Source organism: Lysinibacillus sp. G1-3, from assembly GCF_056322905.1.
In genome coordinates this window covers 1-41,374 of sequence record NZ_JBWHYQ010000031.1, presented here as the reverse complement: position 1 = coordinate 41,374, position 41,374 = coordinate 1, and the positions used below count along the sequence as shown (strand labels likewise).

Annotated in this window: 42 protein-coding genes and 1 riboswitch; of the genes, 29 read left to right on the top strand and 13 right to left on the bottom strand. The window is 37.7% G+C overall.

Annotation, left to right across the window (positions count from 1 at the left end):
* Positions 1 to 313 precede the first annotated feature (313 nt).
* Positions 314 to 646 carry a magnetosome magnetite crystal formation protein family gene (locus ACVYAD_RS23970; RefSeq protein WP_349661075.1) on the bottom strand — a complete coding sequence of 111 codons (333 nt, stop codon included), beginning with the start codon at positions 644 to 646 and terminating at the stop codon, positions 314 to 316.
* Positions 647 to 772: 126 nt separating this feature from the next.
* A riboswitch (TPP riboswitch) is annotated at positions 773 to 880 on the top strand.
* 130 nt (positions 881 to 1,010) lie between these two features.
* On the opposite strand from ACVYAD_RS23970, the gene thiT reads away from it, so the two are divergent.
* The 3 genes from thiT to map all read left to right on the top strand — a co-directional run bounded on the left by thiT (position 1,011) and on the right by map (position 3,528).
* The gene (thiT, locus tag ACVYAD_RS23965; RefSeq protein WP_349661076.1) at positions 1,011 to 1,571 is read left to right on the top strand and encodes an energy-coupled thiamine transporter ThiT; all 561 of its coding nucleotides are present in this window, start codon (positions 1,011 to 1,013) and stop codon (positions 1,569 to 1,571) included.
* Between the two features lie 243 nt (positions 1,572 to 1,814).
* The gene (locus tag ACVYAD_RS23960; protein WP_476428168.1) at positions 1,815 to 2,360 is read left to right on the top strand and encodes a DUF7010 family protein; all 546 of its coding nucleotides are present in this window, start codon (positions 1,815 to 1,817) and stop codon (positions 2,358 to 2,360) included.
* A gap of 412 nt (positions 2,361 to 2,772) precedes the next feature.
* Positions 2,773 to 3,528, top strand: coding sequence for a type I methionyl aminopeptidase (gene map, locus ACVYAD_RS23955; protein ID WP_079562706.1), 756 nt, complete (start codon positions 2,773 to 2,775; stop codon positions 3,526 to 3,528).
* 24 nt (positions 3,529 to 3,552) lie between these two features.
* Here the strand turns inward: map and ACVYAD_RS23950 are convergent, their stop codons facing one another.
* A complete protein-coding gene (locus ACVYAD_RS23950; protein ID WP_349661078.1) occupies positions 3,553 to 4,266 on the bottom strand; it encodes a hypothetical protein in 714 nt (237 codons plus the stop codon).
* Positions 4,267 to 4,469: 203 nt separating this feature from the next.
* On the opposite strand from ACVYAD_RS23950, the gene ACVYAD_RS23945 reads away from it, so the two are divergent.
* Together ACVYAD_RS23945 and ACVYAD_RS23940 are read left to right on the top strand one after the other, a co-directional pair.
* Positions 4,470 to 5,294, top strand: a complete 825-nt coding sequence (locus ACVYAD_RS23945) for a polyphosphate kinase 2 family protein (protein WP_349661079.1) — start codon at positions 4,470 to 4,472, stop codon at positions 5,292 to 5,294.
* A 394-nt stretch (positions 5,295 to 5,688) separates the two neighbouring features.
* Complete coding sequence (locus ACVYAD_RS23940) at positions 5,689 to 6,276, top strand: GNAT family N-acetyltransferase (RefSeq protein WP_349661080.1); 588 nt, start codon at positions 5,689 to 5,691, stop codon at positions 6,274 to 6,276.
* Positions 6,277 to 6,328: 52 nt separating this feature from the next.
* On the opposite strand, the gene ACVYAD_RS23935 is transcribed toward ACVYAD_RS23940, so the two are convergent.
* The gene (locus ACVYAD_RS23935; protein WP_349661081.1) at positions 6,329 to 6,892 is read right to left on the bottom strand and encodes a beta-class carbonic anhydrase; all 564 of its coding nucleotides are present in this window, start codon (positions 6,890 to 6,892) and stop codon (positions 6,329 to 6,331) included.
* 182 nt (positions 6,893 to 7,074) lie between these two features.
* The gene (locus tag ACVYAD_RS23930; protein WP_276569504.1) at positions 7,075 to 7,209 is read right to left on the bottom strand and encodes a hypothetical protein; all 135 of its coding nucleotides are present in this window, start codon (positions 7,207 to 7,209) and stop codon (positions 7,075 to 7,077) included.
* A gap of 910 nt (positions 7,210 to 8,119) precedes the next feature.
* Between ACVYAD_RS23930 and motA the strand changes: the two genes are divergently transcribed.
* Positions 8,120 to 8,923, top strand: a complete 804-nt coding sequence (gene motA / locus ACVYAD_RS23925) for a flagellar motor stator protein MotA (RefSeq protein WP_079562711.1) — start codon at positions 8,120 to 8,122, stop codon at positions 8,921 to 8,923.
* Entirely contained in the window at positions 8,907 to 9,677 is a 771-nt protein-coding gene (motB, locus tag ACVYAD_RS23920) for a flagellar motor protein MotB (protein ID WP_349661082.1), read from the top strand. The genes motA and motB overlap by 17 nt, the downstream gene beginning before the upstream one ends.
* Positions 9,678 to 9,743: 66 nt before the next feature.
* On the opposite strand, the gene ACVYAD_RS23915 is transcribed toward motB, so the two are convergent.
* On the bottom strand, positions 9,744 to 9,965 hold the full coding sequence (locus ACVYAD_RS23915) for a DUF1128 domain-containing protein (RefSeq protein WP_079562713.1): 222 nt from the start codon (positions 9,963 to 9,965) through the stop codon (positions 9,744 to 9,746).
* Positions 9,966 to 10,287: 322 nt separating this feature from the next.
* On the opposite strand from ACVYAD_RS23915, the gene ACVYAD_RS23910 reads away from it, so the two are divergent.
* Both ACVYAD_RS23910 and ACVYAD_RS23905 read left to right on the top strand, forming a co-directional pair.
* Entirely contained in the window at positions 10,288 to 10,614 is a 327-nt protein-coding gene (locus ACVYAD_RS23910; protein WP_197143553.1) for a YtxH domain-containing protein, read from the top strand.
* Positions 10,615 to 10,638: 24 nt separating this feature from the next.
* Positions 10,639 to 11,577: a YihY/virulence factor BrkB family protein gene (locus ACVYAD_RS23905; protein WP_197143552.1), complete on the top strand. Its 939-nt coding sequence runs from the start codon at positions 10,639 to 10,641 to the stop codon at positions 11,575 to 11,577.
* Positions 11,578 to 11,632: 55 nt separating this feature from the next.
* Here ACVYAD_RS23905 and ACVYAD_RS23900 read toward each other — a convergent pair whose 3' ends face one another.
* Entirely contained in the window at positions 11,633 to 13,537 is a 1,905-nt protein-coding gene (locus ACVYAD_RS23900) for a heavy metal translocating P-type ATPase (protein WP_476428167.1), read from the bottom strand.
* Positions 13,538 to 13,964: 427 nt separating this feature from the next.
* Entirely contained in the window at positions 13,965 to 15,500 is a 1,536-nt protein-coding gene (locus tag ACVYAD_RS23895; RefSeq protein ID WP_349661085.1) for a fumarate hydratase, read from the bottom strand.
* Between the two features lie 393 nt (positions 15,501 to 15,893).
* Here ACVYAD_RS23895 and ACVYAD_RS23890 point away from each other — a divergent pair, with 393 nt between their 5' ends.
* The gene (locus ACVYAD_RS23890; protein ID WP_349661086.1) at positions 15,894 to 16,685 is read left to right on the top strand and encodes a YwqG family protein; all 792 of its coding nucleotides are present in this window, start codon (positions 15,894 to 15,896) and stop codon (positions 16,683 to 16,685) included.
* A gap of 247 nt (positions 16,686 to 16,932) precedes the next feature.
* Here ACVYAD_RS23890 and ACVYAD_RS23885 read toward each other — a convergent pair whose 3' ends face one another.
* A complete protein-coding gene (locus ACVYAD_RS23885; protein WP_049668848.1) occupies positions 16,933 to 17,118 on the bottom strand; it encodes an SE1561 family protein in 186 nt (61 codons plus the stop codon).
* Positions 17,119 to 17,487: 369 nt separating this feature from the next.
* Here ACVYAD_RS23885 and ACVYAD_RS23880 point away from each other — a divergent pair, with 369 nt between their 5' ends.
* A complete protein-coding gene (locus ACVYAD_RS23880; RefSeq protein WP_476428166.1) occupies positions 17,488 to 18,666 on the top strand; it encodes an MFS transporter in 1,179 nt (392 codons plus the stop codon).
* Between the two features lie 383 nt (positions 18,667 to 19,049).
* Positions 19,050 to 19,685 carry a hypothetical protein gene (locus ACVYAD_RS23875; protein WP_476428165.1) on the top strand — a complete coding sequence of 212 codons (636 nt, stop codon included), beginning with the start codon at positions 19,050 to 19,052 and terminating at the stop codon, positions 19,683 to 19,685.
* A gap of 440 nt (positions 19,686 to 20,125) precedes the next feature.
* Here ACVYAD_RS23875 and rlmD read toward each other — a convergent pair whose 3' ends face one another.
* Together rlmD and ACVYAD_RS23865 are read right to left on the bottom strand one after the other, a co-directional pair.
* Positions 20,126 to 21,505 (bottom strand): 23S rRNA (uracil(1939)-C(5))-methyltransferase RlmD, encoded by a 1,380-nt coding sequence (gene rlmD / locus ACVYAD_RS23870; protein ID WP_476428164.1) that lies wholly within the window; start codon positions 21,503 to 21,505, stop codon positions 20,126 to 20,128.
* 44 nt (positions 21,506 to 21,549) lie between these two features.
* Positions 21,550 to 22,368 carry a polysaccharide deacetylase family protein gene (locus tag ACVYAD_RS23865; RefSeq protein WP_349661090.1) on the bottom strand — a complete coding sequence of 273 codons (819 nt, stop codon included), beginning with the start codon at positions 22,366 to 22,368 and terminating at the stop codon, positions 21,550 to 21,552.
* A 231-nt stretch (positions 22,369 to 22,599) separates the two neighbouring features.
* On the opposite strand from ACVYAD_RS23865, the gene ACVYAD_RS23860 reads away from it, so the two are divergent.
* The 5 genes from ACVYAD_RS23860 to ACVYAD_RS23840 are packed head-to-tail and all read left to right on the top strand — an operon-like array spanning position 22,600 to position 24,447.
* Positions 22,600 to 22,728 carry a hypothetical protein gene (locus ACVYAD_RS23860; RefSeq protein WP_476428163.1) on the top strand — a complete coding sequence of 43 codons (129 nt, stop codon included), beginning with the start codon at positions 22,600 to 22,602 and terminating at the stop codon, positions 22,726 to 22,728.
* Positions 22,725 to 23,111, top strand: a complete 387-nt coding sequence (locus tag ACVYAD_RS23855; RefSeq protein ID WP_476428162.1) for a hypothetical protein — start codon at positions 22,725 to 22,727, stop codon at positions 23,109 to 23,111. The genes ACVYAD_RS23860 and ACVYAD_RS23855 overlap by 4 nt, the downstream gene beginning before the upstream one ends.
* On the top strand, positions 23,048 to 23,851 hold the full coding sequence (recX, locus tag ACVYAD_RS23850; protein ID WP_349661092.1) for a recombination regulator RecX: 804 nt from the start codon (positions 23,048 to 23,050) through the stop codon (positions 23,849 to 23,851). The genes ACVYAD_RS23855 and recX overlap by 64 nt, the downstream gene beginning before the upstream one ends.
* On the top strand, positions 23,848 to 24,177 hold the full coding sequence (locus ACVYAD_RS23845) for a YfhH family protein (RefSeq protein ID WP_079562722.1): 330 nt from the start codon (positions 23,848 to 23,850) through the stop codon (positions 24,175 to 24,177). The genes recX and ACVYAD_RS23845 overlap by 4 nt, the downstream gene beginning before the upstream one ends.
* Complete coding sequence (locus tag ACVYAD_RS23840; RefSeq protein ID WP_079562723.1) at positions 24,178 to 24,447, top strand: YfhJ family protein; 270 nt, start codon at positions 24,178 to 24,180, stop codon at positions 24,445 to 24,447. It abuts the gene before it with no gap.
* Positions 24,448 to 24,485: 38 nt separating this feature from the next.
* Here ACVYAD_RS23840 and ACVYAD_RS23835 read toward each other — a convergent pair whose 3' ends face one another.
* A complete protein-coding gene (locus ACVYAD_RS23835) occupies positions 24,486 to 25,472 on the bottom strand; it encodes a metal-dependent hydrolase (RefSeq protein ID WP_349661094.1) in 987 nt (328 codons plus the stop codon).
* Between the two features lie 217 nt (positions 25,473 to 25,689).
* Here ACVYAD_RS23835 and mutY point away from each other — a divergent pair, with 217 nt between their 5' ends.
* The 9 genes from mutY to nikC all read left to right on the top strand — a co-directional run bounded on the left by mutY (position 25,690) and on the right by nikC (position 36,000).
* Positions 25,690 to 26,724 carry an A/G-specific adenine glycosylase gene (gene mutY / locus ACVYAD_RS23830; protein ID WP_349661095.1) on the top strand — a complete coding sequence of 345 codons (1,035 nt, stop codon included), beginning with the start codon at positions 25,690 to 25,692 and terminating at the stop codon, positions 26,722 to 26,724.
* 82 nt (positions 26,725 to 26,806) lie between these two features.
* A complete protein-coding gene (locus ACVYAD_RS23825) occupies positions 26,807 to 26,983 on the top strand; it encodes a gamma-type small acid-soluble spore protein (protein ID WP_349661096.1) in 177 nt (58 codons plus the stop codon).
* Positions 26,984 to 27,337: 354 nt separating this feature from the next.
* Positions 27,338 to 27,886, top strand: a complete 549-nt coding sequence (ntdP, locus tag ACVYAD_RS23820) for a nucleoside tri-diphosphate phosphatase (RefSeq protein ID WP_349661097.1) — start codon at positions 27,338 to 27,340, stop codon at positions 27,884 to 27,886.
* A 261-nt stretch (positions 27,887 to 28,147) separates the two neighbouring features.
* Positions 28,148 to 29,893 carry an ABC transporter ATP-binding protein gene (locus ACVYAD_RS23815; RefSeq protein ID WP_476428161.1) on the top strand — a complete coding sequence of 582 codons (1,746 nt, stop codon included), beginning with the start codon at positions 28,148 to 28,150 and terminating at the stop codon, positions 29,891 to 29,893.
* Between the two features lie 378 nt (positions 29,894 to 30,271).
* Positions 30,272 to 31,285: an ABC transporter ATP-binding protein gene (locus ACVYAD_RS23810; RefSeq protein WP_476428160.1), complete on the top strand. Its 1,014-nt coding sequence runs from the start codon at positions 30,272 to 30,274 to the stop codon at positions 31,283 to 31,285.
* The gene (locus tag ACVYAD_RS23805) at positions 31,260 to 32,249 is read left to right on the top strand and encodes an ABC transporter ATP-binding protein (protein WP_349661100.1); all 990 of its coding nucleotides are present in this window, start codon (positions 31,260 to 31,262) and stop codon (positions 32,247 to 32,249) included. Before ACVYAD_RS23810 ends, ACVYAD_RS23805 begins: the two co-directional genes overlap by 26 nt.
* A 21-nt stretch (positions 32,250 to 32,270) precedes the next feature.
* Complete coding sequence (locus tag ACVYAD_RS23800; RefSeq protein ID WP_476428159.1) at positions 32,271 to 33,890, top strand: ABC transporter substrate-binding protein; 1,620 nt, start codon at positions 32,271 to 32,273, stop codon at positions 33,888 to 33,890.
* Positions 33,891 to 34,088: 198 nt separating this feature from the next.
* Positions 34,089 to 35,093, top strand: coding sequence for an ABC transporter permease (locus ACVYAD_RS23795; RefSeq protein ID WP_349661102.1), 1,005 nt, complete (start codon positions 34,089 to 34,091; stop codon positions 35,091 to 35,093).
* Between the two features lie 13 nt (positions 35,094 to 35,106).
* Complete coding sequence (gene nikC, locus ACVYAD_RS23790; protein WP_349661103.1) at positions 35,107 to 36,000, top strand: nickel transporter permease; 894 nt, start codon at positions 35,107 to 35,109, stop codon at positions 35,998 to 36,000.
* Positions 36,001 to 36,356: 356 nt separating this feature from the next.
* Here the strand turns inward: nikC and ACVYAD_RS23785 are convergent, their stop codons facing one another.
* On the bottom strand, positions 36,357 to 37,445 hold the full coding sequence (locus ACVYAD_RS23785; protein ID WP_197143532.1) for an FUSC family protein: 1,089 nt from the start codon (positions 37,443 to 37,445) through the stop codon (positions 36,357 to 36,359).
* 341 nt (positions 37,446 to 37,786) lie between these two features.
* The gene (locus tag ACVYAD_RS23780; protein WP_476428158.1) at positions 37,787 to 39,073 is read right to left on the bottom strand and encodes a glutamate-1-semialdehyde 2,1-aminomutase; all 1,287 of its coding nucleotides are present in this window, start codon (positions 39,071 to 39,073) and stop codon (positions 37,787 to 37,789) included.
* A 131-nt stretch (positions 39,074 to 39,204) separates the two neighbouring features.
* Here ACVYAD_RS23780 and bcp point away from each other — a divergent pair, with 131 nt between their 5' ends.
* From bcp to perR, 3 genes are all read left to right on the top strand, one after another.
* On the top strand, positions 39,205 to 39,681 hold the full coding sequence (gene bcp / locus ACVYAD_RS23775; protein ID WP_197143530.1) for a thioredoxin-dependent thiol peroxidase: 477 nt from the start codon (positions 39,205 to 39,207) through the stop codon (positions 39,679 to 39,681).
* Positions 39,678 to 40,622, top strand: a complete 945-nt coding sequence (locus ACVYAD_RS23770) for a D-2-hydroxyacid dehydrogenase (protein WP_476428157.1) — start codon at positions 39,678 to 39,680, stop codon at positions 40,620 to 40,622. The genes bcp and ACVYAD_RS23770 overlap by 4 nt, the downstream gene beginning before the upstream one ends.
* 161 nt (positions 40,623 to 40,783) lie before the next feature.
* Positions 40,784 to 41,227, top strand: coding sequence for a peroxide-responsive transcriptional repressor PerR (gene perR / locus ACVYAD_RS23765; RefSeq protein ID WP_139377005.1), 444 nt, complete (start codon positions 40,784 to 40,786; stop codon positions 41,225 to 41,227).
* The last annotated feature ends 147 nt before the right edge of the window (positions 41,228 to 41,374 follow it).

Below are 41,374 nucleotides of genomic sequence, written 5' to 3'. Positions count from 1 at the left end.
ACTCATGATGTTCTCCCGTTCATAAATGGTATGGTTAGTATAACGGGGTTTCCAAACATTGAAAATAGAAAAACCCCGAATAGGTCCACTTTTTTTAAAGTGTCCACTATTCGGGGTTCAGTTCAATGTGTGGAAATACGCCTTTTTATTACTTTTTAGTTACGGTAGGATTTGTTCCTTTTTTTGCAGCGATTACTTTTTTTACAATTGGAATAACGATTGGTGCTAATTTTACGGCGGTTTTGACAACTTTAGATACTTTCAAAAAATAACAGCTCCTTTTAGTACTCTCTGTTCAAGGTTGAAATGAAACTTATCGGATAACGCGAACTGCTTGAATAATATTCCAAATGACAATTCCGATTGAAACAAGAATGTAAATCACAAATGAAACTAACCAAATGATAAGAAAAGAACTACTACCTGAATCTGGTTCAAAAGTGTTGAATGATAAAGTTGAGAAAATAAAGACTGCAAAAAATATTATTCCAAATGCAACTGGGATTAAATGTGATATTAGTGCTCGAAGAGAATGACTCTTTACATCGTTATCTTTTGAAACAAAGTAAACGACTAATGGCACAATAAAGGGTGCAAAAAAGATACTTAGATAACTAAAGGCAGATAAAATTTTTTTGTTCTCCATAGTTGTACCTCCTTTTTAAATATTTACGCATGAAAAACAGTAAAGTTTCAAAAAAATTAATGTGGAAGAGGTTGTAATCGTTACAGTGTTTGCGTACAATGAGGTTGTTAAACTAAATTAAGATGTAACGACCACAAGGGGAGCTGATGATGTCAGCTGAGACTGGGCACGTAATGCCTTAACTCTTTGAACCTGTAAGTTAACGCTTGCGTAGGGATGTGGATAGAAACCGACACTTTTACGATGTGAGGCTCTGTCCTGGCATCGTATTTTTATCTTTATTGATGCTAGATAGGGACATATTTGCCAACTGATTTCTATTCCTGCTCTTGTATCCTACATCGGAACAAAGGAGAGAATAATTATGGACAATAAAAAACTATTAATGCTTGTGGAAATTGCGATATTCGCAGCGATTGGCCTTGTGCTCGATCAGGTTTCCTTTAAAGTATGGGCACAAGGAGGCTCTGTTAGTCTCGTAATGGTGCCAATAATGTTAATAGCATTTCGCTGGGGTCTTATTCCAGGAATGGTAACGGGTTTACTTATTGGTATTATGCAAACAATGTTTGGGGCTTATATTATACATTGGCTTCAAGGAACACTTGATTATGGTGTTGCCTTTACGGTAGTTGGCTTAGCGGCCGTTGTACGTGGACCAGTGCTTGAGGCTGCAAAAGATTTAAACAAAAAGAAAATGGCCCTTTATATTATTTTAGGAACGGTATTAGCGGGCTTTTTACGTTATGCAGCACATACCATTGGGGGCGCTGTATTTTTCGCAGAGTATGCTGGCGATCAAAATGCATGGGTTTATTCAATCATCTATAATGGAACATATATGCTACCAGCAACGATTTTAACAGCGATTGTCGGTGTTCTGTTATTTACAGCAGCACCTCAATTAATGCAACGAAAATCATAATTATTATGCCCTTCACATGAGTGAAGGGTTTTATTTTTAGACTGTTAAAGATTGTTGCTATTAAAACATAAAGACAGATTAAATCAAGAAACTGTGCAGTAATTAAATTGCCCTTCCTAAGCAATTTCTACATAGCTTTCAATTATTCCAAAAATTACTACGTTTAATAATCAACGGTAAAAATAGTTGAAGGATAGTATATTATATAAATCTTTTGCCGATTTTACGAAAGGGAGTGCGTTAATGAATAAAACACTTGAAAATTTACAAAAAGAAATTATGCTTGAAGCAAAAAAAGGTTACCCCATTTTGCTTTCTGGCGCCGTTGTCTTTTTAATTTTCACCCTAATGCCCTTAGTTTTCCCAATAGAAGCTGTACGTTTGATTTGGATCTTTGGCTTAGGTGTCATTTTTCCTATTGGGATGGTCATTAGTAAAATTCTGGGGGTTAATTTACTCTCTACTGACAACCCTTTAGGTACTTTAAGTGGGATAGTAGCAGCTCCTCAAGCTTTTTATATACCTGTATTTATAATTGTGTATATGAAAATACCTGAATACCTGCCCTTCACAATTGGCTTACTAGCAGGCTCTCATTTTCTGCCTTACATATGGATTTATAAAAGCAAAGCTTATTTATTTGTTACTTTAGGAATCTGTCTTTCTGCTCTAATTTTAGGTGGCTTCTTTGTTGGTCAAGCTTTCACCCTAGTACCTTTAGCGATGTCTATTGTTTATGGAATGGGGGTTCTTTTAATTCTAAGAGAACTCAAAGTCAGTCATGTTTAAGCACCTATTGTCAGTTGAATAACAGTAAACCACTGAATCTTTTTAAAAAGCATCTGAATAAAGGTGCTTTTTGTCTTTTCTAATGCTTGAACTGTGAAATAGTTAGATTCAGCCTTTAGGAAAAAAGGGTGAGCGTAGTTAGAAGTGGCTTTAGTTAAAGATTCGGTTAGCGGAAAATAAAAAAGAAGAGTTAAGCGAAGCGTCAGCAAATGTTTTATCTGTGCGAAAGCGTAGCGACAGCAACAATAAAGGGCCCAGCCGGAACGGAAATCAATCTCACATTATGGAGATAAGCCTATTTTCGGCACTTTATAATTTATGATGGCATATAATATTTAAAGCGTTTAGCGTTTTAAGCATAGAAAGTTATGTTATATTAAATAGTAGATATTAGATGAAAGGGACGTTAAAAATGATTGTAAAAACGCAAGAAGAGATTGAAGCCTTTAAAAAAATCGGCCGTATTTGTGCTGAAATTCGTGAAGCAATGAAGGCTGCTACAAAGCCAGGTGTAACAACACTAGAACTAGATGAAATTGCAGGTCGTATGTTTGCTGAGGCCGGAGCAGTTTCTGGACCTAAAGGGGAATATGATTTCCCGGGATACACATGTATTAGTGTTAATGAGGAAGTCGCACATGGTATTCCAGGTGAACGTGTGATTAAAGAGGGAGATATCGTCAATATAGATGTATCTGGTTCATTAAACGGCTATTTTGCTGATACAGGCATTTCATTTGTAGTTGGTGAAGGCTATGAGGATAAAGAAAAGTTGTGTCGCGTAGCCAAAAGTGCTTTTGATCGTGCGATGACAAAAGTAAAAGCTGGATCAAAATTAAACCAAATCGGAAAAGCTGTTGAGCGTGAAGCATATGCTAATGATTTAACAGTGATTATGAACCTAACGGGACATGGTTTAGGTCGTTCTTTACATGATGAGCCAAACCATATTTTGAACTATTATGATGCATGGGATTCTACAATTATGAAAGAAGGCATGGTTCTTGCAGTTGAGCCGTTTATCTCAGCGAAAGCAGAGCATATTGTGGAGTCTGGTGATGGCTGGACATTCGTTACGCCAGACAAATCATTAGTTGCTCAAATCGAGCATTCAATTATCGTTACAAAAGACAAACCAATTATTTTAACTTCACTTGATGAACAATAAAAAAGCTAAAATCCTGCTACCAATTTATTTTTGGTAGGCAGGATTTTTTTTAATAAATAATATACCGACAAGTAGCACTCCACATAAAAACAAGGCTGCCGTTGACACAAGTAGCTCATCAAAACCATTATGTAATACAACCCCTATATAGGACCAGATAAATACACTTGGATAGATAATATCAAAATAATGGAATCGAATATGTAGTGCTATTGCTACCCCAAGTGTCAGTAAAATAACTGCCCACAGTGGATCACTAAGTCCAAAACCATTCCATTGATAAGATGTTAGCGTGAAGCTTACATTTGTCATCAGGCTGAATGTAACCCATGCGAAGTAAATCGAGAAGGGTAAACGACCTGTAAGTGAGTTATTGCTGAGAGGGTACGTTTTGTACAACTTAGATAAATACAGTACTAAAATAAACGTACTGACGATTGACACGATAAATAATTCGTGGTGCCAAACAACAATTGCTAGCGCCTGCATGATACATATGCTACTAAAGAGAACAGTCTGTTTAATAGATGTCTTTTTTAGATTCATGACTAACCAATAACCAAGTAACATGTAAACCACAATCCAAATCACATAACTAACGTTAAAAGGTGCAAATATTACTGGAAAACGATTTGAGATCTCTAAGGAAGATTGACCGTTTATTTTCATGAAATAGGATGAAAAGGTTAGGATAAGTGAGACAACGTAAGTGATTGTCATCAAAAAAAATCGAGGCATGTTTTCCTCTCCCTTCGTGTTAAATTGTATAGGGAAAAGACAAATAAGTATAGGACTGTAACATTATATTTTCATTATAACGGAAATTTCCAACAATGTATCGTGTTGTTTCGCTAAAATTATCTACAATTTACCATTTGAATGGGCATCCATATATTTCTTTAGTACAATGGAAGTATACAAATGTAAGGAGTGAAGTTTTAATGACTCAAAATTTAAATGATCTAGATCTATCAGTTAATCTAGATAAGAAAATGTATAAAAAGAAATTAAAAGTACTCCAGTATGAAATGTTAAATGCTCAACAGTTTTTATTAAACAATAAAATAGGGTTAATTTTAGTATTTGAAGGTATGGATGCTGCTGGTAAGGGGGGCGCTATTAAGCGTCTAATTGAACGTGTTGATCCACGTGGTTATGTCGTACACCCGATTTCAGCGCCTCAGCCTCATGAACTTCGCTACAATTATTTACAACGCTTTTGGAGAAAGTTGCCACAGCATGGACAAATCGCAATTTTTGATCGCTCTTGGTATGGTCGTGTATTAGTTGAGCGTATTGAAGGATTTGCAACAAATGAAGAGTGGTCTCGTGCATATGAAGAAATGAATAATTTTGAAAAGATTTTAACGGCAGGAGATTATATTGTCATTAAGTTTTGGCTTCAAGTATCAGATGAGGAGCAACTTAAACGTTTTAAAGAACGTGAGCAGGATCCGTATAAGTCTTGGAAGCTAACAGATGAAGACTGGCGAAATCGTGAAAAAACGCCACTGTATGTAGAAGCTGCAAATGAAATGTTTGAGAAGACTGATAAGAAAAATGCTCCATGGGTTCTAATACCAGGAGATGATAAAAAGTATGCTCGTGTACAGGTACTGCAAGAAACACTAGCACATATTGAACGTGAAGCAAAAAAACGTGGCCTTCATTTAACGAATGTCTTAGACAAAGCGCATTTAGAAGATGCTGAATCGTCTAGCCTTGAATTGCTAGAAGAGAAGCCTAAAAAACAAAAAGTGAAATAATGTTATTGATGCTGTAACAACAAGACGAGATGTTTTAGTTGTAGCAGCATCTTTTTTTACATACAATAAAGTAAAACTTCAATTCCGTGGGTGTTTACCCACAAATTGGGCTTATTACTAAAAGTTGAGGACGATATTTGTTGCAATTTATACCATATATAAGTTGATCTTCGTTACGACTGGGCGACTTCGTGGGGATCAGCGATAGAGGAACGAAGGTTAAAACCATCACATCCTGTGATAACGCCTTCGTGACCAACGTCAAAGCACCCAGTCGGAACGGAAATCAACCACACGTTATGGTGAAGATTTACAAATTGTTTTTTTACCATTGATAAAATGAATTCAGGCATTAAAAACGTATTGACAATTATCGGAAGGTTAGTGTGGAGAAATGGTGCTTAAAATTTGGAGACTATTGAGGAAAAAGGGTGAAAATGTGGTATCAATTCAGGGGGATAAATGCTACATTCGCACATTTTACGAAAAAGATGCACAAAGTTTAACTGATCTCGTAAGCCGCAATAAATATTTTTGGTCCACATACGAACCGTTACAACGACCTGAATATTATACAATTAATGCTCAATATAAAAAAATACAAGAAAGCTTATACTTAATGGACTCAAAGAGGGAGTTTACTTTCGGTATTTTTGAGCCGGGTACAAATAATCTAATAGGACATATTGCTCTTTATGCAGTAAAACGTTTACCGTATTCCAGTGCATTTGTTGGCTATGCGATGGATGAAATTTATGTGGGGAAAGGGATCGTAACAGAAGCGGTTAATATGGTCGTGCAATTTGCGTTCGAGCAAGTAGGCTTACATCGTGTAGAGGCTTATGTTTCAACACAAAATAATCCTTCTATTCGTGTTTTAGAAAAGTCCGGGTTTCAGCAAGAAGGCCTCTTGAGAAAGCTGCTGTACATTAATGGCCAATGGGTGGATCATTACATGTATGCACGTTTAGAGAACGAATAAAAAGAAGCGTCTAACTTTCAAGTAATGAAGGATAGACGCTTCTTTTTTTTTACTATTGTTTACTACCGTCTATGATTAAGTCAAGGCGACCTGTATTTGGATCAATTACTAATCCGTGAACAGGCACATCTTTCACCATTAACGGGTGATTGCGAATTGTATCTACGCTTTTCTTAACACTTGTTGATACGTCGCCAAAGCCACGTAAAAACTTTTTTAAATCAAGACCTGAATTTTCTACCGTTTTGATAGTTTCAGGGTTAATTCCTCTAGCAACCATTTTACTTAGCATAGCTTCTGGGTCAACTGCGCTCATGCCGCAGTCGTAATGCCCAATAACATACACTTCATCTGCTTGTAGTTCATAAACAGCTACAAGTAAACTACGCATAATTGCACCAAAAGGGTGACTAACTAATGCCCCAGCACTTTTAACGATTTTTACATCACCATTACGTAAATTCATAGCTTTAGGTAACAGCTCTACAAGGCGAGTATCCATACAAGATAACACAACGATGCGTTTATCGGGATACTTTGTTGTAATAAAAGGCTCATATTTTTTTTCTTGAACGAAATCTTCATTAAACTTAAGAATATCTTGTAACATTGTCATGAAAGATTGCTCCCTTCCCTACAGAAATATTTTAGAGCAAAATGATCAATATGCAAATAATAATGACAATATTCACGCAATTTTTTTACGAAAAAAAAGAAGTTTAGTAATCTTTTAGCGAAAAGAAATAATTAAAAAAAATAAAAAACAGCTACGTTATGTAGCTGTTTTTTATAGATAGATTAGAATTTTTCACTTGGTTTTGGATCTACAGTTACTGAAGACTTAGTATCTAAACCAACTTGTAAGTAGTGGATGAAGAATGCCGTAGCAATTAGTAAAACAACCGAAAAACCTAGTACAGTCGTAATGAACATAATGAAAGCTCCTCTCTACTGAAATAATCTACAATAATATCTAAAGTAATTATACAATAGGTTACTAGGAAAATCTAAGGAGAATTTATGACATCCATAAGATACCTAGTCTGGACTAAGATTAGTAGGTATAAAATACTTGAAATACCTAGTTTTTATTACAAAGAAGAACAGATTCTTTTTTACCTTCCCGCAGTATGTTATTTATACTCATTTATCTCAAAACTAATCGTAAAGTCATGTGACAAGCTTTAATTAAACTAATTCTTCAATAGCTCTCACGTTCTCTTCCTCCCTTCCATACGAAAATAATAGGCAGCATTCACAATAACGAATTGATTAGAGGCATTTTCATCAAAAATAATAAACAAGAATGCGAAATAGGTATTTCCGTGTCTATAGATGGTGAAAGAAGTTTTTTGCCCAAGTACAAAGCCGAATCTGTACGCAATTATACCGAGGTATATTTGATTAAATAGAGGAAAAAAATAAATGATTCTTTAGGAGTACTTTAATTGTGAGAGTGAAAAAAAGTATCGTATGATACATCGATAAACAGCTGTTTTACACTATTTTTCTATAAAATTTTAGTAATTATCTGAAGAAGGTTTTGATTATCGGTCGAATAGCTTATATAGTGATATTGATATTTTTAGGTATTTACTCCTCCTTTTGCGACTCATTCAGTATGTTTTAATAATTTTATGTTGAAGGATAATAACAAATTCTTAAGTAATTTAAATAAAGACAATTTAATGTATTATTCTTAATTCTATATAATCAAATATCGTCGAAAAGTGAATAAAAAGTATTTATTACATCGAAAAAAATGTGAAATACATTTATACTATATTAAAATTATGGAAAAAAAGACGAAATAAAGATTAATAGGAGATTTGGAGGTTCTAGAATGGATATATCGTCGATTGTAGGGTTAATACTTGCGCTAGTAGCGCTATTAACAGGAATGGTACTAAAGGGTGTAAGTTTAAGTGCGTTTTATAACCCAGCTGCCATTCTAATTATCATCTTCGGTACAATTTCCGCAGTAACAATTGCCTTCCCAATGAAGGAGTTAAAGCGTGTACCAAAGCTATTTAAAATTCTTTTTAAAGAAACAAAATTAGCAGATGATATTGAGATTATTAAGATGTTTTCACAATGGGCTGATTTAGCTCGCCGTGAAGGTCTATTAGCGCTTGAGAGTAAAGCTTCAGAAATAGAAGACCCATTTTTGAAAAATGGACTTACATTAGCAATTGATGGTCAAAATGCCGACTATATTCGTGACGTCCTAACAGAAGAAGTCGAAGCAATGGAAGAACGTCATGCTAGTGGTTCTGCAATCTTTACACAAGCTGGTACATATGCCCCGACTTTAGGGGTACTTGGTGCGGTAGTAGGTTTAATCGCCGCGTTAGCAGATATGAATGACATAGAAAAGCTAGGACATGCTATTTCAGCTGCTTTTATGGCTACATTACTAGGTATTTTTACAGGTTATGTTTTATGGCATCCATTTGCGAATAAATTAAAACGTAAATCTGCTATCGAAGTTAAACAAAAAAGAATGATGATTGAAGGAATCCTTTCTGTCTTAGAAGGGGAGGCGCCACGTGTTATCGAACAAAAATTATCTTCTTACTTAACAATGGAAGAACGTCGTCAAATTTCTGATGAAAGCGGGGCGGGCGGCCTTGGCAAAGAAAGCTAAGAAAAAAAAGCATGATGAGCATATCGATGAGTCTTGGTTAGTTCCGTATGCAGATATTTTAACGCTGCTATTAGCCGTATTTATCATATTATTTGCATCAAGTTCAGTAGACCAAGAAAAGCTAGAGAGAATGTCAGCTGTGTTTAATCAAGTATTTGATGGTGGTACAGGCTTTTTAGAGCAGCCTGCACCGATAGAAAGTCCAAATGCAGAAAGTGACAAAACACCACAACAAGCGCAAAACTCCGCGTATTTAAAGGATCAGAAGGAGTTAGCTGAAATTAAAGATAGTGTTGATAATTTTATCGCAGTTAATGAGATGGAAGGTCAATTTGCAACAGCAATGACGGATGAGGGGTTACTTGTTACAATTCGTGATACTATTATGTTTGATCCTGGGAAAGCAGCGATTAAACCAGAATATATTCCTATAGCTAAAGAGCTTGCTGGTGTATTAGTATCCGATCCAGCCCGAAACATTGTCATTACAGGACATACAGATAATGTCCCAGTAGGACCGAATTTTTCGTCCAACTTAGAGTTATCATTAATGCGTGCTTCGAATTTCTATATGGTTCTATTGAATAGTAATTCTAAATTGAAATCTGAGAACTTCAGTGCTAAAGGTTATGGTGAAAACCGAGCTATTGCTCCGAATGACACGCCTGAGGGTCGTGCGAAAAACCGTCGTGTAGAAGTGTTAATACAACCTCTTGTAACTGAGGATGGTACTGCTGCAAAACAAGCAAAATAGAAAAAAGCTATTAGTAACAGGCTTTGATGCCGTATTGCTAATAGCTTTTTATTTACAAAATCCTATTTATTTGCGTAAAGCGCCTAATTCAGCAACGATAGCCTGCATTTCGCTCGGACTAAATGTATCACGTTTCATGACCATTTCGTATAAATAAACAAGATCTTCGTAATCAGCTTCATTGAAATTTTCCGATTTCATTGCATCGACATTCACCATACGAAGCTTTTCTTTCATTTGATCAACCATATAAATAACGTTCTCTTTTGACGGTACTGATAAATCCATTATTTAAACCTACCTTTCATAATCCTCGGAAATATCATTTCATTGAATAAAAAAAATGTCAACACTGATTTGGGCATTGCTTTAAAAATAGACTGTTATTGGGTAGAATAAGGGCAGTGATAGTTTAATTATGGTTCATTACCATAACATAGGGTTGCTTTCTGTTCCGACTGGGGACGCTTCGCTTTCGCGCAGAGCAAAGTTTCATGGGGACGTCCAGTCACCACTCCAATCAACTTGTATACAAAATCATCCCTAACTTTTGATGATGAGTCTTAATTGTTCTAAGGAATATACATTTACAAAGCAGGGGGTATTTAATATGGGACGAAGTAAATTATTAGCATCTATCGTAGTTGGTGCTGCAGTTGGTGCTGCATTAAGCATGTTGGACCGTACAACGCGTGAAAAGACAATAGCTACAACAAAACAGATGAAAGAAGCAATCACGTATTATGCAGCCAATCGAGAGGAATTACAAGTGCTAGTTGAGGAAAAAGTATTGGCCGCTAAAGTGCTATGTGAAGGTGTGTCAGAAAATGTAAATGCGATTGCTGAAAAAGTGGATGAATTTAAAGAATTACCTTCCACAATCGAAAGCATGATTAATGATACAAAAGCAGCCTTTGCTTTACCTGATAAAGAATAGTTGTTCGTACAGGAGGAAATTTGTATGAAAAAGAAAAAAGCATCGATACGTACAGCTGTTGGAGTGGTGAAGTCATTTGTTTCACCAGACGAAGACACTGTAAATGTGATGACATCAAGAGGCTTTATGCAAGATTTAATTCTCCGCTTTCAGCGAGTGGAAATATCAGCTCTTGCCGCAGAATTGGCTTATTTCTTTTTACTATCTTTTTTCCCACTATTAATTTTTTTAGTTACATTACTACCGTATTTGAATTTAGAGACGACGCAAGTGTATTCCTTTCTAGTGAATGTTATGCCGGACGAGGTATATAGGCTTATTGAAAATACATTAAATGAAATTTTAACAAGCCGTAATAGTAGTCTATTATCCATCGGGGTACTAGGAACAATTTGGTCTGCTTCTAAAGGGATTAATGCGTTGATTAGAGCCTTGAATAAGGCCTACGATACAGAAAACAGGGGAAGTATATTGGAACGAGGGTTATCCCTTGTTTTCACCATAGCGTTTGTCGTTGTTTTTGCTGTTGCACTACTTTTACCGGTTTTTGGGCAACAAGTGGGGCATTTCTTATTTTCGATTGTTGGCATTGAGGAGCAATTTGAAATTATCTGGCATAGAATGCGCTGGTGGATACCCCCTCTACTTATTTTCATCGTATTAATAGGGGTCTATAGATTTATTCCGAATACAAATCCACGTTTGAAATTAATGAGTGTTTGGCCGGGTGCATTGTTTTCGACGTTGGGCTGGCTGGCAGTTACGTTCGCTTTCTCTTTTTATATAAATAATTTTGCGAATTATTCCGCTACATATGGTAGTATTGGTGGCGTTATTATTTTAATGCTTTGGCTATATTTCACGGGGATTATTGTAATTTCTGGTGGCGTTTTAAATGCGACGATGCAGAAAAAAGCATTGCAAAAAGAACTTGTGATGCAGGAGACTTTAACAAATAGTTAGGAATATTAAAAAGGACAGCCTCGAGATCACGTTTTGTGATACGAGGCTGTTTGTTTTATACGTTTTTATTCAGCATACGTAAGCCGTTTAAAATAACTAAAATGGTGCTTCCTTCATGACCGATTACACCTAGTGGTAAATCGACGACTTGTAAAAAGTTTGAGGCAATTAATAAAACGATAACGCCGATTGAGAAGAAGATGTTTTGTTTAACGATGCGTTGCATTTTACGTGATAAACGTACGGCATAGGCAATTTTTGATAAGTCATTTTTCATTAAAACGACATCGGCTGTTTCTAAAGCAACATCTGTTCCTTCTCCCATAGCAATTCCAGTAGTGGCAGTTGCTAATGCGGGTGCATCATTAATGCCGTCACCGACCATCCCCACAAATTTATGTTCAGAAAGAAGTCGTTTCATCTCAGTCACTTTTGTTTCGGGGAGGCATTCTGCGACGTATTCTGTCACACCTGCTTCCTTGGCAATTACCTTTGCTGTCTTTTCATTGTCGCCCGTCAGCATGACAACATTAATACCTAGTTCTTTTAGTAATGAAACTGCTTTTTTTGCTTCGTTTCGCACGGTATCCTTTAAGGCTGCCAATGCAACGATGCCATCCTTGTCACGAATGAAAATAACCGTTTTTCCTTCTGAAGCGAGTTTTTCTGCTACGCCATTTGCAAATTCATTTGCCTCATCTGTACCAACAAAATCAGGTTTACCAACAAGGTACTCGACCTCATTAACGTAACCTTTAATACCCCAACCTGGGATATCTTTAATAGTGGTCTGAGGAAATTGTGTGATCCCTTCTTTTCTTGCGAATAAAGTAATTGCTTGAGCAAGTGGGTGGTTCGATTGAGCTTCAATTCCCGCAAGGATGGCCATTGCGTTTTTGCGGTCTAATCCTTCGCGAACAATGAAATCAGTAACGGTTGGTTTACCTTGTGTTAAAGTACCTGTTTTATCTACTGCAAGTGCACGCAATGCACCTAGATGCTCTAAGTGTAAGCCTCCTTTGAATAACACACCATTTTTTGCACCATTTGAAATGGCAGCAAGTGTCGCTGGCATAATAGATGCAACAAGTGCGCACGGAGAAGCAACTACTAGGAGTACCATTGCTCGGTAGAATGTTGTCGTCCAGTCCCAACCTAGTACAAAGTGAGGTAGAAACATCATGAGGGCAACGGCAAGTAACACGAATTTCACATACGTACCTTCGAATTTTTCTATAAACTGTTGTGATGGAGATTTTTCACTCTGAGCATTTTGTACAAGTTGGATAATTTTTTGGAATAGTGTTTCAGAATTTGGTTTTGTCATTTCCATCGTAATGGCACCATTTAAGTTCACTGTTCCTGCAAATAACTCGTCGCCTTCCTGTTTTGCTACTGGAAGTGGTTCGCCGCTAATAGCAGATTCATCGATAGAAGACTGCCCTTTAAAGATTACACCGTCTGCTGGTACACGTTCACCTGGCTTAATAAGTAGATGATCACCAATTTGTAGAGTTGATACAGCAACTTTCATTGGTTCAAAACCACCACGAACAAGCCAAGCCTCTTCAGGTTGTAAATTCATGAGTGCAGAAATTTCACGGTGACTTTTGTTCATTGCGTATGTTTCGAGAGCGCCACTCACAGCGAAGATGAAAATAAGAATAGCACCCTCCGTCCAATAACCGATAGCTGCTGAACCAATCGCGGCTAATACCATCAATAGTTCAACGTTAAGCGCCTTATTCTCAATGGTTTCTTCAATACCTTCTTTTGCTTTAGCAAATCCACCGACGCAAAATGCAATAATATATAAAAGAATAGAAGCTGTTGTTTGCCCGCTAGTATCTAATCGCCATGCAAGCAAAATAAACAAACCTGCTATAAGGGCGGCGATTAATTCAGCGTGTTCTTTTGTTTTCTCAATTAAACTAATATTTTCTCGATTAGTGTGTTTCACTTTTATCCCTCCTGATAATGAAAATCAATATCAAAGTCTATGTAAATCAATGATTATAAACTTTTTCTAATTGAAAATAGATTTCAGTTAACATCTTTCTAATTTAGAATTATTATAACAAAAGAATTTGAAAAAAGAAAGTGAGAAATTAGAAGGGATTTTAACTCTTTCAGCAGTCCTAAGCACGAAGCTGATTTTGAACGCATTGTTTATCGGTAGCGAAAGCAAAGCGGCAGTTACAATTATGCTGATGCATAATTAATAGAAAGTGGAATAAAAGTGGCATTAGATTGAGTTTGGGGTGATTGTGAGGCTTTTTGAAATGTTTTTGAACAAGTGAAAAGCACAGATATTCATAGGAATATTCTGTGCTTTTCAAATTTGTGTAGTAAAAATGACTTAATTTCAGAAAGAAATTGCTTCTTTATTAGAATACTCGTTCTGCGTGAAGAGCAAGTTTTTCTAGAGATGATTTATCTACATCTGCGTGTAGTGAGTTACCGTGAGAGTCCATTGTTACAACAGCTGTGAACTTCTCAACGTTTAAGTGCCACATCGCTTCAGGAATACCGAATTCCATTAGGTCAACACCATCAACACCTTTAATGCAGTCTGCGTAGTATTGTGCAGCACCACCGATTGCATTTAAGTAAACGCCACCGTGTTCTTCTAATGCAGCAAGTGTTTTTGGTCCCATACCGCCTTTACCGATTACAGCGCGGATACCGAATTTTTTCATGATGTCACCTTGGTATGGCTCCTCACGAATAGAAGTAGTTGGACCAGCTGCTTTTACTGTCCAGTTACCTTCTCCGTCTTTTGCCATTACAGGGCCACAGTGATAAATAACTTGTCCATTAAGATCAACTGGAGCATCGTGGCTCATTAAATGATGGTGAATTGCGTCACGGCCAGTATACATACGACCAGTAATTGATACAACATCACCAACTTTTAGAGAGCGAATTTGTTCTTCAGAAATAGGAGCAGTAAGTTCCACTACGTTTGTAGTATCTTCTGTTGTTGCTGCAACTTCATCTTCTTTAAATGTAATTTTTTCGCCTTCTTGATAATGCCAGTTAATAATTTCGCCAGTTTGAGGATTGATGTCCACAGCCATACGACGGTATGCCCAGCAGTTATAAGCTACTGATACGTAGAATGAAGCAGGGATACGGTGCATAACACCAATTTTACAACCAAGTAATGTTGCTTCACCACCGAAGCCCATTGTACCGATTCCAAATGTATTTGCAGTTTTCACTACATAGTCTTCTAATTTTGCAAGATCAGCATTTGGATTTGTATCTTCCACATGACGGAATAATTGTTCTTTCGCTAAGTCGTAACCAGAAGAGCGATCGCCACCGATACCTACACCGATGAAACCAGCTGAACAGCCTTGACCTTGAGCTTGGTATACTGAGTGAAGGATACATTTACGGATACCATCTAAATCACGACCAGCGCGGCCAAGACCTTCAATCTCACAAGGTAGACTATACTGAATGTTTTTATTTTCACAGCCGCCACCTTTAAGGATTAATTTAATTGTAATATAGTCTTTTTCCCATTGTTCGAATTTCATAACAGGTAGACCGTCACCTAGGTTATTACCGCTGTTAGCACCTGTTAATGAATCAACCGCATTTGGACGTAATTTTGCATCTGCAGAAGTATCGACAATAGCTTTTTTAATAGCTGCTTTAATTTCTAATTGGTTTACACCAACAGGAGTATAAATTTTGAATGTTGGTAGACCAGTATCTTGACAGATTGGTGATACATTATCTTCTGCCATAATAATATTATTTGAGATTGTGTCTAAGCTCATTGCCGCGCGAGTACCTGAATTCTCAGCTTCTTTAGCTTTCTTAATAGCACGACGTACGTCTTTTGGTAGATTTGTAGACGTTTCAGTAATTAAATCATAAAGACTTTTCTCCAAAGTTTGGATATTCATTTAGTATTGCCCCCCATAAAAATTTGATTATTTCCACGTAATATTATACTCTTTTCAACTAATGAAAAAAAGAGTTCAACTCATTGTGGTAGGAATTAAAGGCCTATTCTCAAAAAGAGGAAATTTATTTGTTAAATTATGTTAATCAATTTATTGTTAAGGTTGTAATAAGATAATTGCAGCCGGGTAATAAATAATACCTTTAAACGACTATAGTAGGAATCGAAGACGTTTTCTCGAGAAGCACTTGATTTATGCACTTATTTGATTATACCTACCGGTGAACAGAAGTTTTTTGCCTAATTCATAAGCTGTAGTTTCATCATAATTAAGATTGTTAAAACGGAACATTTGTTCTATAATTAATTTAAATTTACTTTAGGAGGTAATAGAATGAAGTTACATAATTTACCTGAAGCGTTTGAACAAAATAGGACTGTAATAGAGGATACGATACAGCCGACTGTATTGATTGAAACGGAAGTACGAAAAACTTCTTTATTTGAAAGTAAGTTTGCTGGTGATCCGTATTTTCCACTGTCAATGGAGTATCCGAAAAGTCCAGAAGGGCAACCATTAAAATTACTAGCTCAAATTAATTTTGCAGATGTTCCGAAGCATTTACCAAACTTCCCTAAAGAGGGAATCTTGCAGTTTTATATTGATGGCTACGATGATGTACTAGGGATGGATTTTGACAATGGTCAAAATCATGAGGGCTTCCGCGTTGTTTTCCACGAACATATTGTTAATGATGAGTCACAGTTAGTACAAGACTTCTCGTTTGTTGAAGCGAACGAAGAAGAATTATACTTTCCTGTGGAAAAGGAAATGGCATTGTCCTTTGGAACAGGCTATGAACCATTATCAGCAAATGACTTTAGAAGTGAAAAAACATATGCGAAAATCCTTGCTACTATAGAAGACGATGATCAATTAGTAGACTCATTTTATGAAACATTAAATAGTACAGGTCATAAAATCGGAGGATACCCATTCTTTACCCAAGAAGATCCAAGAGCTTATGGTGACTATACAGATTCAACAATTTTGTTGCTTCAAATTGACAGTGTAGGTGATCATATTCTGTGGGGGGATGTCGGAGTCGGCAACTTTTTCATCACAGAGGATGAGCTAAAACGTAAAGATTTTAGTAAAGTTCTATATAATTGGGATTGTTATTAATTTAAATAAAAAGCAAGTGGATGCGTTTCCACTTGCTTTTTATCTTCATTTTATTCTAGGTAGTGAGATGGATGTTGATAGGATCCTTTTTATAACCTACTGAAATAGAAGAACTCAGAATAAGAACGCCACGTCCTGTGGCAACGATTGAGTGACCAATATGGCCTAAAGTCTCCGGACGTAATGTTTATCTGTAGCGAAAGCAAAGCGGCAGCTACAATTCAGCCAAGGAGAAATTAATTAGTATTTATTGTTCACGAGCATTAAATTGCTCCATTTTGTCCTCTAAATCATCCATCATTTGAATTAAACGATCAATATCCTCTAATTCAGTTGTTTCAGGATCTATAGCATCTAAAACTTCTAAAAACATTTCAAGACGCTCTTTTAAGTAATTCATTTGTTGTTTTTTATCAGTGATTGGATTTGACATACATACACCTCATTTCGTCCCCTCCATCTTAGCTGATTTGGGACTAAAATTCAATGTTTAGGTAAACACCTAGGACTTAGCGATTATTTTAAAAAAATAATAGACAGAATATTTACAATATTGAAGGCGTGTGTTAAATTAATATTAAGAAAAAGCAAAGGAGCTGATTTAAAAAATCTAAAAAGACTCTAACTCGAAAAGGAGGGAGTTTAAACAAGTACTCGGCCAATATAAAAGCCGAAATTCGTGTTTATACAATTAAATGGAGATAAGTGTTAGTTAGGCCTTAGCGTAAAATCACATGTGGTGAGCGCTAAGGCTTTTTGGTATGCTGTTCTTTGGAAGAATGATTGGATGTTGGAGGAAAAGATGACGTACTTCTCAGATTACAGCAAAAAAAGATTTGCCATTCTAGTGTTGATTGTATCTATTTCAGGCTTTTCACAAGGGATGCTTTTACCGCTAATTTCAATTATTTTCGAACGTGATGGGGTATCCTCCGCGTTGAACGGATTGAATGCAACAGGTCTATACATAGGAACTTTATTAATCTCACCATTTATCGAGCAGCCATTACGAAAATGGGGCTATAAACCGATTATATTAATTGGCGGTGCATTTGTGTTTGTTTCACTGCTAATATTTCCTTTATGGAAAAGCGTGACTTTTTGGTTTGTACTGCGCTTACTCATTGGAGTAGGAGACCATGCATTACACTTTGCGACACAAACGTGGATTACAAGCACCACAGATCATAAAAGCTTAGGAAAGGGTATGGCCATTTACGGCCTGTCCTTTAGTACAGGCTTCGCAGTTGGACCTTTAATGGTGAAACTTATACAAGTTGCAGAAGCATTACCGTTTATTGTGTCCTCTGCTTTGTGTTTATTTGCATGGGCTTTTGTATTCCTTTTACAAAATGAAAAACCAGAGCGTTTAACGGGAGACTTACATGCAAGAGGCTGGCATCGTTATAAAATAGCCATTGCATTTGGATGGATTGCATTTTTAGGGCCATTCGCTTATGGATTTTTAGAATCTGCTTTAAATGCTTTGTTCCCGGTTTATGCTTTACGTAAAGATTTTGACGTGAATATGATTCCTATTATGTTATCAGTCTTTACATTTGGCGGAATATTAACGCAGGTGCCGCTTGGTGCAGTAGCGGATAAAATAGGACGACGTTATGTCCTGATGATTGGCTCATTTGGAGGGGCTATTATTTTTGGGGTTGCCAGTTTTTTAGAGCATTCTCAAATGGCAGTAGCCGTAGCATTCTTCTTTACAGGTACATTAGTCGGTTCGATGTTTTCATTAGGTATTACCTATATGGCAGATTTAACACCAAAAGAGCTACTGCCAACAGGAAATCTGCTTTGTGGCATTGCCCTTAGTATCGGTAGCTTAACAGGGCCATTTTTAGGGGGCATTTATTTAGAATATGTAAATTACAGCTTCCTTTTATTAGTAGCGATGCTTTTGCTAATGATAGCTATTGTTTTGTTAGTATTTGGACGAAATAAAAATAAGCGAATGGTCTCGATGTAATATCTTTTGGAAATCATCCTTGAAGCGGAAAGAAGAGAGTCGGTTAAAAAGTTCGGGTAGAGGAAGTAAAAGCTCGAGTAAATTGCTAGCTTGTAAGCTTTTACGCTATGTATAATTTTGGGCAAAATAAAAGAGCGGGGCTCATCTTCCCGCTCATAAAACAAAAAACGCCCAGCAAATCCGTGCTGTTATGGCGTTCTTTGCGTGACAAGGATGTTCCGTCCAAGTCACATAGGTTTGGCACCTAGAATGATATTATACAGACAAGCAAACATAAAATCAAATAAAATTTGCAGACAAGTAATATTTGGACTTTGTATTTTTATCTCTATATAATAGAAGAACACTAGCTAAGATGACTAATTATATGAGGAGATTAAATTATGACTGGATATAAAAAAATATCAATTCACCGTGCATTAACAGAATTAAAGATGCTAAATCATCGCATCGAAGCAGCAACGAATGAGGTTAGTTCAGTGTTAGCTAATCGTAAAAGCAATAGCAAAATTAATGGTGTAGAGATTCAAGAATATGAAAAGCAAATGCAAGCCTCATACGATAAAGTAGTTAGCTTAATTTACTATCGCAACCGAATTAAGGCATTAGTTGTAGAGTCCAATGCTATAACAAAAGTAATAGTAGGAAAAGAAGGAATGACTGTAGCGGAAGCAATTGAACGGAAACAGTCCATTCAATATGAAAAGGAACTGTTAGAAGTCATGGAACAGCAATATCGTTCAGCGATAAATATGGTTGCTAAAGAAAATGATGCGTTGCCAGCGAAGCTAGAAACGTATTTAGTTAATATATTAGGGAATAAAGATAAACAATCTCCTGAGGAAGTTAAATTACATACGGACACATTTATGAAAAGAAACGAGTTCGAATTAATAGATCCGATGAATATTAAAAAGAAAATGGAAGCATTAAATAGTCGAATTGAAGAATTCGAATCAGAGGTCGACGCTGTATTATCGGAATCAAACGCAACGACATTTATTGAAGTGCAAGCCTAACTAAATTTGCATGGCCTAGCGAAAATGGAAAACGAAAAGTCGCTCGCGCTTCAAGACATGTGTGCGAGTTAAAACCTGAAACATGTCTTACTCAAAGGATACTTTAATTAATCTGAGTTGAAAGCTCAAAGGTTAAAGGTAAAAGTCCAAAGTTTACGTGTCAAAGTTCTTTCGTATTAAAGCTAAAAACTTAAAGTATAAAAATCTTTTAAATCCTGGGCAACTGGTTAAGGTGTCGATTTTTCTGGACCATCCATCATCCACCAGGCAGCTGGAGCTGTGCAATACATAGAAAAATAAACAATGTGGGCGTCTCTTATTTTAGGGGACGCCTGTTTTGTTTCTAGAGGGACTCAGGGGTTTACATATGAAATGAATGGGGAAATTAAAACGATTAAAAAAAGACGCCTAGAGTATTCTCAAGACGTCCTTCTTCATTATTATTTATTCTTCAACACGAGCTTTGCAACACATTCTACCTGTGCCGTCTGTGCAAACATATCCACTGGCTGAATGTACTCTACATCATAAAACTTCGATAATTCATTTAAATCCTTCGCTAATGTTGAAGGATTACAAGACGTATAGACAAAGCGCTTCGGTTTTAGCTTCAACACCGTGCGGATAAAATCTGGTGCTAGACCTGTACGTGGTGGATCAACTGTAATAACATCTGGTGTAAATCCTTCTTTGCGCCATTTTGCTAAAACACTTTCTGCTGTGCCGACTGCGTATTTTGTATGCTTGAAGCCATGGTTTCGGGCATTTTTACGTGCATCCTGAATGCTTTCTGGAATAACATCCATCCCACGAACTTCTTTCGCTTTGTCAGCTAGCCATAAACCGATTGTTCCAACACCGCAGTAAGCATCTACAACTGTTTCTTTGCCTGTTAATGCTGCTGCTTTTTTGATTTCATCATAGAGATGAACAGTTTGTGTTGGATTCAATTGGAAAAAGGCACGAGCTGATAAATCAAAGGCTAATTCACCAAGCTCCTCGTGAATCGTTTCCTTACCATCGAGGACAATCGTTTCGTCGCCAAAAATTAATGATGTTTTCTCACGATTAATATTTTGAGCGATCGATACGATGCTTGGGTCGATTTTTTTTATACGTGCAATGAGCTCGGCTTGATGTGGAATTTCCTTACGTGTTGTGACAAGCACGACTTGCGTTTCACCCGTACGAATCCCTGTACGTACAACAATTGTACGCACTAAGCCATCAAGCGTACGACCATCGTAAATAGTAATATTCAGTTTTTGTAAAATTTTCCGTGTTGCCACCGTGATTTTTGATGTAATCGGATGTTGCACTAGGCAATCATTGATGTTCAGTAACTTGTTGCTACCTTCTGCAAATAGCCCTGCATAGACACGTTTACCCTCTTTACGTACTTGATATTGACTTTTGTTTCGATAATTCCATGGATTATCCATCCCTAGAGTTTTACGAACTTCAACTGAAGTTGCTAATGGTTTAGCATAACGTTCTAATGCTTGAACGACGATATCACGTTTTTCAATTAGCTGTTTTTCATATGTCATATGTTGAAGCTGACAGCCGCCACATTCGTTGTAAACTGGGCATGGTGCTTCTTGGCGATGTTTTGAAGCTTTGCGAATCGTTACTACTTCTGCTTCTGCAAAATTTCGCTGTGTTTTAGTCACTTGTGCTGTAATTTCTTCACCAGGAATGGCACCCTTTACAAATACGACATTACGCTTATAAAAGCCTACGCCTTCACCATTAATACCTAGTCTTTTTATTATTAGAGGAAATTTTTGTCCTACTTCCATTGTTGTTTGTTGCGTCAAGCGTTCCACGTCCCTGTTCTTTTAATATCATCTCCCCATTATAACTAAGGAGTAGACGATTGCAAAGCGACAGGGAAATCTTCATGTTCTAAAACTAAATCGTTAAGGGATAAAAATGTATAGCCTTGTTTTTTCGCATCGGCAATAAACCTAGGAAGAGCTTCAGCGTTATCCTGCGCAACAGTATGCATTAATATTACTGCACCAGGATGAAGCTGTTCCATTAATGCATTATACGCATAATCTGCGCCACGTCGTACATCCCGTTCCCAATCTTTAAAGGCAACAGACCAGAAAATATGACGATAACCTTCAGCATTTCCTACTTCTAATAATTTCGCATTAAATGTACCTTCAGGCGGGCGAGCATATGTTGTACGTTCAATACCTGTCAATTCACGTAGTTTATCGTCAAGCTTTTTCCATTCTTTGCGCATACCATCGGGCGTTAGTCTCGCCATATTTGGGTGCCCATATGAATGGTTGCCGATCATATGACCATCTTTAACCATGCGTTTTACTAAATCAGGGGCACTTTCTAAATAATGACCAGTTAAAAAGAAGGTAGCTGGTGCGTTTTCTTTCTTTAACGTATCCAAAATGCTTTCCGTAAACCCATTTTCATATCCGTTATCAAAAGTTAAATAAGCAACTTTATTATCAGGCTTTCCTTTATAAATGGCGTCATATTTCTCAACTATCTGATCAAGCTGTGCTCCAGCCTCTGCTTGTTCACCGTTCTTCGCTCGCTTAAAGCCCCAATTGTATTCATCAGATCCAGAGGCCGAAAATGGATTAAAGCTAATTGCCGCGGCAATAATAAAAGTAGCAATTACCGATCCCACTATATGCTGTTTCCACATAAAAACGCATCCTTTCTTTTTTTTAGAATGTGTTATTTGTAAAAAAATTATCCTACTTGATTTCATTAAAAAAAGTCCCTTTTAAATGGAGAAATTTAACTTTTTTCAGCAAATGTTTTTTGTACCGAAAGCGTAGCGACAGGTACAGAAGTCTCCCACTTTTATAGACAGTGAGATGAATGCAGATTTAAGCTGCTTTTCCGCGGGTGTCCAAACATTCGTGGAAGAGAAATGAATACCCGCGAGAAGCGAGGCGAATACCCGCGGAAGCGGAGAGAATACCCGCGGAAGAGAAGAGAATACCCGCGAAAGGAGAGAATACCCGCGGAAGAGGAGAGAATACCCGCGGAAGAGAAGTGAATACCCGCGGAAGAGAAGCGAATACCCGCGAAAGGAGAGAATACCCGCGGAAGAGAAGCGAATACCCGCGGAAGAGGAGAGAATACCCGCGGAAGAGAAGCGAATACCCGCGGAAGAGGAGAGAATACCCGCGAAAGGAGAGAATACCCGCGAAAGGAGAGAATACCCGCGGAAGAGGAGAGAATACCCGCGGAAGAGAAGAGGATACCCGAAGAAAAGAAGTAAATCCCGCGAATCGAACGCAAACCGCAAACCGAGAAAATACCTCAAAAGCAATACTTACGAAAAATGTTATAATGGTTATAGTGAGGTGTTACGAATGCGTGTTATTACGAAGATTGCACGTCAAAAAAACAATCCAGAACGTTATAATATATATTTGAACGAAGAATATGCTTTTCCTGTAGATGAGGCAATTCTCATTCAATTTGGGTTAACAAAGGGCAAAGTGCTTGAGGAATTTGATATTCAGGAAATTGCCTACGAGGATGAGATTCGAAAAGCTTTTAATAAAGGGTTAAATTTTTTATCTTATCAAATGCGCAGTGAGCATGAGGTTAAGAAAAAGCTGCTCTCGTTAGAATTTGGGGAAGCGGTTATTTTAGAGGCTATACAAAAGCTTAAATCGTATGGCTTTTTAAATGATGAAACTTACTCCAAGGCGTTGCTTGATACGAAAAAGGCTACGATGAAAAAGGGACCCAAAGCAATTAGGCAGGACCTTATGAAAAAAGGGATTGATAAAAGCTTACAGGATGAGGTATTGGCTACATATAGTCATGGGGAGCAGGTAAAGCTTGCGACGCAATTGGCTGAAAAGGTCATTCGATCGGAAAAAAAGAAAACGCCAACTCAAATAAAAGCTAAAATTCAAGATTTTTTAATGAGAAAAGGTTATTCTTTTAGTGTTGTTGATGAGGTGCTTAGTCAAATAGAGATTGAGCAAGAGGAAGATGAATGGCAACAGCTACTTGATGTACAAGGCGAAAAAGTTTGGAAAAAGTATTCATCAAAGTATACTGGTTTTGAATTGAAAATGAAAATAAAGCAGGCGCTCTATCAAAAGGGGTTTCCTATAGAAGTTATAGATCGTTTTATAGAAGAGAAGGAGAATGAGGAATGAACGAAAAAAATTATGCTGCGATGTCAGAGCATGAACTACGTGAAGAAATAGCTAGAATAAAGGAAAAAGCACGTAAGGCGGAACAGCTAGGCATCATTAATGAATTCGCTGTATACGAGCGCAAGGCTTTAATGGCTGCAGCTTATTTAGTGGATTTAGATACAATAATTCCTGGAGAAATGTATCGTATTGACGGTTCTGAAAATGAATTTTTCCAAGTGGATTATTTAAAAGGACGTTTCGCATGGGGCCATCGCTTAGGGGGCGAAAAATACCAAGAGGCTTTACCTGTTTCAATGCTATCTCCTGTAAAGGTGGGCAAATAAATGGATGAAAAAATTGAAAAGCTAACAGCTGAGTTACTTGCAAAAAATCCGGAAATGTCAGTAGGTCGTGCACGAGTATGGATTGAGCTTTTATGGAGTGATTTCGAATCGACTTCTGCGAAAGCTGGTTACGCTTATCGTGGTACGGAATACACTGAAAATTTGGTGCGTCAATTAATTGCCAGCTATGGTGATAAACTGCATGCATTTGCGGGACGTAACCCCAAATACGCACATTTACTTGATGCTAGTGATGATATGGTACAATAACAAAACCCTGGCCAAATTTGGCCAGGGTTTACTGATGTTTAATTACTTGCGCCAACTTGTAATTTTTTCTGGAGTTTATCTTCTGTAAAAATCCAGCCTGTGTATGAAGTGATAATCTCATTGTCCTCGTTTAAATGAGCGACAGCCACGAAAGGATAGCGATTATCACTACGGTAACGCAGATCAATTAATCTTACTTCTGTTAAGCCATTTTCGAGTTCAGAAATTTCCCAACGATACAATGGTGAGAATGACACGAATGCAGCGAGATTGGGATCTTTCAATGCTATTTCAATAAGAGGCGTTTTCGGCAAAGGTTTTATTTCGAATTTATCGTAAATATTAACAGCTCGCCCATAAGCACGGCCAACATAATAATGCGTTTTGGATTTTGCTGCAATACGCCAGTGGAAGAACCGCATTGTAGGGGCTACAATAACATACTCTTCATCCTGAATCGTATTATGTACAGCTTTCTTTACAGCCTTTTGGACCGCAAATCGTAAAATGTAGTAAACGATAATTATGAGATACATGATACTAAATGTCCAAACAGGATTAACACCAAATGCCCAAAGCAAAATGCCGATGCAATGTAGTGTGAAAATAATAGGATCAAATGTATTAATGACACCAAGTGCAACCCATCTTCTAGAAAACGGTCGAAGTGCTTGTGTACCATAAGCGTTGAAAATATCAACAAAGACGTGAAGTGCTACAGCTAAAAATGTCCAAAGCCATAAATGAAACACATTTGCGTCTTGAATAATAAGTGCTAAAACCGCTGTAATTAAGATCGGCCAAATAGCTACTGCTGGAAGTGAATGTGTAATTCCACGATGATGTCGAATATAAATTGCGTTGTTGCGCAGCTTTAAAACTGTATCGACATCAGGTGCCTGTGAGCCAATAATTGTACCTGCCATTACTGCGGTAAAGGTCATTGAATGACTTGCTACAACGGGATCAGCTAATGCAAGACCACCGAGGGCTATACCCATAACGAAATGTGTACCTGAATCCAAAAATATCCACTCCTTGTATGCATCTAAATAGAGTACAATTTGCATACATGTATATTTCAATAATCCGTAATACTTGATATTTCTCTATTAAGACTGTTGTGCTAAAATCTTGAAGCTAGAAAATAATGGCGCTTTTTGTCGTTTTAGACAGATGATCTTTTCTTAATTGTATACTCTTTTTATCATAAATAAAATCGTAAAAACACTGGAGGTCACTGTGAATTATCCATATGTAACAGAATTTCGACAATCTTTAGTCGAATGGTTTAATGTTGAGAAACGTGATTTACCTTGGAGGCATACGACGGACCCTTATAAAATTTGGGTATCAGAAGTGATGCTACAGCAAACACGTGTCGACACAGTTATTCCTTATTACAATCGTTTTATGGAAAGTTTTCCAACATTAGAATTACTCGCGGAAGCTCCACAAGAATACTTATTAAAGCATTGGGAAGGCCTCGGCTATTATTCCCGTGCACGCAACTTACAAGCGGGTGTTCGCGAGGTATTAGAAAACTACGGTGGGGTAGTACCTGATAATCGCCATGAGATTTCAAAATTAAAAGGCGTAGGTCCGTATACTGCTGGAGCTATATTAAGTATTGCCTATAATAAGCCCGAACATGCAGTGGACGGCAATGTTATGCGTGTTTTAAGTCGAGTGCTTACTATTCATGATGATATCGCTATTCCAAAGACTAAAAAGATTTTTGAAGAGGCTGTTGAAGAGCTAATTGATCCTGAAAATGCGTCGTCCTTCAATCAAGGCCTAATGGAGCTAGGTGCACTTATTTGTACGCCAACTTCACCAAAGTGTTTATTATGTCCGGTTCGGGAATACTGTACCGCTTTTAATGAAGGCGAGCCTGAAAAATTACCTATCAAATCTAAAAAAGTGAAGATGAAGCATCTCACATACGATGTGCTTGTATGCCAAGATGACAAAGGGCGAATTTTATTAGAGCAGCGTCCAGCAGAGGGTTTACTAGCTAATCTATGGCAGTTCCCAATGCTTGAGCACGGTAAAGATTCAATAGATTCTTTTATTAATGATTATGCTATGAATGTTCAATCGCAACAGGATTTGCTAACATTTAAACATGTTTTTTCACATTTAACATGGCATATAAATAGCTATTTTATGAAATGTAATTCAGCAGAAAAGGGCGAATGGCTGACTCCTGAACAAATAGAATTGTTACCAATGTCCGTTCCAATGCTGAAAATTTGGCAGGAAATAAAGGATTAATCTAGAAAATTATTTATATAAAATTTTTAGGCATAAAAGCATTCACCTCGGTACACAATAATGAGCGTGGAGGTGAATGAAAATGAAAAAGCAAAACAACCAGAATTTCCAACCGAATAAAAACATGCAACGTCAAAGTCAAGAATTTGGTTATGAAACAGACGTTAATGAAGTGCAAAAGCAAAATGCTAAAGCTGAGCAGAAAAAATCTCAAGCTTCAGGTAACTTCAATAAAACTAACCAAGATCTTGGTGAATAACACTTTGTAATTGCATAATTGCATTTACCTCTGAGGAGCTGTCTACAATCGAAAAGATTAAAAAGGGCAGCTCCTTTTGAATTTTTATATAGCAAGATAAGAAAATGGTTTAAGTGATAGGGAACTGCTCGGGTAGCTGATTAAACCATGCTCCGATACATGAATTTAAACAAAAAATTCCAATTGGGTTAGTGTTATGATAAAATTTGCTTTTAGTTAACGAAATTTTGTACAAATTTAAAAGAGCGCAGGGAAATTTGTGGTTTTCTAACTACACCTTTCGCCTACACATTGCTATAATATACTAGAGACTGCTAGATTAAGGTAGCATAGACGAAAAGGTGGGCTTCAAAGATGGCAATACCGGTAGAAGGAGAAACGATACAAATACATAGTTATAAACACAATGGCCGTATCCACCGTGTTTGGCAAGAAACAACGGTTTTAAAAGGAACAAAAAATATCATTATCGGTGCGAATGAGCGGACACTTGTGACAGAATCCGATGGTCGAACGTGGCTAACGAGAGAGCCTTCTATTTGTTATTTCCATGCGGAGTACTGGTTTAATATCATTTGCATGCTACGTGAAGATGGTGTGTATTATTATTGTAATCTAAGCTCACCATTTGTTTTCGATAATAATGCCATTAAATATATTGACTATGATTTAGATATTAAAGTTTTCCCCGATATGTCTTATTCACTCTTAGATGAGGATGAATATGAGCTGCATCGTAAGGAAATGTCTTATCCAGATGTCATAGATAAAATTTTAAAGCGCAATGTCGATAAATTAATTAGCTGGATTCAACAAAAAAGAGGCCCCTTTGCACCTGATTTTATCGATGCCTGGACAAGTCGATATAAGTTTCAGCTCGATATGCAAGCAGATGATTATTAGTTGCACCTATTAGTTTTACTAATAGGTTTTTTTTATTGGGAAATAAGTATTAAAGGAAAAAATGTAAAAAGGAATGTTACAAAAGTTGATTGCAAAATAGTTCGTGACAAAGCTAAATTAACTGTATTTAAAACAAAATATTGCTATAATACGTTTGGGCATTCATTTTGTGGATGTCTGTTTCTTTTTATGTACGAAGTGATACAAGGAGTTCTCCTTGCATTTGCTAAACATGGTTTTTGATAAGGATGTGATAATAAATTGGGTAGTATAAAACGTTATATGAGATTTGTAAAACCATATACATGGGAAATAATTTTAACGATTTTAATTGGTATAGTGAAGTTTGCGATTCCGTTATTTATTCCATTACTCATAAAAATTGTGTTAGATGATATTATTGCTGGAGATCATTTAACGGATGCAGAAAAGACAAAAGAATTGTTTTATTGGTTAGGTGGCACGATCATTGTATTCTTTATTATTCGACCACCGATTGAGTATTACCGTCAATATTTTGCTCAAAATGTCAGTAACAAAGTGCTTTTCGATATTCGAAAACAAATATATGCACATTTGCAGCGACTAAGTTTAAGATATTATGCCAATACAAGAGCTGGCGATGTGATTTCAAGAGTGATTAATGATGTGGAACAAACAAAAAACTTTATTATGACAGGCCTGATGAACGTTTGGCTGGACCTTGCGACAATTGTTATTGCAATCGGTATTATGTTTGCTATGGATGTTAAGCTAACGCTAGTAGCATTGATTGCTTTCCCATTCTATGCGTTTAGCGTAAAGTTCTTCTTTGGCAAGCTTCGGTCTTTAACACGTAAACGGTCACAAGCACTAGCTGGGGTGCAAAGTTACTTACATGAACGTGTAGCTGGAATGAGTATTATTAAAAGCTTCACGCTAGAAAAACATGAGCAAAAGTTATTCGATGAAGCAAATGGAGAATTTTTAGAGAAAGCGCTGGATCACACGAGATGGAATGCTAAATCGTTTGCAGTGGTGAATACAATCACGGATGTAGCACCACTCCTAGTCATCGCTTATGCAGGCTATCAGGTTATTAATGGACCTCTTTCAATTGGGACGATGGTTGCCTTTATTGCTTATATCGAACGACTTTATGGTCCACTTCGTCGCCTTGTAAGTTCATCAACAATGTTAACACAGTCCATTGCATCAATGGATCGAATGTTTGAATTAATAGATGAACCTTATGAGATAAAAAACAAGGCCAATGCGTTAGAGCTACCTCGGATAAAAGGTGAAGTTCGTTTTGACAATGTGAACTTTCAATATGAAGAAGAGGGCTCACAAATTTTAAACAATATTAATTTTACAATTAATCCTGGAGAGACAGTTGCGTTTGTAGGAATGAGTGGTGGAGGCAAATCAACTATCATTAGTTTAATTCCTCGTTTTTATGACACAACGAGTGGCACCGTATGTATTGATGATTATGATGTGCGTGATGTATCTCTACATTCATTACGCTCACAAATTGGAATAGTCCTACAAGATAATATTTTGTTTAGTGATTCCGTAAAAGAAAATATTTTAATGGGCAAGCCAGATGCTTCTGATGAAGAGGTTATTGCTGCGGCAAAAGCAGCGAATGCACATGATTTTATTATGAGCTTACCAGATGGTTATGACACAAAGGTTGGGGAACGCGGAGTGAAGTTATCAGGTGGACAAAAGCAGCGGGTAGCGATCGCTCGTGTGTTTTTAAAAAATCCTCCTATTTTAATACTAGATGAAGCAACCTCTGCATTGGATTTAGAAAGTGAGGCACTTATTCAAGAATCATTGGATGTACTTGCACATGAACGTACGACAATAATAATTGCTCACCGACTTTCTACGATTACACATGCAGATAAAATCTTTGTTATAGATCATGGACAATTAATTGAAAGTGGTACGCACGAGCAATTAATGCAAAAAGAGGGCACCTACTTTAGTTTATTCCAGGTACAGCATTTAGATTGATACATCATCATAATGTGTGGTTGATTTCCGTTCCGGCTGAGCGCTTTCCTGGAGTTACCCAGCCTCCGCTCAATTTATTCTCGTGACATACGTTTTAACAAAAGTGTCACCTCTATATTTTAGGAATGAGTCAATAATCTAAAAATAGCCTTCCGTTTAAGTATAAAAGGAAGGCTATTTTTTTGTCTTATTTATAAATTAGTATTAATTAATAAGACATTATTAATATAAAACTCGAACGATGTAGAAAATCTATGTTTATTGCAGAACAATTATGATTGAAAGAGCGATGTTTTTTGGTTAGAATTATCTGAAAATAGGGAATTGAGTGATAGTTATAGTGATTAAGTAAAAATATAGGACGATGGGAGATTGATCATGAGAAAAAAGCTGCTAGAAATAAAAGGCCTACAGACAACCTTTTTTACAGATGATGGACAAATTCCTGCCGTAGATAATATTCATTTTTCTGTTCATGAGGGAGAAATATTAGGGATAGTAGGGGAATCGGGGAGTGGAAAAAGTGTTACATCCCTGTCCATTATGGGGTTAATACCGTCACCGCCTGGAAAAATAACCGGGGGAGAAATACGGTTAGATGGCAAAGACCTCATAACATTATCTGATAAACAAATGCAGAAAGTTCGTGGGAAAGATGTGGCGATGATTTTCCAAGAACCTATGACATCCTTGAATCCTTTGTTTACAATTGGGGATCAGCTAAAAGAAGCGATTTTAATCCATAATCCAAAATGGTCGAAAAAAGAAGCCTTTGCAAGGGCAGTTGAAATTATGAAGCTTGTAGGTTTACCTCGTGCTAAGGAATTATTAAAAGATTATCCACATCAGCTATCTGGGGGAATGCGACAACGGGTCATGATTGCGATGGCGCTTGTCTGTGATCCGAAGGTGCTGATTGCTGATGAGCCGACTACTGCACTAGACGTTACGATTCAAGCTCAAATCTTGCAGCTGATGAAAGATTTAAATAAACGTTTAAATACAGCTGTTTTATTAATTACGCATGATTTAGGTGTTGTGGCAGAAACATGCGAGCGAGTGATTGTGATGTATGCAGGTCAGATAGTTGAGGAGGCGCCTATTCAGGAGATATTCGTTAATCCGAAGCATCCTTATACACAAGGACTTATTAAGTCTGTACCAGATATGCGTTATAAGAAGGACAACCTTTACTCTATACCAGGCAGTGTACCAAAACCCGGAAGTATTCAGGTAGGCTGCCGTTTTGCAGCACGTTGTGAATTTGCGATGGAACGCTGTGTACAAGAAACGCCACCTTTATATGAAGCAGGAGAGCAGCATAAATCAAGATGCTTTTTACTAGAGAAACAGGAGGTGGAGCAACATGTCGAAAACTTTATTGAAAGTTGATGGTTTAAAAAAATACTTCCCCATTCGGAAGGGGGTCCTTAATAAACAAGTTGGGGACGTAAAGGCAGTAGATGATGTTTCCTTTGAAGTTTTTGAAGGAGAAACATTAGGTATTGTAGGTGAGTCCGGGTGTGGTAAATCAACGACTGGTCGACTTTTAATGCGATTGCTTGAGCCAACTGAGGGCAAAATTGAATTTGCAGGAAAGGTGATTTCTGAATTATCCAATAATGAAATGCGCAAAGCTCGTAGAGATATTCAAATGATTTTCCAAGATCCTTATGCCTCTCTTAATCCTAGACATAATATTGGGAAGATATTGGAGGAGCCTCTTATTGTTCATGGAATGGGCAATGCAAAAGAACGGAAGAAGAAAGTGTTAGAGCTTCTCGAAATTGTTGGGTTAAATGAATATCATGTGAAACGGTATCCACACCAATTTAGTGGTGGTCAAAGGCAGCGTATCGGCATTGCCCGTGCACTGATGACGAATCCGCGCTTGATTATTGCGGACGAGCCTGTCTCTGCTCTTGATGTATCTATACAGGCTCAAGTGTTGAATTTATTGCAAAACCTACAAAAGGATTTAAAGCTAACTTATATTTTTATCTCCCATGATTTAGGGGTTGTACGCCATATTAGTAATCGTGTAGGTGTGATGTATTTAGGGAAATTAGTGGAGATGACAGCAAGCGAAGATTTATATGCTGAGCCACTTCACCCGTATACACAGGCGTTGCTATCCTCGGTACCTGTTCCAGATCCTACGTTTGAACGTGAACAGGTTGTTATTTCTGGAGATATTCCGAGTGCTTCGAATCCACCAAGTGGTTGCACTTTCCATACGAGATGTCCATTTAAAAAAGAAGAATGTTCTCAAGTAGTTCCGAAAATGCAAGAGGTGAAACCTGGTCATTATGTTGCTTGTCATCTTTACGATGCAAACCAACATTCAATGATATAAAAAAACTTAGGGGGAAATCGAATGAAGAAAAAAAAGCTTTGGACTTTGGGTGTAATGCTTATCCTTGTTCTCTCGACAATCTTAGCTGCTTGTGGCGGTTCAGATTCTAAGGATACGGGTAGTAAAGATACATCAAGTAGTGGTGACTCAACTAGCAGTAGTGAACCAAAAACATTAGTATATGGTCGTGGTGGCGATTCTACTGCACTTGATCCAGCGACAGTAACAGAAGGTGAATCGTTTAAAGTTACCGTTAATATCTATGAGACTCTAATTAACTTTGGAGAGAACGATGTAACGCTGCACCCAGGGTTAGCAAAATCTTGGGAATCTTCAGAAGATGGGTTAACGTATACTATGCAACTTGAAGAAGGGGTTAAGTTCCATGACGGTACTGACTTTAATGCTGAAGCAGTCGTGAAAAATTTTGAGCGCTGGAAAGCTGGTGGTGCTGATAAATTCCCATATTACGCTTCTCAATTTACGGTAAACGAAAAGCCAGTAATTGAGTCAATCACTGCTGATGGGGATTATAAAGTTATATTTAAACTAGCTCAGCCACAAGCACCATTCTTGAAAAACTTAGCGATGTCACCATTTGCTATTGCTTCACCAACAGCATTTGAAAAGGATGATGAGGCACTTAAAGATCATCCAGTAGGTACTGGTCCATTTAAATTTGTAGAGTGGAAACGAAATGATTCTATCACTATTGAGAAAAACCCTGATTACCGTATTGCAGATTTGCCGAAATTAGATAAAGTTATTTTCCGTTCTATTCCAGATAATTCCGCACGATTCAATGCATTAACTAACGCTGAGGTTGATGTAGTTGATGGCTTAAGTCCATCTGATAAAGCTTCAATCGAATCAAATGCAGATTTACAATTAATCGAACGTCCGTCTATGAATGTTGGTTATCTTGGATTAACAGTAACTCGTCCACCGTTCGATAATGTAAAGGTTCGTCAAGCAGTAAATCATGCAATTGATAAGCAAGCATTAGTAGATGCATTTTATGAAGGCTTAGGCGAGACAGCAAAAAATCCGATGCCTTCAATAATTGCAGGCTACAACGATGAGGTTGAAGGCTATGACTATGATCCGGAAAAAGCAAAAGCATTATTAGCTGAAGCTGGCTATGATGGTAAAGAAATCGAGCTATGGGCAATGCCTGTACCACGTCCGTACATGCCTGACGGTCAAAAAATTGCAGAAGCTATTCAGAAGAATTTAGCAGATGTTGGTATGAAATCTAAGATTGTAACGTTTGAATGGGCTACCTATTTAGAAAAGGCGGAAAATGGAGAGGCAGATGCGTTCTTACTTGGTTGGACAGGTGATAACGGGGATGCAGATAACTTCCTTTACACTTTATTAGACGGAGATAATATTCATTCTAACAACTATACATTCTATGACAACAAAGAAGTTCACGAATTATTTGTTGCAGCACAAACTGAAATGGATGAGGATAAGCGTAATGACCTTTACAAGCAAGCGCAAGTGATTATCTCTAAAGATGCACCATGGGTTCCGCTTGCTCACTCTACGCCAATTTTAGCTGCTAATACTAAAGTAACAAACTATGTTGCACATCCGACAGGTTCTGACCGCTTAGATACAGTAGATGTGAAGTAGGTTTAAACGGCTATCCCAACAGGTTTTAATTTAAGAAGAGAAGAAATTTTAAAGAATCTGCTTGCTTTCTGCGGGTAAGCCGTAGAAATCTAGCGGATTCTTTTGTTGGTGAAAGCTGACCCTTTCTACAGTATGTGTAAAGACCTCAATGCTTTTCGTGCAAAAGTATATTATGAAAATAACAGAGGGGTGAAAAAAATGCTTCACTATATGGGGAAACGATTATCACAACTAATCCCAGTTTTGCTTGGAATGACTTTCATCGTCTTCATGTTAATTCGTGCAATTCCTGGTAATCCAGCACAAGTAATTTTAGGGCAGCAGGCAACGAAAGAAGCGGTCGAAGCGTTAAACGCAAGTTTAGGATTAAATAAGCCGTGGTATACACAATATTTTAGTTATTTAGGTGGCATTTTTCAGGGGGATTTAGGAGTATCATTACGTACTAAATTACCCGTATCAGAGGAAATTTTCCCGTATTTAGCGGCAACAGCTGAGCTAGCGCTGTTTGCCATGATTATTGCAGTGATTGTTGGCGTGAATGCAGGCATTATTTCTGCATGGTTCCAAAATTCTTGGTTCGATTATGTGGCAATGGTAGTTGCTTTAGTCGGGGTGTCTGTACCGGTTTTCTGGCTCGGTTTAATGGAACAATGGGCTTTCAGTAATCAGCTTGGCTGGTTCCCGACATCTGGGCGAGAAGATGTGCGAGATCCAATAACCGCCATTACTCATTTTTATTTATTAGATACGCTCATACAAGGCCGCTTTGATCAATTTACTGAAGTAGTAAAACGATTAGTATTACCAGGCATGGCTCTTGCGACAATTCCAATGGCGATTATTGCAAGAATGACTAGGTCGTCTATGCTTGAAGTAATGCGCTCTGACTATGTACGCACCGCTAGAGCAAAAGGGCAAAAAATGTTTATTGTTGTTTATAAGCATGCATTGAAAAATGCAGTTATCCCAGTGTTAACTGTCATAGGGTTGCAAACAGGATTGCTACTAGGTGGTGCTATTTTAACAGAGACAATTTTCAGCTGGCCTGGAATTGGTCGTTATATATATGATGCCATTGGCTTCCGTGACTATCCTGTTATTCAATCAGGTATTTTAGTAATTGCTTTTATTTTTATCATGATTAACTTAATTGTGGATTTACTGTATACAGTGATTGATCCGCGGATTAAGTACAAATAGGGGGGAAGCAATAATGACTGGAGCCATGGATGTAAAAACAGAAGCAGCACCAAGACGTGAACGAGCGGCAGGTCCTTGGAGAGAAGGCTGGCGTAGCTTTAAAAAGAGCAAAATCTCCCTGGTAGGTGCAGGCATTGTACTATTTTTTATTTTTCTTGCTATATTTGGTCCACAGATTGCTCCCGAAGGAATGAATGAACAAAACCTTTCGATGCGTTTATTAGCACCATCAAGTGAGCATTGGTTTGGAACGGATGACTTCGGACGGGATATTTTCTCTAGAGTTATTCATGGAGCCCAGATTTCTTTGAAAGTAGGCTTTTTATCGGTTATTCTTTCTGTTATTGTAGGTAGTTTCCTTGGCATTATTGCGGGGTATTATGGAAGATGGGTTGATACGATAATCTCGCGTATTTTCGATATTTTGTTAGCATTCCCTAGTATTTTACTAGCGATTGCGGTAGTAGCAGTACTTGGACCATCATTACAAAATGCACTGATTGCCATTGCTATTATTAACGTACCGAATTTTGGGCGCTTAATTCGATCGAAAGTATTGAGTGTTAAAGAAGAGGAGTATATCGTAGCAGCAAAGGCGATTGGAATGCGTGACTCGCGAATTTTGTTCTCGCATATTTTGCCAAACTCGATGACGCCAATCATCGTACAAGGAACACTAGCGATAGCCACAGCAATTATTGAAGCGGCAGCACTAGGCTTCCTTGGATTAGGAGCTCAAGCACCTGCACCAGAATGGGGGAAAATGCTGGCGGATGCCCGCGTATATTTATTAAAGGCACCGTGGACGATGATTTTCCCAGGCTTAGCTATTATGTTAACGGTTCTCGGTTTTAATCTCATGGGTGATGGCCTACGTGATGCGCTTGATCCGAAAATGAAAAGCTAATAAAAAAGGGCGAAGAGATGGACATCGTGCCAACTCTTCGCTCATTTTAGCTAATCAATTATTCCTTGGCATAATTGCGTCCGGAATTGGCTTTGTGCTTGGGCCTGCACGAGGGCTGACACGATGTCGGTCATTTTGGTATTGCCACAGGACGTGGCGTTTTTACCGATGTAGGTCAGTTAGCCGTTATCGCATGGATGCGATGGTTTTAGGCGGCTAACATCCCCTAAGAAATCATTTACGATTCCGTGACATCCGCCGGAGGCTTTAACTTCTGTAGCTGACGCTTCCTTTCCCTACAAAAACACTTGTACCTGTCGCTTCGCTTTCGGTCAAAAGACATCTGCTGAAAGAAGTTAAACAAATTCCTCTTCAAATTCCACATTGATTTCATGACCATGATGAGTTTGATACGACACAATGAGCGTATCCAAATGCTCTAGGTTTTCTTCGTAATCTAAAATACGCGATAAAATATAAAGCAAGTGATAGCTCGAAAATTCTGTATCGCCTTCGTCATGCGCATAACTGATCTGCTTGATGAATATTTCCATTAACTCGTTACGTTGAACATAATCGATGTTTTTACTCCACTCCGAATGTTCGGGCTTTAATTTCCCTGTGTATTTTAACAGTAGCTGCTCATGGTAAGTTAGGAGAAAATCAAGCCGCTCTTGAATCATTAAATGGAATTGTGTCGGGAGCTGTGCTAATTCGTTTTCATGATTATGAAGACGATGAAGAAGCTCTAAACTTTTCTTCGACGTTGTGATCATTTGACGATACACAACTAATTTACGTCCTTTTACAAATTTTTTATTTTTAAAGTAATTACGCTCTTCCTTATAAAAATCATACAGTGTATCAACACGTTGCATACGAGACTTAAATTTGCTTAATGCTTCTTTAGTAGAAGTATGCTCAGATGCTTGACGAACAGCAAGTCGCGTCCATCGAATGATATCATCTTGTAAAAAGTAAATCTTACGGAATAGCTTTACTTCATATTTGGGCGGTAGGAAGAACAAGTTGACAACAAATGCTGCTAATACCCCAACTAATATGGTAAGAAAGCGAATAAGACCAAATGTAAGAAAGTCATCTCCTTGAATCTCCATAATAGCTACAACAGTAACAAGTGCTAGAGATAACGACTTTTCAAGTTTAAATTTCAACATAATACCGATAGCAACAATGACTGCAATGCCGATTGCTACTACATGGTGACTAAAAAGTAGGCCAAAAATGACCGCGATGGTAGCTCCTATAATATTGGCTTGTACTTGCTCCACAATTGTTTGATAGGAGCGATAAATAGATGGCTGAATCGCAAAGATTGCTGCAATTCCTGCAAAAACAGGTGAAGGAAGCTCTAGTAACTCAGCGATAAATAGTGCAAACACGATGGCAACACCAGTTTTAAATACACGGGCACCTAATTTCATAGAAAATGGATGTCCTTTCTGTCTAAAATTTTAACTACTTGAAGTCTCCCACCTCAATAGGTGGATAGATAAATAAAGACTTAGTTGCTTTTCAGCAGGTGTTCAAACATCATCTGTACCCGTCGCTACGCTTTCGGTACAAAAGACATCCGCTGAAATAGAGGGACTTAGGCTGCATAATTAATGCTTCTTTACATTATAGAAGGAAGTGCTCATAAAATACATAGATTTGTATGTCCATTTAAAGAAAAAGACGACTCGCATGGGAGTCGTCTTTAAAAGTTAGATAATCTAGATGCTATTATAAATTGCGTTACGCACTAGGCGTTTAGCCTTTACAATTACAATTGTGAAAATGCAATATCTACAGCTTTGATTGTTTCAACAATATCAGCTTCTGTATGCTCTGTTGTTAAGAACCATGCTTCATATTTTGATGGTGCTAAATTAATGCCTTGTTCAAGCATTAATTTAAAGAAGCGTCCAAAGATTTCACCGTTTGAGTTTTCAGCCTGCTCATAGTTTTCTACTTTCACATCTGTAAAGTAAATAGTAAGAGCACCTTTAAGGCGATTAACAGTAATTGTTACGTCGTGTTTTTTGGCTGCAGTCAGGATACCTTCCTCTAAAATAGCTCCAAGACGATCCATTTCATCATAAATACCTGGAGTTTGTAATACTTCTAGGCAGGCAATACCAGCTTGCATGGAGGCAGGGTTTCCTGCCATTGTCCCCGCTTGATAGGCAGGACCTAGTGGAGCAACTGTATCCATAATTTCTTTGCGGCCGCCGTATGCACCGATTGGTAAACCACCACCGATTACTTTGCCTAGCGCTGTTAAGTCAGGTGTTAAGCCTAACAAGTTTTGTGCACCGCCGTAGTGGAAGCGGAAAGCAGTAATAACTTCATCGTAAATAGTTAAGGCACCTTTTTCCTTCGCTGTAGCATGCACTAATTCTAAGAAGCCAGGGTTAGGCTCTACAATACCGAAGTTCCCAACGATAGGCTCTATTAAAATGGCTGCGATTTGATCGCCCCATTTATCCATTGCTTCTGTAAATGCTTCAGGGTTGTTAAATGGTACTGTAATTACTTCTTCGGCTGTTGAAGCTGTAACACCTGCTGAGTCTGGCGTACCTAATGTCGCAGGACCAGAACCAGCAGCTACTAATACTAAGTCAAAGTGACCATGGTAGCATCCAGCAAATTTCATAACTTTCGTACGGCCAGTATAAGCACGTGCTACACGAATTGTTGTCATGACAGCTTCTGTACCAGAGTTATTAAAGCGCACTTTATCCATAGATGGCATTGCTTCTTTAAGCATCTTAGCAAAAGTAACCTCGTATTCAGTTGGAGTCCCAAATAAAGTGCCATTTTCAGCTGCGTGTGTAATGGCCTTTGCGATATGTGGGTGACCGTGACCAGTAACAATAGGACCATAAGCTGCTAGATAGTCGATATAACGGTTGCCATCAACATCCCAAAAATAAGCACCTTTCCCACGAGCCATAGCAACAGGTGAACCTCCGCCGACTGCTTTATAAGAACGAGAAGGGCTATTTACACCACCAACGATATGCTGTAGCGCTTCTGCGTGTACTGCTTCAGATTTTGTGTGATTCATATATATTGCCTCCTAAATCTTTATACTTCATCTATTGTAGACCTATCAGTGCAAGAAATCCAAAGAAATTAAGGGATATGATTTGTTTTGCTATTTAGAGTAAAATAAAGCGTACAGAGGAGGAGATTGATATGGCTTTAATAGAAGGTAAAAAAGCACCGGATTTTTCCCTTATGAATGAAAAAGAAGAAGTAGTAAAGTTAGCGGATTTTAAAGGACAAAATGTTATTTTATATTTTTATCCTAAAGATATGACACCAGGTTGTACTACGGAGGCTTGTGACTTCCGTGATAAGCATGAGGATTTTAGTAAATTAAATGCAGTTGTGCTTGGTATTAGTCCTGACGAAGCTAAAAGGCATATCAAATTTATAGATAAACATGGATTACCATTTTCACTATTAGTGGATGAGGATCATGCCGTGGCAGAGGCATATGGAGTTTGGGTGCTGAAGAAGATGTATGGACGTGAATATATGGGGATTGAACGTTCAACATTTTTAATTGATACAGACGGAAATTTGATAAAGGCTTGGCGTAAAGTACGAGTAAAAAATCATATTGAAGAAGTATATACATATTTAGCAGAATGGGAGGCGAAGCAATGAGAATTTATTTTACGTTTGAACCAAGACCAGATTTACGTGAGCCACTAGTAGCAGAATTCCCACAAGTGGATTTTGTTTTTGAAAATGGTTTATCAAATAATGAGCTACAAGAAGCGGATGTGCTTGTGACATATGGTGAAGATTTAAATGATGAAAATATTCAGTATGCGACAAAGGTTAAATGGATTTTTGTAGCTTCAGCGGGAATCGAAAAAATGCCAGCTCAAGCCATTATTGACCGAGGAATAGTAGTTTCGAATGTGCGTGGCATTCATAAAACGCCAATGGCAGAATCAATGCTTGCTCATATTTTAGCGATTAAGCGCGCACTACCATGGGTGTATGAACAGCAGAAGAAAAATGAGTGGTCAAAAAAAGCGAAACAAACCGAGTTGCGAGATAGCACAGCACTTATTTTGGGGCCTGGAGCTATTGGCTCGGAAGTAGGTCGCTTATTGCAAGCTTTTGGTGTTGCGACAATTGGCTGTAACCGTTCAGGGAACGAAGCGGCATATATGAATGAGATGGTGAGTTTTGATCAATTAGCCGAAGCTTTACCTAATGCTGATATTGTCATTTCAGTTTTACCTAAAACAGAAGAGACGACACATTTATTGAAAGCAGACCATTTTAAAGCGATGAAAAATGACGCCATTTTTATGAATTTTGGTCGTGGGAACTTAGTAGAAGAGACTGTTTTGATGCATGCCATTCAAACAGGTGAAATTGGTTACGCTGTTTTAGATGTATTTGAACAAGAGCCTTTAGCTGCGGATCATCCAATATGGACTTTGCCGAATGTCATTGTGTCTCCGCATATTTCAAGTCACTCATCTCGCTATGTTGAACGTAGCTTAGCAATTTTTAAGCCGAATTTAGAGAAGTGGTTACGTGGTGAAACAGATGTAGAAAATAGGCTGGATTTATCAAGAGGTTATTGAAGCAACAATCCTAAATCAATTATGCCTCGGCATAATTCCGTGACACCCGTTGACTGAAGTTAAAGTGAAATGTGTATGAATGTTGACAGAAGTAAGCTAAATTGGATACACTAATTATAACTATTATCAATTAATAATCTTTATGGAAGAGGTGCATGACGATGTCTGAAATGCATTTACAGGATGCACTTGACACGTTGAAAACAACTGGTGTGCGTATTACTCCTCAGCGTCATGCTATTTTGGAATATTTAATTCAAACAATGGCACATCCAACTGCCGATGAAATTTATAAAGCACTTGAAGGGAAGTTCCCGAATATGAGTGTAGCGACTGTCTATAATAACCTTCGCGTATTTCGTGAAGTTGGTCTAGTAAAAGAGCTAACTTTCGGTGATGCTTCAAGCCGCTTTGATTTCGTTACAAACGATCATTATCATATGATTTGTGAATGCTGTGGAAAAATAGTCGATTTCCATTATCCAGGTCTCGACGAAATTGAACATTTTGCATCACAAGTAACAGGCTTTGATGTGCATGCGCATCGTTTAGAAATTTACGGCACTTGTCCATCGTGTAAAGATGTATCTGCAAAAGTACAATAAAAAAACCCTAGCTCTTATCGTGAACTGCTCCCCAATTGTTAGACACATCTAACAATTGGAGGTGCAGTTTTTTTATGATCAAATATACTGCAGAAGATAAATTACAAGCTGTTGAGCGTTACTTAAGTGGAAAGGAAAGTTCTTATG

Coding starts and splice junctions, on each gene's coding strand:
- ACVYAD_RS23970 (WP_349661075.1), bottom strand. CDS start 646: ATGGAGAACAAAAAAATTTTATCTGCCTTTAGTTATCTAAGTATCTTT.
- thiT (WP_349661076.1), top strand. CDS start 1,011: ATGGACAATAAAAAACTATTAATGCTTGTGGAAATTGCGATATTCGCA.
- ACVYAD_RS23960 (WP_476428168.1), top strand. CDS start 1,815: ATGAATAAAACACTTGAAAATTTACAAAAAGAAATTATGCTTGAAGCA.
- map (WP_079562706.1), top strand. CDS start 2,773: ATGATTGTAAAAACGCAAGAAGAGATTGAAGCCTTTAAAAAAATCGGC.
- ACVYAD_RS23950 (WP_349661078.1), bottom strand. CDS start 4,266: ATGCCTCGATTTTTTTTGATGACAATCACTTACGTTGTCTCACTTATC.
- ACVYAD_RS23945 (WP_349661079.1), top strand. CDS start 4,470: ATGACTCAAAATTTAAATGATCTAGATCTATCAGTTAATCTAGATAAG.
- ACVYAD_RS23940 (WP_349661080.1), top strand. CDS start 5,689: ATGGTGCTTAAAATTTGGAGACTATTGAGGAAAAAGGGTGAAAATGTG.
- ACVYAD_RS23935 (WP_349661081.1), bottom strand. CDS start 6,892: ATGACAATGTTACAAGATATTCTTAAGTTTAATGAAGATTTCGTTCAA.
- ACVYAD_RS23930 (WP_276569504.1), bottom strand. CDS start 7,209: ATGTTCATTACGACTGTACTAGGTTTTTCGGTTGTTTTACTAATTGCT.
- motA (WP_079562711.1), top strand. CDS start 8,120: ATGGATATATCGTCGATTGTAGGGTTAATACTTGCGCTAGTAGCGCTA.
- ACVYAD_RS23915 (WP_079562713.1), bottom strand. CDS start 9,965: ATGGATTTATCAGTACCGTCAAAAGAGAACGTTATTTATATGGTTGAT.
- ACVYAD_RS23910 (WP_197143553.1), top strand. CDS start 10,288: ATGGGACGAAGTAAATTATTAGCATCTATCGTAGTTGGTGCTGCAGTT.
- ACVYAD_RS23905 (WP_197143552.1), top strand. CDS start 10,639: ATGAAAAAGAAAAAAGCATCGATACGTACAGCTGTTGGAGTGGTGAAG.
- ACVYAD_RS23895 (WP_349661085.1), bottom strand. CDS start 15,500: ATGAATATCCAAACTTTGGAGAAAAGTCTTTATGATTTAATTACTGAA.
- ACVYAD_RS23890 (WP_349661086.1), top strand. CDS start 15,894: ATGAAGTTACATAATTTACCTGAAGCGTTTGAACAAAATAGGACTGTA.
- ACVYAD_RS23885 (WP_049668848.1), bottom strand. CDS start 17,118: ATGTCAAATCCAATCACTGATAAAAAACAACAAATGAATTACTTAAAA.
- ACVYAD_RS23880 (WP_476428166.1), top strand. CDS start 17,488: ATGACGTACTTCTCAGATTACAGCAAAAAAAGATTTGCCATTCTAGTG.
- ACVYAD_RS23875 (WP_476428165.1), top strand. CDS start 19,050: ATGACTGGATATAAAAAAATATCAATTCACCGTGCATTAACAGAATTA.
- ACVYAD_RS23865 (WP_349661090.1), bottom strand. CDS start 22,368: ATGTGGAAACAGCATATAGTGGGATCGGTAATTGCTACTTTTATTATT.
- ACVYAD_RS23860 (WP_476428163.1), top strand. CDS start 22,600: ATGAATACCCGCGAGAAGCGAGGCGAATACCCGCGGAAGCGGAGAGAA.
- recX (WP_349661092.1), top strand. CDS start 23,048: ATGCGTGTTATTACGAAGATTGCACGTCAAAAAAACAATCCAGAACGT.
- ACVYAD_RS23845 (WP_079562722.1), top strand. CDS start 23,848: ATGAACGAAAAAAATTATGCTGCGATGTCAGAGCATGAACTACGTGAA.
- ACVYAD_RS23840 (WP_079562723.1), top strand. CDS start 24,178: ATGGATGAAAAAATTGAAAAGCTAACAGCTGAGTTACTTGCAAAAAAT.
- ACVYAD_RS23825 (WP_349661096.1), top strand. CDS start 26,807: ATGAAAAAGCAAAACAACCAGAATTTCCAACCGAATAAAAACATGCAA.
- ntdP (WP_349661097.1), top strand. CDS start 27,338: ATGGCAATACCGGTAGAAGGAGAAACGATACAAATACATAGTTATAAA.
- ACVYAD_RS23810 (WP_476428160.1), top strand. CDS start 30,272: ATGAGAAAAAAGCTGCTAGAAATAAAAGGCCTACAGACAACCTTTTTT.
- ACVYAD_RS23805 (WP_349661100.1), top strand. CDS start 31,260: ATGTCGAAAACTTTATTGAAAGTTGATGGTTTAAAAAAATACTTCCCC.
- ACVYAD_RS23800 (WP_476428159.1), top strand. CDS start 32,271: ATGAAGAAAAAAAAGCTTTGGACTTTGGGTGTAATGCTTATCCTTGTT.
- ACVYAD_RS23795 (WP_349661102.1), top strand. CDS start 34,089: ATGCTTCACTATATGGGGAAACGATTATCACAACTAATCCCAGTTTTG.
- nikC (WP_349661103.1), top strand. CDS start 35,107: ATGACTGGAGCCATGGATGTAAAAACAGAAGCAGCACCAAGACGTGAA.
- ACVYAD_RS23785 (WP_197143532.1), bottom strand. CDS start 37,445: ATGAAATTAGGTGCCCGTGTATTTAAAACTGGTGTTGCCATCGTGTTT.
- ACVYAD_RS23780 (WP_476428158.1), bottom strand. CDS start 39,073: ATGAATCACACAAAATCTGAAGCAGTACACGCAGAAGCGCTACAGCAT.
- bcp (WP_197143530.1), top strand. CDS start 39,205: ATGGCTTTAATAGAAGGTAAAAAAGCACCGGATTTTTCCCTTATGAAT.
- ACVYAD_RS23770 (WP_476428157.1), top strand. CDS start 39,678: ATGAGAATTTATTTTACGTTTGAACCAAGACCAGATTTACGTGAGCCA.
- perR (WP_139377005.1), top strand. CDS start 40,784: ATGTCTGAAATGCATTTACAGGATGCACTTGACACGTTGAAAACAACT.